A 40,436-nucleotide genomic window follows, 5' to 3' on the forward strand; every position below is an offset into this window, starting at 1 on the left:
ACACCTGAGATTTGCCGTCAACCACTATTTACGCCTTTTTGGCAGAAGAGGCCTTTTTAGGCATTAATCGCGGGATTCGGCGCGCTAACGGCGGTAGCCGCAGCACCAGTAGCAGCGCACCTACAAATGCGTAGATAGCCCACTCCTTCAGATCGGCGCGCACTATCCACAACATATGCAGCAATCCGAGCCCGAGAATCACATAAACCAGCCGATGCAATTTCTTCCAGCGTGCGCCCAATCGCCTCTGGCTGTATCGGTTGGATGTCACCGCCAGCGCCAGCAAACACAGAAAGCCCAGCACACCCACAATGATGTACGGACGCTTGCGCAATTCGACGCCCAGCTGTGACCAGTCAAACCCTAGGATGAATGCCAAATACGCACTCAAGTGCAGAACGACATAAGCGAAGCACCAAAGGCCCAACTGCCGCCGGACGGCAATCCACCCCGCCCAGCCGGTGAGTTTCAGCATTGGCGTCATGCTCAATGTAACGAGCAACAGAACCAGCGTCCCTAACCCCAACCGATCTACCAACACTTTGCCGGGATCAGGTCCCAGCGCATCCCCCCACGCCTGATACAACCAAAGCAACGGCCACACCATCGCCGCAATGAACACACCGACACGCCAAAGCGGATATCGCATCAGTAATTCTTCCGCAGATCGAGCCCTGTATAGAGAGAAGCAACCTCATCGGCGTAACCGTTGAACATTTGCGTGTCGCGTACATTCGGCTTGAACAGGCCACTCGGCAAGCGCCGCTCATGCGCCTGCGTCCAGCGTGGATGGTCAACCGTAGGATTCACATTTGCGTAGAAGCCATACTCGTCCGAGGCAATGCTCTGCCAAGTGGTTTTGGGCTGCTCGCTAACCAGGCTGATCCGCACAATGGACTTGATGCTTTTGAATCCATACTTCCACGGCACGACCAAACGTAGCGGAGCCCCGTTCTGGTTGGGCAGTTCGCGTCCGTACATCCCCACCGCTAGAATCGCTAAAGGATTCATGGCTTCATCCAGTCGCAGCCCTTCTATATAAGGCCAGTCGATCAAGGCAAACCCGGAGCGCTGCCCCGGCATGCTTTTCGGGTCTTGCAGCGTTTCGAAGCGGATGAACTTGGCCTTGGAGGTTGGCTCGACCTCCTTGAGCAACGCCGAAAGAGGAAACCCGATCCAGGGAATAACCATCGACCATGCCTCCACGCAACGAAGACGGTAGATGCGCTCCTCCAATTGATAAGGCTTCATGAAGTCCTCCAGCGCATATCGCCCTGGCTTACCCACCTCCCCGTCCACAACCACAGTCCACGGCTCAGTCTTCAGCGACCCGGCATTGGCTGCCGGGTCACCTTTATCGGTACCGAACTCATAGAAGTTGTTGTAGTGGGTCGCATCCTTGAAGGGCGTGATTGCTTCATCCTTAACGTTAACCGCCCCCCATTTGGTGGAAGGAAGCTTTTCGCTGAACCAGGAAGGCGCCTTGCCAGGCTCAACATCTGGATACCGCGCCGTTTCATCGGCCACCGCCCATCGAGGCAGACCGCTCACGGCCAGTCCGGCAACGGCAGCACCCAATACATTGCGTCGAGAAAGATAGAAGGATTCAGGCGTGACGTCCGACTCATGGCAATCGGACGCTTTGGGGATTTTGATCAGCATGGCCACTCCGCAGCATTGGAGAACAGATGCACCAACAGACTGCGGAGTATGAGGGAAATTACATCACTCGACGCTTTTGCGCCGACGAAGATGCAACAAGTACTGCACCGGCCCCGAGGCCGCATAGGCGAGGAACACCAACAGCAGAATGCGCGGCGGGTCACTGAACACGACCGCAAACACCAATACGACAGCAAGGATGGCCACGAAAGGTACGCGCCCTTTCAGATCCAGTTCCTTGAAGCTGTTGTACTTGATGTTGCTGACCATCAGCATGCCGGCCGCTGCAACCATCAGCGCCACCAGGAAGGACATTTTGGAGCCCTGGATGCCGTAGTCGCTGAACGCCCAGACAATCCCGGCCACAACACCCGCGGCAGCCGGGCTGGCCAAACCGATGAAGTAGCGCTTGTCGGCGGTGCCGACCTGGGTGTTGAAGCGCGCCAGACGCAATGCCGCGCCCGCCACATAGATGAAGGCAACCATCCAGCCAACCTTGCCCATGTCACCCAGAGCCCAGCCAAACGCCAGCAATGCGGGTGCTACGCCGAAAGCGACCATGTCCGACAGCGAGTCGTACTCGGCACCGAAGGCGCTTTGAGTGTTGGTCATGCGGGCAACCCGGCCATCAAGGCCGTCGAGCACCATGGCCACAAAGATGGCGATGGCAGCAAACGCGAAGTACTTGCTTGCGCTCACGGAGTCGCCAGCGCTCAAGGCGGCCTGCGCACTCATCGAGTTGATGATGGAGTAGAACCCTGCGAACAGGTTCGCAGTGGTGAACAGATTCGGCAGAAGATAGATACCACGATGCCGGACTTTACGGCCTTCAGCGTCATGCCCTTCTTCGACATGCTCATCGATGGGCAGCAGGCTTTCGGCGTCAGAGGCCTGGTTTGGCTCTTCGGGACGTTCGCTCATGGACAATACCTTGCAACGGGGTGGAAAGTTTCGACAGGTGTCTGCGACAACGGTTCGCATCGCAAACGATGCAGCTTTATACCAGAACCGGCGTTCCAAACGAAAAAACGCGGCCTAAGCCGCGTTTTTCGTACAAGCGCGTGACTTAGTTTTTGGCTTTGTCGACGATCTTGTTGGCACCGATCCACGGCATCATGGAGCGCAGTTGCTCGCCGATGATTTCGATACCGTGAGCGGCGTTGTTACGACGCTTGGCGGTCATCGAAGGATAGCCGGTAGCGCCTTCGCTGATGAACATCTTGGCGTATTCGCCGTCCTGAATACGTTTCAGGGCGTTGCGCATGGCCTGACGGGATTCGGCGTTGATGACTTCCGGGCCGGTCACGTACTCGCCGTATTCGGCGTTGTTGGAGATCGAGTAGTTCATGTTGGCGATACCGCCTTCGTACATGAGGTCAACGATCAGTTTCAGTTCGTGCAGGCATTCGAAGTAGGCCATTTCCGGCGCGTAGCCAGCTTCAACCAGAGTTTCGAAACCGGCTTTTACCAGTTCAACGGTACCGCCGCACAGAACGGCTTGTTCGCCGAACAGGTCGGTTTCAGTCTCGTCCTTGAAGGTGGTTTCGATGATGCCGGTACGACCGCCACCAACGCCTGCCGCGTAGGACAGTGCAACGTTTTTGGCGTTGCCCGAAGCGTCCTGGTAGATAGCGATCAGGTCAGGGATACCGCCGCCCTTCACGAATTCGGAACGTACGGTGTGGCCTGGAGCCTTCGGCGCGATCATGATCACGTCGAGGTCAGCGCGCGGCACAACCTGGTTGTAGTGGATCGCGAAACCGTGGGAGAAGGCCAGGGTGGCGCCCTTCTTGATGTTCGGTTCGATTTCGTTTTTGTACAGGGAGGACTGGAACTCGTCCGGGGTCAGGATCATGACCAGGTCGGCAGCTGCAACGGCGGAAGCAACGTCGGTCACTTTCAGGCCATGGGCTTCTGCCTTGGCAACGGTAGCCGAACCTTTACGCAGGCCAACGGTAACGTCTACGCCGGAGTCTTTCAGGTTGCACGCTTGAGCGTGGCCCTGGGAACCGTAACCGATGATGGCTACTTTCTTGCCCTGGATGATCGACAGGTCGCAGTCTTTATCGTAGAAAACTTTCATGAATTTCCCCTATATCAGGCCGTTCAGGCCATTCGCTAATTTGGTTTAGATGCTGAGTACTTTGTCGCCGCGGGCAATACCGGTGACGCCACTGCGGACGGTCTCCAGAATCGAAGCGGTGCCAATGGACTGAATGAAGCTGTCGAGCTTGTCGCTGGTACCGGTCAGTTGAACGGTATAAACGCTGGCGCTGACATCGACGATCTGTCCACGATAAATATCGGTGGTGCGTTTGATCTCGGCGCGCTGGGCACCGGTGGCCTTGACCTTGACCAGCATCAGTTCGCGCTCGATGTGAGCACTCTCCGACAAGTCGACCAGTTTTACCACTTCGATCAATTTGTTCAGGTTCTTGGTGATCTGTTCGATGACTTCATCGTGACCAACCGTGGTCAACGTCAGACGCGACAGGGTCGGATCTTCGGTTGGCGCCACAGTCAGGCTTTCGATGTTGTAGTTGCGCTGCGAGAACAGGCCAACCACACGAGACAGAGCGCCCGGTTCGTTTTCCAGAAGCAAGGAAATAATGTGCCGCATGATTAGGTACGCTCCGTCTTGCTCAGCCACATATCGCGCATGGAGCCGTCTTTGATTTGCATCGGATAGACGTGCTCGCTGGTGTCGACCGAAATATCGATCACCACCAGGCGATCTTTCATGGCAAACGCCTCTTCCATCTTCGACTTCAAATCTTTCGAATCGGTGATGCGCACACCAACGTGACCATAAGCCTCCGCCAGCTTGACGAAATCAGGCAGCGATTCCATATAGGAATGAGAGTGACGGCTGCCGTAGCTCATGTCCTGCCACTGGCGAACCATGCCCAACACACCGTTGTTCAGGATGACGATTTTCACCGGCAAACCGTATTGCAGGCAGGTCGACAGCTCCTGAATGTTCATCTGGATGCTGCCCTCGCCCGTTACGCAGGCGACGTCATCATCCGGGAAGCTCAACTTGATGCCCATGGCTGCCGGAAAACCGAAGCCCATGGTGCCCAGACCACCGGAGTTGATCCAGCGGTTCGGCTTGTTGAACTTGTAGTACTGCGCCGCGAACATCTGATGCTGACCCACGTCGGAAGCTACAAAGGCGTCGCCCTTGGTCACTTCACACAGGGTCTCGATCACAGCCTGCGGTTTGATGACGCTGCCGTCGCCCTTGTCATAAGGGAACAAGCCGCGATCACCGCGCCACTCGTCGATCTGTTTCCACCAGCTGGCAACGGACTCCTTGTTCGGGGTCTCGCCGATTTCCTTGAGGATCGCGACCATTTCGGTCAGGACGCTCTCGACCGGACCAACGATTGGCACGTCGGCCTTGATGGTCTTGGAAATCGAAGCCGGGTCGATGTCGATGTGAATGATCTTGGCGTTCGGGCAGAACTTCGAAGCGCCGTTGATCACGCGATCGTCGAAACGTGCGCCGACCGCCAGGATCACGTCAGCGTGGTGCATCGCCAGGTTGGCGGTGTAGCTGCCGTGCATGCCGAGCATGCCGATGAACTGACGGTCGGTGCCCGGGAAACCGCCCAGGCCCATCAGGGTATTGGTCACCGGCAGATTGAGCATTTTCGCCAGTTCGGTCAGCGGCGCGGAGCCACCACCCAGAATGACGCCGCCGCCCGAGTACATCACGGGACGCTTGGCCGCCAGGAGCATTTCTGCCGCCTTGCGGATTTGCCCCGAGTGACCGCGAACGGCCGGGCTGTAGGAGCGCAACTTGGCTTTTTTCGGGAAGACGTATTCGAATTTTTCGGCCGGGTTGGTCATGTCTTTCGGGATATCGACAACGACTGGACCAGGACGACCGGATTGCGCCAGGTAGAAGGCTTTCTTCATGACTTCCGGGATTTCCGACGCATGCTTGATCATGAAGCTGTGCTTCACGATCGGCCGGGAGATACCGATCATGTCGGTTTCCTGGAAGGCGTCGGTACCGACCATGGTGCTCGGCACCTGGCCGGAAATCACCACCATCGGAATGGAGTCCATGTAGGCCGTGGCAATACCGGTGATGGCGTTTGTGGCGCCAGGACCGGAAGTCACCAGTACCACACCGGCTTTACCGGTGGCACGGGCGTAACCGTCAGCCATATGGGTAGCCGCTTGCTCGTGACGAACCAGGATGTGGGTCACTTCCGGTTCTTTGAACAGGGCATCGTAGACATGAAGAAGAGCACCACCCGGGTACCCGTAGATATATTTGACGCCTTCGTCACGCAAAAAGCGGACGAGCATCTCACCGCCAGATAAAAGCTCCACGTTGCTCACCTCTAAAACGCCAGAATACCGCCCACGAAACATGGAACGGGTCTTAATAGGTTTACTTCTCAGCAGAGCATGAGCGACGGTGGTCGCCGACTACGTCAGCACTGACTGAGCAAGTATTGGGATCGTCCCAAGTGTTGCGGGCCTTTCCCACCCAGCGCGAGGTAACGCGTTGCGGGTGTAACAGGTCGGCGCTGGTGTGCGCCTCATGATCTGCTGAGTGGGTCTGCTTCTGGCAGTCCCTCTACAGCGGACTTTGGATTCTTCTGTTTCGTCCCCTTCAAGTCAAGTCGTCTATGCGCTTTATTCTAGTAACCGCATGAGAACGCAAGAAAAAACCTATAAACCCCATGTGTGTTAGCTTCAATTGCGCAACTTTTGACAAGGAATTGGCATGCGTACGCACTTCTTCATCGCCGGCCTGCTGGCCACCCTCAGCCCGCTGTCCATGGCCGCGCAGGTTTACAAATGGGTCGACGCCCAGGGCGTTACCCATTTCGATGCGCAGCCACCCCAAGGTCAGCCGGCCACGACCATCGTCACGCCCGCTGCACCCAGTGACAAGCCACTCCCTCCCGCCCATAGCGGTGCCATTGGCGATCAAAAGGCCATTGATAACAGTGTCAAAAAGCAGGTCGCCCAGCAGCAGGCGGAACTGAAAGTGTTTTGTGAACAGGCGCGAACGAACCTCGCGCAGTTGCAGAACAATCCGCGACTCAGGGAGGAAGTGGAAGGACAGTTACGCCGTCTGGATGACGCACAGCGGCAGGAACGCATTGGCGAAACACAGAAGCAAATTGCGGAAAACTGCCAGTAGCCACCTGTAGGAACCGACCAAACTCGGCTCCTACAAAGGCTCGCCGTCAGCGAGAGGCGGTGATCAGCAGATCAAATTCTTTGAGCAGCACTTGCAACTGCCGATCCTTGCCCAGGACATTGCGTCCGGCAAAGACCATTTCGGCCATTTCCTGAATACCCGACGCATTGGGCAACGGCAGATCCTGTTCGAGGATCGCCTTCATGCGCGGCAGGAAAATCCATTGCAGCCACTGCTCGAATTCCAGGGTATCGACCGAAAACGGCTCGACACTGGAAAGCGCTTCAGCCGATGGCGAAACTTCGTCCCACCATCCCTGCACCCGCAACTCCCGTTCGATCAGCAGCAGTTGATCGGCGATTTTCAGAAAGCGTGCATCCATCACGACGAAACCTTGGCTTTCTGACGAGCCAGTGCTGCACCGGAGGAGTCACCCTGCTTCTCACGCGCCTGAGCGATCAATTCCCACAGGCTCGCTTGAAGCGCCGGACGACCATTGGCGAACGTCAGGCCACGACGGGCAAATTGCTCGGCCTGTGGCGCATCACCTTGGGCCATGCGCACTTGAGCCAGTCGATAAAGCACTTGTGGCTCACGCGGAGCAACGCGCTGGGCGCGTTCCAGACTGGAGGACGCACCGTTAAGGTCGCCGCCGGCCTGTTGTTGTTGGGCGGTGGTCAACAGGGCGAGGACCGGACCGTCCAGTTGCTCGTCAGCAGACAGGCCGCCAGAGCTGGCCGACGGAATCCCGCTCGGCGTTGAAGGCATGCTGTAGCTGCCCTGGTTGATCGGTGCGGACTGAACCGGCGAGGTATCAATCGGCCCCGGTGTAATCGGCCCAGGAGTAATCGGCGTGGTGCTGATCGGCGTCGACGTCGTTGCGCCGCCACCCGGGATCATCACGACCACTCCGGTATCGCCTTGCGGAATCGCCTGCGTTTGCGATTGCACGGGACGCTTCACCGTGGTCTGACGATAACCACCGTTTGCAGAAACGCGCTCGCTGTTGGAAACCGCAGTTCCGGAGTCCACCACCGGAATCGAACCACGTTGTACTGAGGAACAACCGCTGAGCAAAGCTACGGCGGCAACCGCTGGAATCAACCACTTGTTCACTTGAAACCCTCTTTGCTTAATTCATCCAGCCTTTGACCCAATCCATCACCGACTCTGCTGGGTTTTCACCACCACAGGCGGCGCCGGGAGGCGGTTCGCTGCCGCGAATATACGGCATCTGCACGGCACCCGGGCAACCGGCATCAGAACCTTGTCCGGTACGCGAATCGACCCAGGCCTGAACGATATTGTCCGGCTGCGGCATGTCCAGGGGAAGTGGATCGGCCTTGCGCATGAAACTGGTCCAGACCTGCAACGCGCCGGTGGCGCCGGTGAACGGCGTCTTGCCGTTGTCATCGCGCCCCAACCAGACCACCGCCAGCAAATCCTGGCTGAAGCCGGCAAACCAGCTGTCTCGGGAGTCGTTACTGGTCCCTGTCTTGCCCGCGAGGGTCAAGGTTTTTGGTAACACGTTGTAAACCGAACTGCCGGTACCTTCACGCATCACCCGCTGCATGGCGCTCTGAATCAGGTAAATCGAAGCCGGGTCGAAACGCTGCTGGATCTGGAACGGGTAACGCTTGAGCGGTTCGCCCTCCGCCGTCAGTACGCTGCGAATCCCGCGCATTGGCGTATTGAAGCCACCGTTGGCGAGGGTCTGGTACATGGTTGCGACTTCGATCGGGGTCATGCCGCCCGCGCCCAGCAACATCGACGGGAAGGCCGGGAATTCGCGGGTCACCCCGAGGCGACCGAGTGTCTTGAGTACATTCGGTACACCTACCGCCAGGCCAAGGCGCGCGGTCGACAGGTTATAGGAATGCGCCAGGCCCTGATAAAGGAAGACCGTGCCATGGGACCGACGATCATAGTTCTGCGGTTTCCAGACCTGACCGTCCGCACCTTTAACCGAGAAAGATTCGTCTGACAGCCAACTGGTCAACGTGTACTGGCTCGGTTTCTCAAGCGCTGTCAGATAAACCGCAGGCTTGATCAAGGAACCGATAGGGCGCACCGCATCCAGAGCGCGGTTGAACCCGGCAAAACTGGCCTGGCGACTGCCGATCATGGCTTGAACCTCACCGGTTTCCGGGTTGGTCACGACCATGGCCGCCTCGACATCATCAGACCCTTTACGCCCGGAGAGACGCTTGAAGGTATCGTTGACCGACGCTTCGGCTTTCATCTGCAGGATCGGGTCAAAACTGGTGAAGATTCGCAGACCTTCTTCGGTCAAGTCTTCGTCGCGATAGTCTTCACGCAGTTGACGTTTGACCAGGTCAAGGAAGCCTGGGAACGAGCTGTCCGCCAATTTGCCTCGGGTTGTCACGCCTAACGGCATTTTCTTTGCCGCAGCGACCTGCTCCGCGGTGGCAACGCCCTGTTGCTCAAGCACATCGAGCACCAGATTGCGCCGCTCAAGTGCTCGCTCAGGATTGCGCCGCGGGTTGTAATAAGACGGCCCCTTGACCATGCCCACCAGCATCGCCACCTGATGCAGTTTCAATTCGGATAATGGCTGCCCGAAGAAGAACTGGCTGGCCAGACCGAAGCCATGCACCGCCCGTTGACCATCCTGACCGACGAACACTTCATTGAGGTAAGCCTCAAGAATCTCTCGCTTGTCGTAATGCAGTTCAAGCAACATCGCCATCATGGCTTCGGTGAGCTTACGGCTCAGGCTGCGCTCGCTGGTCAGGTAGAAGTTCTTGACCAGTTGTTGCGTCAGCGTACTGCCGCCCTGGGTCATTTTGCCGCCGGAGGTGTTGACGTAGACGGCTCGCGCAATCGACTTGGGCGATACGCCCCAGTGGCTGTAGAAATCCCGGTCTTCCACGGCGATCAGCGTTTCCAGCAAATACGGCGGCACCTGATCGATCTTGATCAAAATGCGGTCTTCGAGGTTCTTCGGATAAATCCCGCCGATCAACAACGGCTCCAGGCGCACCACCGATAGCTTCGAACCGTTCGTCGCCGAGAGTTCGGCAACATAGTCGCCGGAGAAGCGCACGCGCACCGGCTGCGCTTGCTCCATGCCTTCATAGAACTGGAAACCACGGGTATTCAAGTCGACAGTATTGCCGTTGACTGCCGCCGCGCCGGGGCCATTGCTCACACTTTCACGGCGATAGCCCAAGGCATCGAGCTCGGTGAGAAAGTCATCCCGGCTCAACTTTTGTCCGACGAACAGTTCGAGCGGACGCGCGTATACCTTCGCCGGAATTGTCCAGCGCTTGCCGGAAAACTTCTCTTGCACAATGGCATCGAGGTAAACGGCGAATCCAGCCAGCACTACCAGGCCGACCAGACTGAGTTTAAGGGCCCAGCCCAGCCAAGGCCGCAAGCCTCGGGAAGGTGGTTTTTTGGGGGTGCGGGGGGTTCGGGTACGAGTCATGGCGGCGGATTATACGCACTTTATTCATACTCAACAGGAGCCCTCCGAGTTTGCGTTAGGCTGGCTAGACGCCATAATGACGGCCTGAATTTTTCCAGTCTCTGAAGGATCGCCTGTGAGCCAGTCCCTGATTGCCGCCCTGCAAAACCCGGCCCTCTTCCCGCATCCCGTAGCCGGGTTCCAGCTCATCGAGACCCACATTTCCTGGGTACTGCTGACTGGCGAGTTTGCTTATAAAGTGAAGAAACCGGTGAACTTCGGCTTCCTCGACTTTACAACCCTCGACGCTCGCAAGCATTTCTGCGGCGAAGAACTGCGCCTGAACCAGCGCCTGACCGACGATCTTTATCTCGAAGTGCTGCCTGTTACCGGCAGTGTCGAAGCGCCTCAACTGGGTGGTGACGGCCCGGCCATCGAATACGTTCTGAAAATGCGCCAGTTCCCACAGTCCGGCCTGCTCAGCACCCTGCAAGCCAATGGTGAACTGACGACCGCACACATCGATGAAATGGCGGCTCAGATTGCCCGCTTCCACATCAACGCCCCGAAAGTCCCGGCCGACCATGAAGCCGGCACCCCGGACAGCGTGATGGCCCCTGTGCGTCAGAACTTCGAGCAGATCCTGCCGTTCCTCAGTGACAAGGCCGACCTTCAGCAACTCGACGCCCTGCAAGCCTGGGCTGAAAGCAGCTTCGAACGCCTCAAGCCATTGCTCGCCAAGCGCAAGGCCGACGGCTTCATCCGTGAATGCCATGGCGACATTCATTTGGGCAATGCCACGGTGATCGATGGCAAGGTCGTGATTTTCGACTGCATCGAATTCAACGAACCCTTCCGCTTCACCGATGTGTACGCCGACACCGGCTTCCTCGCCATGGACCTGGAAGACCGTGGTCTGAAGTGCCTGGCACGTCGTTTCATCAGCCAATACCTTGAGCTGACTGGCGACTATCAAGGCCTGGAACTGCTGAACTTCTATAAAGCCTACCGCGCACTGGTGCGCGCCAAGGTCGCACTGTTCAGCATGCCGGCCGATGCCACACCTGTACAACGCGCCACCAGCCTGCGCCAATACCGCAACTATGCAAACCTGGCCGAAAGCTACAGCACCATCCCTTCGCGTTTCATGGCCATCACCAACGGCGTCTCCGCGGTTGGCAAAAGCCATGTGGCCATGCGTCTGGTGGAAGCACTGGGGGCCATTCGTCTTCGCTCCGACGTAGAACGCAAACGCCTGTTCGGTGAACAGACTGTCGCGAACGACGTGCAGGCCGGCATCTACAGCAGCGATGCCAGCACCGCTACCTACAAGCGCCTGCATGAAATTGCAGCGGTGATTTTGCACGCCGGTTTCCCGGTGGTGATCGACGCGACTTACCTCAAGCGCGAGCAGCGCGACAACGCCGCCAAAGTTGCGGAAGCGACCGGCGCGCCGTTCCTGATTCTTGAGTGCAACGCCCCTCAAGCGGTCATTGAGAGCTGGCTGCAACAGCGTCAGGCAGACAAAACCGATCCGTCCGACGCCACGCTGGAAGTCATCGCGGCTCAGCAAGCCAGCCGCGAAGCCCTGACCCCTGCCGAAATCCTCTGCAGCAAACGCGTGCAAACCAATGAAAGCGGGACTCTGGACACCGTGGTGGAGCAAATTCGCCAACGCCTGCCCGGCCTGTAAGAAACTATTTCAGTCGTGAAGCCTTCACCCGCTTCACGACTGTCAAATAGTGGCACTATACTGGCGTCATAAAACCAACAGGTGATGCGACATGAGCCAGCCGAAACTTCTCGACACCCCGCTTTATGCTTTGCTGCACAAAGACGACATCACAGGTTTCAATAACGAACGACCAAAGGAAGGATCGATCGACATGGTCGGAGGCGACTTCCGGGGCTTGGACCTGCGCGAGTTGAACGCTGACGGTATCGACTTTACTGATGCCTACTTCCGGTCTGCCGATTTGCGCGGCATTGATTTTCGCAAGGCAATGCTTGAAGGCGCGAGCCTGGCCCATGCGCAGATTTCCGGTGCCTACTTTCCAGCGGAACTCAGTGCCGACGAGATTCTGATGTCGATGAACTTCGGAACTCGACTGCGCTACCGCACACGCTAGACACGTGCGTAAATTGACAAGTCCGGCGCCCCCGCTTTGCGCTGGACTCGAGCCTGTTTCCCTCTAAATCCCGCCTACTTGCAAACAAACCCTGCCCGATTTGCAGATTTTCCCGACAGCCGCCAATCGCCGCTCTTAGAAGCTTTTGCGTCGAAAACGACCAAACAATCACGCTTTTCCTACTGATGGCTACACTCCTCTGAAGCTTGCCCACGCACCATTCGGCCATCGCAAGGAGGCTTGATGAATGATGAACTGCAACACCTGAAAAATCTTGGCAAGACGTCGGCGCAGTGGCTGCATGCCGTGGGCATCCACAGCGCCTCGGACTTGCGTCGCCTGGGGGCGGTGGATGCTTATCGGGCCGTGCGCACGCGCGGATTTCGGGCGTCCAAGGTGTTGTTGTATGCGATAGAAGGCGCCCTGATGGACGTGCACTGGAACGACATTCCTGCCGAGCGTAAAGAGGCCCTGAATAAACAGCTGGAAGCCATCTCGTCGCGCCACAAGAATTGAAACAGTGCCCCTTTCATCCTGGCGCACTAAAAACGACAGACCAATATTCAATGATTACAGCGAGTTATCGATAGGGTGCGACACGAATCAGGCAAACGGTAAATCAGCTGTTGACTTGGTAATGAGAATCGCTATGATTATCACAACTGGTCGCGAGACTGGTCGATATTCTGGAAAGCCCTTGGTTCGGACTCTCAGATTATCTCCTCATCAGGCTAATCACGGTTATTTGACCCGGCTCTTGCCGGGTCTTTTTTTGCCTGTGGAAAACTCCTTCGAGCAGCTATTGGCTCCCGGCCTCCGGATAAAAACTGTCAGACAGTTTTTTCAGACTGTCAGGTAGCCGCGGCCCCAATCCCCCTACGAGCAACGTCGGATCGAGTTCAATGACCCGCCCCTCCCTGGCTGCACGAGTGGACGCCAGAATCGGATTCTCCTTGAACAGCGCGGCCCGCGCCGCGTCGCCGCTCAACGCCCTGTCGGCAAACACCAGCACATCAGGATCGAGGCTCACCAGCGATTCGTTCGAAAAGGGTTTGTAGCCGGTGTGGGTCGCCAAATTATGGCCACCGGCCCGTTGCAACAGCCAATCGGCGGCGGTGTCCTTGCCCGCAATCAGCGGTTTTCCGCCAGCATGACCGAGCAACAACAGGACACCCGGCGATGGTTGGGTCAGTTGTGCGCGGGTAACCCGGATCTTCTGCTGCTCAAGCGCCTGTTGATAAGTGGCCATTAACTGCGTTGCCCGGTCTTCGGCGCCAAGCAACTTACCGAGGTGCTGAAGGTTGCCCTGCAACGTGGGCACGTCCGCTTGCGCCGAGAACAATTCGACCCGCACGCCTGCGCTGCGTATCTGCGAAAGCACGGGTGGCGGCCCCATTTCTTCGGTGCCGACCAATATCTGCGGGCGCAAACTCAGCACGCCCTCAGCAGAAAGCTGCCGCTGATAGCCGATGCTGGGCAACGCCTTGAGGGATTCAGGATGCTGGCTGGTGGTATCGACCCCCACCAGTTTTGACTCGCCGCCCAACGCACTGACCCACTCGGAGAGCGCACCACCGGCACTGACCCACCGCTGCGGTAATTCGGCGGCGGTTGCATGATGGCTAACGAAGAGTCCGACACAGAGCGCAGCAACACGGGTACTCAGGCGCATAAACAGCTTCCTTTAGGGGTTTCCCGGGCATCGAGTCGACAAGCCAAGTATCCTGCACATCTGGCGATCGCTCTCGATTGGGCAAGGCACCATTTGATAATCACTCGCATTTTCACGTCAAGTACAAACACATCCGGTCACCCTTGCGGGACCCGAGGACCATCATGAAATTTCTGTGTACCGGCATCGAACTGGCCGATGCCAGTAGCCGCGGCTTCGAGATCGATGGCCAGAAACTCTTCGCCGTGCGCCGGGGCGGCCAGGCTTACGTATACATCAATCGGTGTCCGCACCGGGGTGTCGGGCTGGAGTGGACCCCGAATCAGTTTCTCGACCCCAGCAACAGCCTGATCCAGTGCGCCACCCACGGCGCCCTGTTTCTGATCGAGGATGGCGAATGTGTATCCGGCCCCTGCGCGGGCCAATCGCTGACCCGCGTTGCCTGCCGTGAAGACGATCAAGGGATCTGGATTAGCCTCTAATCGCCCAACAGCACGTCCAGCCGCCGATCCACCACCATTTCCTCATGGGTCAAGCTCACGCCATAGGCCAGCACTTCTACGCCGCTGGCAACCGCCTCACGCAAGGCTGCGGCGTACGCCGAGTCGATTTCAACGGCTGGACGCACGGCTTCAATGCCCGTCAGGTTCACGCAGTACAACTGCACCGCACGAATCCCGTCCCGGGCCAGATGCGCCAATTCACGCAAATGCTTGGCACCGCGCTGGGTTACTGCATCGGGAAACGCTGCGACCGGCGTGCCTTCATAACCCAGGGTGACGCTTTTGACTTCCACATAAGCCGGCCCTTGCGGGTAGTCGAGGCGAAAATCGATCCGGCTCTTTTCCTGACCGTAAGCCACTTCGCGCTTGAGTTCGGTAAAGCCGTTCAGCTCAGTGATGACACTGGCGCGCAACGCTTCTTCGATCAAACCGTTAGCCCGAGCAGTGTTCACGCAGAAATGCCGCCCGTGCGGCGTTTCGCCGATTTCCCAGGTGCCCGGCAACTTGCGCTTGGGGTCATTGGAACGGCTGAACCAGACCTGCCCACCCTCGACCTGGCAATTGAGCATCGAGCCGGTGTTAGGGCAATGAATGGTCAGCAACTCGCCGCTAACGGTTTCGATGTCGGCGAGAAAACGCTTGTATCGACGGATTAGGCGGCCTTCTTCGAGGGGAGGATGAAATCGCATCAGCCTTGCCAGCTCCGCAAGCCACGAGCGATCCGCTCCACCGCTTCCTGCAAGCGCTCAAGACTTTGCGTGTAGGCAAAGCGCACATGGTGCCCGGCCTGATAACGTCCGAAATCAAGTCCCGGAGTGAACGCCACGTGTTCGGTTTCGAGGAAATGCTTGCAGAACGCGAAGGCATCACCGCCAAACTTGCTGATATCGGCGTACAAATAGAACGCACCCTCAGGCTCTACGGCGATCCCGAAACCCAACTCTCGAAGAGCCGGCAACAGAAAGTCCCGACGACGACCGAATTCGGCGCGGCGCTCTTCGAGAATGCTGATCGTCCCTGGTTCAAAACATGCCAGGGCGGCGTGTTGAGCCATGCTCGGGGCGCTGATGTAGAGGTTTTGCGCAAGCTTTTCCAGTTCACCGACCGCGGCCTCTGGCGCAACAAGCCAACCGAGGCGCCAGCCGGTCATGCCGAAATACTTGGAAAAACTATTCAGTACGAAGGCGTTGTCATCGACTTCCAGCACACTGGCCGCATCGGTGCCGTAGGTCAGGCCATGGTAGATCTCGTCCACCACCAGATGACCGTGGCGTTCCTTGATCGCACGGGACAACCCGGCCAACTCATCACGGGTCAATATGGTCCCCGTCGGATTGGCCGGCGACGCCACCAGCGCGCCGACGCTGTCGTGATCCCAATGCCGTTCGATCAGGCCAGGGGTCAGTTGATAACGCACGTCAGGGCCGACCGGCACCAGTTGAGCGGCGCCTTCCACCAAACGCAAAAAATGCCGGTTGCACGGGTAACCCGGGTCGGCCAGCAGCCAATGCTTGCCGGGATCCACCAGTAAGGCACTGGCCAACAGCAGGGCCCCGGAACCGCCCGGTGTGATGAGGATGCGCCGTGGGTCGATGTTCAGACCGTAACGCTGCTGATAGAAACCCGAAATCGCCTCGCGCAGCTCAGGAATGCCACGGGCCGCGGTATAGCGGGTGCGGCCCGCTTCCAGCGCGGCCTGGCCCGCACGAATGATTGGCTCGGCGGTGGTGAAGTCCGGCTCGCCAATTTCCAGGTGGATGACATCGTGGCCGGCGGCCTGCAATTCATTGGCCCGCGCCAGCAGCGCCATGACATGGAAAGGTTCGATCGCGCGACTGCGGGCACTGTAGGACTGAGCCATTGGCCTTCCTTCAACGAAGAAAAGAATCGATTCTACCCAAGCACAGGAACGAGCGAGAACCTAAAGCGGTCAGAGGCCATATATACCCGGTCACAAACGACTCAAGCGGGCGCTCAAGGTTTGACTAAAATCAATAATTGAGCAGCGTACAGAGCCACCAGACAGCGCTTTGCCAGCATTTGCAGGCGCCACGGATCGCAAGCTCGACATCCGGGAGTAGCGCGGTCCGATTTGATCTGGTAAGTTCGCCCGCTTGCAGCCGCAGGGCCGGCAGGTGTCGGTGATGGAGCAATCCTGCGCAGATGGATTACAAGAGTAGAGGCGGTCTATTTCATGTCCACCCAAGCAAAGCAACAGGCAGTCCCGTCGATCAGCGGCTTCGAACCCTATAAAGAAGTCAAGGGCGAGGAGTACATGGGCAAGCCCATGCGCGCTCACTTCACCAAGGTCCTGAACAAGTGGAAACAGGACTTGATGCAGGAAGTCGACCGTACGGTTGATCACATGAAGGACGAAGCAGCCAACTTTCCGGACCCGGCAGACCGTGCCAGTCAGGAAGAAGAGTTCGCTCTCGAACTGCGAGCCCGCGATCGTGAGCGCAAGTTGATCAAAAAGATCGACAAGACGCTGCAACTGATCGAAGACGAAGAGTATGGCTGGTGCGAGTCGTGCGGCGTCGAAATCGGCGTCAAGCGCCTGGAAGCCCGCCCCACCGCCGACATGTGCGTTGACTGCAAGACCCTGGCGGAAATCAAGGAAAAGCAAGTCGGCAAATAATTGCGACTTGAACGAAGAACGGAGCGTGCGAACGCTCCGTTTTTGTTTCTGATGTTTTTTTGGCTTTAAATGCATTCATGACCGCCACCACCTCCCCCACGTATATCGGGCGCTTCGCCCCCACGCCCAGCGGCCATCTGCATTTCGGTTCGCTGGTCGCCGCATTGGCCTCGTACCTCGACGCGCGCTCGGTGGGCGGCCGCTGGTTGGTGCGCATGGAAGATCTCGATCCCCCTCGCGAAGAACCCGGCGCCCAAACGGCGATCCTCAAGGCACTGGAAAGCTATGGTTTTGAGTGGGACGGTGAAATGGTCCGCCAGAGCGATCGCCACGACGCCTATGCCGAAGTGCTCGATCGCCTGTTCAACCATGGCCTGGCCTACGCCTGCACTTGCTCGCGCAAACAACTTGAGCCGTACCAAGGCATTTATCCGGGGCTGTGCCGCAATGCCGGGCATGGCGCTGAAGGGGCGGCCATCCGGGTTCGCGTTCCCGAGCTGAACTACCATTTCATCGACCGGGTGCAAGGGGAGTTCCACCAACACCTGGGCCGCGACGTCGGCGATTTCGTGATTCGCCGCCGCGACGGGCTCTACGCCTATCAACTGGCAGTGGTGCTGGACGATGCCTGGCAAGGCATCACCGATATCGTCCGCGGAGCTGACCTGCTCGACTCCACGCCACGCCAGCTCTACTTGCAGGAACTGCTCGGCCTGCGGCAACCACGCTATCTGCATATTCCGCTGATTACCCAGCCTGATGGCAACAAGCTCGGCAAGTCCTACCGTTCACCGCCATTGACCGCCGATCAGGCCACGCCATTGTTGCTGCGAGCCTTGCGCGCACTGGGGCAGAACCCCGGCGCCGAACTGGCTCACGGCACCCCGCGGGAAGTGCTGGATTGGGGCATCGCCCACTGGGACGCCTTGCTGATCCCGCGCACACTGACCCTGCCCGAGGCGCAGCTTCAGTGATGGTGCTTGCAGTGGCGCGCCCATCCGTTACCATCGCCGCACGTTTTCGGGCACGCGCATAAAAAAGAGAGGCCGGGATGTACATCTATCGCTTGGTCCTGCTCCTGGTAGTGGGGATTTATCTGTTTTCCCCGGCCATCATGGATTGGTGGATCGACGCCACTGGCGCCTGGTATCGCCCGTATTTGCTCTGGCTGATCCTGATCGTCGTGACCTTCATCCTGCAGAGCCAAAAAGATGCCGATGAGCTTTAGCCTGACCCAGATGATCCTGATCAGTGCCGCCTACCTAGCGGTGCTGTTCGGCGTAGCCTGGATCAGTGAACGGGGCATGATCCCCCGGGCGATCATTCGCCACCCGCTCACCTACACCCTGTCGCTGGGCGTCTATGCCAGTGCCTGGGCGTTTTACGGCACGGTTGGCCTGGCGTATCAGTACGGCTACGGGTTCCTGTCCAGCTACCTGGGTGTTTCCGGTGCCTTCCTGCTCGCGCCGGTGTTGCTGTATCCGATTCTGAAGATCACTCGCACTTATCAGCTGTCGTCCCTGGCCGACCTGTTCGCGTTTCGCTTTCGCAGCACCTGGGCCGGCGCGCTGACCACGATCTTCATGCTGGTCGGCGTCTTGCCGTTGCTGGCGTTGCAGATTCAGGCGGTGGCCGACTCCATCGGTATCCTCACCCGCGAACCGGTGCAGCATCGTGTGGCCCTGAGCTTTTGCGCGCTGATTACCCTGTTCACGATTTTCTTCGGTTCCCGGCACATTGCCACCCGCGAAAAGCATGAAGGGCTGGTGTTCGCGATTGCCTTCGAATCGGTGATCAAGTTGATTGCCTTGGGCGGCGTTGGCCTCTATGCGTTGTATGGCGTGTTCGACGGCCCGCAACAGCTTGAACTGTGGCTGCTGCAAAACCAGACTGCCCTCGCCGCGCTGCACACCCCGTTGCAGGAAGGTCCGTGGCGCACGCTGTTGTTGGTGTTCTTCGCCTCGGCGATCGTGATGCCGCACATGTACCACATGACCTTCACCGAAAACCTCAACCCGCGCTCGCTGGTCAGCGCTAGCTGGGGTTTGCCGCTGTTCCTGCTGCTGATGAGCCTGGCGGTGCCGCTGATCCTGTGGGCGGGCTTGAAGCTCGGCGCTACCACCAACCCGGAATATTTCACGCTGGGCATCGGCATTGCCGCCAACAGCAAAGCGCTGGCATTGCTGGCGTATGTCGGCGGATTGTCCGCCGCCAGCGGCCTGATCATCGTCACCACCCTGGCGCTGTCGGGGATGGCGCTCAACCATTTGGTACTGCCGCTTTATCAGCCACCGGCCGAGGGCAACATCTATCGCTGGCTGAAATGGACTCGTCGGGCACTGATCGTCGCGATCATCATGGCCGGTTACGGTTTCTACCTGTTGCTGGGCGCCGAGCAAGACCTGGCCAACCTCGGCATCGTCGCGTTTGTCGCCACGTTGCAGTTCCTGCCGGGCGTGCTGTCGGTTCTGTATTGGCCGACCGCCAACCGCCGCGGCTTCATCGCCGGTTTGCTGGCAGGGATTCTGGTATGGCTGGTGACCATGCTGCTGCCGTTGGTCGGCAACTTGCAGGGCTTCTACATTCCGCTGCTGAACATGATCTACGTGTTGGACGACACCAGTTGGCACATGGCCGCGATCGCCTCGTTGGCCGCCAACGTGCTGATGTTCACCTTGATCTCGCTGTTCACCAACGCCAGCACCGAAGAGGCCAGCGCCGCCGAAGCCTGCGCCGTGGACAACGTGCGCCGCCCGCAACGCCGCGAATTGCATGCGGCCTCGCCGCAGGAGTTCGCCACGCAACTGGCCAAGCCGTTGGGCGCCAAGGCTGCACAGAAGGAAGTCGAACAGGCCCTGCGCGACCTTTACTTGCCCTTCGACGAGCGCCGACCGTATGCCTTGCGCCGTTTGCGTGACCGCATCGAAGCCAACCTCTCCGGCCTGATGGGGCCGAGTGTGGCCCAGGACATGGTCGAAACGTTCCTGCCGTACAAGGCCGGTGGCGAAAACTACGTCACCGAAGACATTCACTTCATCGAAAGCCGCCTCGAGGATTACCACTCGCGCCTGACCGGTCTGGCTGCGGAGCTCGATGCCCTGCGCCGTTACCACCGCCAGACCCTGCAAGAGTTGCCGATGGGCGTCTGTTCGCTGGCCAAGGACCAGGAAATCCTCATGTGGAACAAAGCCATGGAGGAGCTGACCGGGATCGCCGCGCAGCGCGTGGTCGGTTCACGCCTGAGTACGATTGCCGATCCGTGGAAAGAACTGCTGCAGGGCTTCATCAACGTCCCCGACGAACATTTGCACAAGCAGCACTTGGCCCTCGACGGCCAGACTCGCTGGTTAAACCTGCACAAAGCGGCAATCGACGAACCGCTCGCGCCGGGCAACAGCGGCCTGGTGTTGCTGGTGGAAGACCTGACCGAAACGCAAATGCTCGAAGACAAACTGGTGCACTCCGAGCGTCTGGCCAGCATCGGCCGTCTGGCCGCGGGTGTGGCCCATGAAATCGGCAACCCGATCACCGGTATCGCCTGCCTGGCGCAAAACCTGCGCGAAGAGCGCGAAGAAGACGGCGAACTCAAGGAAATCAGCGGGCAGATCCTCGAACAGACCAAACGCGTGTCGCGCATCGTTCAGTCGTTGATGAGCTTCGCCCATGCCGGCAGCCACCAGCACAGTGACGAGCCCGTCTGTCTGGCGGAAGTCGCACAGGACGCCATTGGCCTGCTGGCCCTGAACCGACGCAATTTCGAGGTGCAATTTTATAATCTGTGCGATCCGGAGCATTGGGTCGAAGGCGACCCGCAGCGCCTGGCGCAGGTATTGATCAATCTGCTCTCAAACGCCCGCGATGCCTCGCCTCCCGGCAGCGCGGTGCGGGTAAAGAGCGAAGCCGGCGAACACACGGTCGACCTGATCGTGGAAGACGAAGGCAGCGGTATACCGAAGAACATCATGGACCGATTGTTCGAACCCTTCTTCACCACCAAGGACCCGGGTGAAGGCACCGGTCTGGGCCTTGCACTGGTCTATTCCATCGTTGAAGAGCATTATGGACAAATCACCATCGACAGCCCGGCTGATGTTCAGAGCCAGCGCGGCACCCGTATCCGGGTGACATTGCCGCGTCATGTCGAAGCGACGTCCGCTGTGAACTGAGACCGTCGAGAGTATCGAATCAATGCCGCACATTTTGATCGTCGAAGACGAAACCATTATCCGCTCCGCCTTGCGCCGCCTGCTGGAACGCAACCAGTACCAGGTCAGCGAAGCCGGTTCAGTGCAGGAAGCACAAGAACGCTTCACCATTCCCACGTTCGACCTGATCGTCAGCGATTTGCGTCTTCCGGGCGCTCCGGGCACCGAGCTGATCAAACTCGGCCAGGGCACGCCGGTGCTGATCATGACCAGCTACGCCAGCCTGCGCTCGGCAGTGGATTCGATGAAAATGGGCGCGGTGGATTACATCGCCAAGCCTTTCGACCACGACGAAATGCTCCAGGCTGTCGCGCGCATCCTGCGTGATCGTCAATCGGTGCAGGCCAGCGGCGAAGCGGTTGCCAGCAAAGCCACCAATGGCGCGGCCAAAGCCGGCCCGGACAACAGCAACGGCGAAATCGGCATCATTGGCTCTTGCCCTCCGATGCAGGATTTGTACGGCAAGATCCGCAAAGTCGCACCGACCGATTCCAATGTCCTGATCCAGGGTGAATCCGGCACCGGTAAAGAACTGGTGGCGCGTGCCCTGCACAACCTTTCCAAGCGCGCCAAGGCACCGATGATTTCGGTGAACTGTGCGGCGATCCCGGAAAGCCTGATCGAGTCGGAATTGTTCGGCCACGAAAAAGGCGCGTTCACTGGCGCCAGCGCCGGGCGTGCGGGCTTGGTTGAAGCGGCCGATGGCGGCACGCTGTTCCTCGATGAAATCGGTGAATTGCCGCTGGAAGCCCAGGCCCGACTGCTGCGCGTGTTGCAGGAAGGCGAAATTCGCCGGGTCGGCTCGGTTCAGTCGCAGAAGGTCGATGTACGCCTGATTGCCGCGACGCACCGTGACCTCAAGAGCCTGGCCAAGATCGGCCAGTTCCGTGAGGACTTGTACTACCGCCTGCACGTGATTGCCCTGAAATTGCCGGCCTTGCGCGAGCGCGGCGCCGACGTCAACGAGATCGCCAACGCCTTCCTGGCTCGGCAGAGTGCGCGAATCAACCGCACAGACCTGAAATTCGCCGCGGACGCCGAACAGGCCATTCGTCATTACTCATGGCCGGGTAACGTGCGGGAACTGGAAAACGCCGTCGAGCGCGCCGTTATCCTCAGCGAGAGCCCGGAGATTTCTGCCGAACTGCTGGGCATCGACATCGAACTGGGTGACCTGGAAGACGACGAGTTCATTGGCCTGCCCCCGCAACAGGGCGGCGGCAACAGCGGTAACAACAATCACGAGCCGACGGAAGATCTGTCCCTGGAAGACTACTTCCAGCATTTCGTGCTTGAGCATCAGGACCACATGACCGAAACCGAACTGGCCCGCAAGCTCGGGGTCAGCCGCAAGTGCCTGTGGGAACGCCGTCAGCGCCTGGGCATCCCGCGACGCAAGACCGGGGTGGCCAGCGAGAGCTGAACCCCACCTGTCTCATGTGCGGGTAACACATGACTTTGTGAAAAAACTGTTACCTCAGCTTTTTCACGTAACAGAAGCCGGGGCTTACGGTAACGAAGCCCCGGCTTTTTTTGACCTGCGAAAACCTCATCAACACGCCTAACCCCTTGTTTTACTGGGCTTCACAAAAGTTGGCACGCACCCTGCTATATGTTTGGTACAAGAACAATAACAAGCAATGCACAAGACAATAAAAATAAGACGAATCGACTCACGCACAATAAAAACAAGACGGCGAGAGGCGCAGCTAACTGATTCTTTTGGAGAGGCGTTGTATTTGGGGCTTGCCCCACGACCAGGCCGAGAACAACAAAAACTGTCTTAAGACAGAGCCTGTACTGGTTGGATCGAGAGATCACTGCAATTCAGCGACCAAAGCAATCCGTTTGCTCTTGGCTCCCGATTGGGAGGGTCATGAAGGAAAGCTTCATGACGAGGGCACTTAACAAAAACAAAAAGCCCGAAACCAATAACAAAAATAGAGCATGCAACTACTTCTTGGGGAGCTTCGGCTCCCCTTGTAGTTTCCGGCGTTTGACATCCCCGCCAACCGCGCCCCGTAGCAGCTGTCGAGCAACGCAGGCTACGTTCAACTGCTCAGCAGTCGCAATTCAGGCAACCGGTTTCATCTGACACACCGCAATCACAGGTTTTACGACAGCCTTGCGCCGGACGCAGCCTCGCGTTGCTCGGCAGCTGCTACATCAACCCCGCCCTTCAAGCTCTTGCGCAGCTTCCTACACCATCCCCCGACTAAATGCTAGAATCCCCGCCCATCATGCGGTCATTCTTCTGTTTTGGCCGAACATTCCTTCAAACAGTGCATCCCATGCTGAAGAAGCTGTTCCAGTCATTCCGTACTCCCGTGCGTCGTACGCAACACATCCGCAGCACGCCTGAAGTGCTCAACAGCGGCCAACATTCGCTGCAAAAGGGCCAATTCAGCCGTTACGCGGTGAACATCGTCGAACGCCTGCAGGGCGCCGGTTACCAGGCGTATCTGGTGGGCGGTTGTGTACGCGACATGCTGCTCGGCATCACGCCGAAAGACTTTGACGTCGCCACCAGCGCCACCCCTGAACAGGTAAGAGCCGAATTTCGCAACGCGCGGATCATCGGTCGCCGGTTCAAACTGGTGCACATCCACTTTGGTCGCGAAATCATTGAAGTCGCGACATTCCGCGCCAATCATCCGCAAAACGACGAAGAGGAAGACAACAATCAGTCTTCGCGTAACGAAAGCGGGCGCATCCTGCGCGATAACGTCTACGGCACCCTGGAAGAAGACGCGCAACGTCGCGACTTCACCATCAACGCGCTGTATTACGACCCGGTCAGCGAGCGGATTCTCGATTATGCCAATGGCGTTCACGACATTCGCAACCAACTGATCCGCTTGATCGGCGACCCGAAACAGCGCTATCAGGAAGACCCGGTGCGGATGCTGCGAGCCGTGCGTTTCGCTGCCAAGTTGAATTTCGGCATCGAAAAACACAGCGCTGCGCCAATCCGCGACCTGGCGCCAATGCTGCGCGAGATTCCGTCAGCCCGTCTGTTCGAAGAAGTGCTCAAGCTGTTCCTCTCCGGCCATGCCGCGGACACCTTTGAAATGCTGGTCGACCTGCAACTGTTCGACCCACTGTTCCCGGCCAGTGCCGAGGCGCTGGAGTACAACCCGACTTACACCCACACCCTGATCAGCGAAGCGCTGGTCAACACCGACCTGCGAATCAAGCAGAACAAACCGGTGACACCGGCGTTCCTCTTCGCGGCGCTGCTCTGGCCTGCCCTGCCGGCTCGCGTTCTGCGCTTGCAAGAACGTGGCATGCCGCCGATTCCGGCCATGCAGGAAGCCGCGCACGAATTGATTGCCGAGCAATGCCAGCGCATCGCGATTCCGAAACGCTTCACCATGCCGATCCGTGAGATCTGGGACATGCAGGAACGCCTGCCCCGCCGCAGCGGCAAGCGCGCCGATCTGCTGCTGGACAACCCACGTTTCCGTGCCGGTTACGACTTCCTGCTGCTGCGCGAAAGCGCGGGCGAGCAGACTGATGGCCTGGGCGAATGGTGGACGGATTATCAGGACGCCAACGAAAGCGAACGTCGCGACATGATCCGCGACCTCAGCGGCAAGGACGAAGGCAGCGGAGCACCGCGCAAACGTCGTCGTAGCGGCGGTTCCAAGCGCAAACGCGCAGCGGGCGCTTCGAGTACCACGGGCGAGTAATCCATGGAACGCATCTACATCGGTATGGGCAGCAATCTGGCTGACCCCGCCGAACAATTGCGCAACGCCGTCGAAGCGCTGGCGCAATTGCCGCAATCGGCGCTGGTCGGGGTTTCCGCCTTTTACCAAAGCGACTCCCTGCTCCCCGGCCAACCGCGCTACACCAATGCCGTGGCCGCCCTCGACAGCAGCCTGGCACCGCTGGATCTTCTGGATGCTTTGCAATCGATCGAAAACGGCCAGGGCCGCGAGCGTCTTGAACGCTGGGGACCGCGCACGCTGGATCTCGACATCCTGCTGTTCGGCGACCGCTTGATTGACGAACCACGCCTCAAAGTCCCCCATTACCACATGCAGGAAAGGGCCTTTGTCCTGTATCCGCTGGCTGAGCTTGCGCCTGCGGATCTGCGTCTGGCTGATGGCCGTGACCTTAAAGATCTACTGGCCGCCTGCCCGTTCGTCGGCCTGGAACGCCTTCCTCCGACTTGACCAAAATCCCCTTGTGGGAGCGGGCTTGCTCGCGAAGACGATTTAACATTCAACATAAAAGTTGACTGTCAGTCCGCTTTCGCGAGCAAGCCCGCTCCCACATTGGTTTTGTGTTGCGCACCAGATCTGCTGCTGAAACGCATCAGTTACCCCGGTAACACCCCACCCGTAACAATGCGGTAACACACCGGATTGACTTCCCGAGTTCTCCTCACGACTATAGGCGTCCCGCTGCCGCCAACACGGCACGCAAGGGCGCAATCCAGGCCTTATAAGCACGACAAAAGACCGTGCGCCTGAGTAAATGACGAATCACGCGCGTTACTCGCAGTAGTTTCCATAGCGCCTGAACGAGGATTTTTTGACATGCCAGCCATCACCCTGACCACGCTCCAGAGCCTCAAGCAGAAAGGTGAAAAAATCACCATGCTGACCTGCTATGACGCGACCTTCGCCCACGCCTGCAATCAGGCTGGCGTCGAAGTGCTGCTGGTGGGCGACTCCCTCGGCATGGTTTTGCAAGGTCACGACAGCACCCTGCCGGTCACCACTGCCGAAATGGCTTACCACGTCGCCGCCGTCAAACGCGGTAACAGCGATGCGTTGATTCTTGCCGACCTGCCTTTCATGGCCTACGCCACCACCGAACAAGCCATGAGCAACAGCGCCTTGTTGATGCAGGCCGGTGCGCACATGGTCAAGGTCGAAGGCGCCTTGTGGCTGGCGGATTCGATTCGCCTGCTCGCCGAGCGCGGCATTCCGGTCTGCGCGCACATGGGCTTGACCCCGCAATCGGTGAATATCCTTGGCGGCTATAAAGTCCAGGGACGCAATGAAAACCAGGCACGGCAGATGCGCGCCGACGCGATCTCGCTGGAGCAGGCCGGCGCCGCCATGCTGCTGCTCGAATGCGTGCCGAGCGAACTGGCTGAAGAAATCACCCAAGCAGTGAAAATTCCAGTGATCGGGATTGGCGCAGGCCATCGCACCGACGGTCAGGTACTGGTGCTGCACGACATGCTGGGATTGTCCATCACCGGTCGCGTTCCGAAATTCGTGAAAAACTTCATGGCTGGCCAGGAAAGCATTCCCGCCGCATTGAGCGCTTACGTCAGCGAAGTCAAAGCGGCAACCTTCCCAGGCATCGAACACGGATTCTCTGCATGAACACCGTAAAAACCGTACGCGAACTGCGCGCCGCCGTGGCCCGTGCCCGCAGCGAAGGCAAGCGCATCGGCTTCGTGCCGACCATGGGCAACCTGCACAGCGGTCACGTCGCGCTGATCACCAAGGCCACCCAGCGGGTGGATTTCGTGGTCGCGAGCATTTTCGTCAACCCGCTGCAATTCGGTGCGGGCGAAGACCTCGACAAATACCCACGCACGTTGGCAGCCGATCAGGAAAAACTGCTCGAAGCCGGTTGCGACCTGTTGTTTGCGCCCACCGTTGAAGAGATGTACCCCGACGGCATGGCCGGCCAGACCCGCGTCAGCGTTCCACAATTGTCTGAAGGCCTGTGCGGCGCCAGCCGTCCAGGGCATTTCGAGGGTGTGGCGACGGTGGTCAGCAAGCTGTTCAACATGGTCCAGCCAGACCTGGCGATCTTCGGCCAGAAAGACTTCCAGCAACTGGCAGTGATTCGCGCACTGGTCCACGACTTGAACATGCCGATCCAGATCATTGGCGAGCCGACCGTCCGTGCAGCCGATGGCCTGGCGTTGTCGTCACGCAATGGTTTCCTCAGCGAAGAGCAACGCGCCGTGGCGCCAGTGGTGTATCGCACGCTGAGCGAAATTGCCGAGTCGATCAAGCAAGGTGAGCGGGATTTCCCGGCGCTGATCAACGCGCAAATCAAACAGCTTGAAGCCGCTGGCTTGCGCCCGGATTACCTGGAAATTCGCCATGCGCTGACCTTGCGTCCGGCGACAGCCGAGGATCGTGACCTGGTGATTCTGGTGGCGGCGTTCCTCGGTACAACGCGATTGATCGATAACCTGCACCTGAATCTCGATACGCCCGTCTAAACACCGCATCCCCCTGTAGGAGCGAGCCTGCTCGCGATAGTGGATGTTCAGTCACCGATGTGTTGACTGACACACCGTCATCGCGAGCAGGCTCGCTCCCACAAGGAGATCTGCGTCTGCTTCCAGTTGTCTTGCCCCCCACAAACCCTTCGGGCAACCCGCCCGCCGACCTTGGAAACACTCATGCACGCCATCATGCTAAAAGCCAAGCTGCACCGCGCCGAAGTCACCCACGCTGTACTCGATTACGAAGGTTCCTGCGCCATCGACGGCGAATGGCTGGACTTGTCCGGCATCCGTGAGTACGAACAGATCCAGATCTATAACATCGACAACGGCGAGCGTTTCACCACTTACGCCATCCGTGGCGAAGAAGGCTCGCGCATGATCTCGGTCAACGGCGCCGCCGCGCACAAGGCCAAGGTTGGCGATCGCGTGATCATTTGCGCTTACGCGCATTACAGCGAAGCCGAATTGCTCAACTTCAAGCCGCGCATGCTCTATATGGCACCGGGTAACGAACTGAGCCACACCAGCAACGCCATTCCGGTCCAGGTCGCCTGATCCGAGCCCTGTCTCTTCCGTTTGTCGGACCGTTCCTAACTTCGATGTTAAAAAAGTACCGGAAACAGGTCAGACAAAGTCAAGACAGATCATTGCGCGGGGTTTACTGTATTCGCCCTGCGCCATGAATTCGTGAAGACGCAGTTGACCGGGACGCCCATCCATAGCGCTCCGGGATTTTTAGTGTTCAAAAGGCCGTTCAAGTAAAAAGGAAACCCGCAGCGATGGCGTATTACCGCACTCCTCATGACGTGACCGCTCTGCCCGCCTGGCAAGCGTTGAATGACCACCGCCAAGCCATGCAGGATTTCAGCATGCGCGAGGCCTTCAATGCCGACCCGCAGCGCTTTACCCAGTTCACCCTCAGCAGTTGCGGCCTGTTTCTCGACTATTCGAAGAACCTGATCAACGCCGAGACCCGCAATCTGCTGGTGGGTCTGGCCAATGAAGTTGACCTCAAGGGTGCGATCAAATCGCTGTTCGACGGCGAAATCGTCAACGCCTCCGAAGGTCGCCCGGCCCTGCACACGGCGCTGCGCCGTCCGGTCGGCGACAAACTGTCGGTCAACGGCGTCAACGTGATGCCTGAAGTACACAAGGTACTCAACCAGATCACTGACCTCGTGGGCCGTATCCACGACGGTCTGTGGCGCGGTTACACCGAGAAGCCGATCACCGACGTGGTGAACATCGGCATCGGTGGTTCCTTCCTCGGCCCCGAACTGGTGTCCGAAGCGCTGCTGTCCTACGCCCAGAAAGGCGTGCGCTGCCATTACCTGGCCAACATCGACGGCAGTGAGTTCCACGAGCTGACCATGAAGCTGCGTGCGGAAACCACGCTGTTCATCGTTTCATCGAAATCCTTCAACACCCTCGAAACCCTGAAGAACGCGCAGGCCGCCCGTGCCTGGTATCTGGCCCAGGGTGGTTCGGAAGCCGAGCTGTATCGTCACTTCATTGCGGTATCGAGTAACAACGCCGCGGCTGTGGCGTTCGGTATCCGCGAAGAAAACATCTTCCCGATGTGGGACTGGGTTGGCGGTCGTTATTCGCTGTGGTCGGCCATCGGTTTGCCGATCGCGCTGGCCATCGGCATGTCGAACTTCAAGGAGCTGCTGTCCGGTGCCTACACCATGGACCAGCACTTCCTGACCGCCCCTTTCGAACAGAACATGCCAGTGCTGCTGGCCTTGCTCGGCGTGTGGTACGGCAATTTCTGGGGCGCGCAGAGCCATGCGATCCTGCCGTACGACCACTACTTGCGTAACATCACCAAGCATTTGCAACAGCTGGACATGGAATCCAACGGCAAGAGCGTTCGTCAGGACGGCACCGCGGTTTCCACCGACACCGGTCCGGTGATCTGGGGCGGCGTCGGCTGCAACGGTCAGCACGCGTATCACCAGTTGCTGCACCAAGGCACGCAACTGATCCCGGCTGACTTCATTGTGCCGATCGTCAGCTTCAACCCGGTCTCCGATCACCACCAGTGGCTGTACGCCAACTGCTTGTCGCAAAGCCAGGCGTTGATGCTCGGCAAGACCCTGGCCGAGGCGCAAGCCGAACTGCGTGAAAAAGGCATGAGTGAAGCCGAGGTGCAGAAACTCGCACCGCACAAGGTGATTCCGGGCAACCGTCCGAGTAACACCCTGGTGGTCGAGCGCATTAGCCCGCGTCGTCTCGGCGCGCTGGTGGCGATGTACGAACACAAAGTCTTCGTGCAAAGCGTGATCTGGGGCATCAACGCCTTCGATCAGTGGGGCGTGGAGTTGGGCAAGGAACTGGGTAAAGGTGTCTACAACCGTCTGGTCGGCAGCGAAGAAACACCGGCTGACGACGCATCCACCCAAGGCCTGATCAACTACTTCCGTGGTCGTCACCGCGGGTGATAGGCTGAAGGGGCGGTTTGCCCGCCCCTTCAACTTGCAGCATCGACAGTTCTACGGCACCGGGTTTACTGCAAAATCGGTGGCGTGCGCTATCACTGTAGGAGCTGCCGAAGGCTGCGATCTTTTGATCTTCAAAGCAAAGTCAAAAGATCGCAGCCTTCGGCAACTCCTACGAGGGTCGCGCAGCTCCCCTCTTGTCACAAAACAAGAATAAGGAACCGTCATGTTCGATATCAGCACGTTCCCCAAAGCCGATGCCGTCCGCCGGGCTGCACAACTGAGTCAAGACGACTATCACCGTCTGTACCGCGAATCCATCGAACACCCCAGCACCTTCTGGGCAGAACAAGCCAAACGCTTCCTCGACTGGAGCAAGCCGTGGGACACCGTCCAGCGCTATGACCTGAGAACCGGTGAAGCCAGCTGGTTTGCCGGCGCCCAACTCAACGTCAGCTACAACTGCATCGACCGGCACCTGGAAAAACGCGGCGATCAGATCGCAATCATCTGGGAAGGCGACGACCCCGCCGAGTCCACTCAGATCACCTACAGAAAACTCCACCACAACGTCTGCCGCCTGGCCAACGTGCTCAAAAGCCGTGGCGTGAAAAAAGGCGACAGGGTGTGCATCTACATGCCGATGATTCCCGAAGCGGCCTACGCCATGCTCGCCTGCACACGCATTGGTGCGGTGCATTCGGTGGTGTTCGGCGGTTTCTCTCCGGACTCACTGCGCGACCGGATTCTCGACGCCGACTGCCGCACCGTGATCACTGCCGATGAAGGCGTGCGCGGTGGCAAATTCGTGCCGCTGAAACAGAACGTCGACAAGGCGCTGCAAAGCTGTCCGGACGTGAGCACCGTGATCGTGGTCGAGCGCACACAAAATGATGTGAGCTGGGTCGAAGGCCGGGACATCTGGTATCACCAGGCGCTGCGCGACGTCAGCGACGACTGCCCGCCCGAACCGATGGACGCCGAAGACCCGCTGTTCATCCTCTACACCTCCGGCAGCACCGGCAAACCCAAAGGCGTGTTGCACACCACCGGCGGCTATTTGCTACAAGTGGCGATGACTTTCAAATACGTGCTCGACTACCGCGAGGGCGAAGTGTTCTGGTGCACCGCCGATGTCGGCTGGGTCACGGGCCACAGCTATATCGTCTACGGGCCGCTGGCCAATGGCGCCACCACGCTGATCTTCGAAGGCGTGCCCAGCTACCCGAGCACTTCGCGCTTCTGGCAAGTCATCGACAAGCACAAGGTGAATATCTTCTATACCGCGCCCACCGCCCTGCGCGCCTTGATGCGTGAAGGCCCCGAACCCTTGAAGGAAACCTCCCGCGCCAGTGTCAGACTGCTCGGCACTGTCGGTGAGCCAATCAACCCGGAAGCGTGGGAATGGTATTTCCATACGGTGGGCGAAGAGCGCTGCCCAATCGTCGATACCTGGTGGCAGACCGAAACCGGCGGCATCATGCTCAGCCCTCTGGTCAGCGCGCAAAGGATCAAACCCGGCTGCGCCACGCAACCGATGTTCGGCGTACAACCGGTATTGCTCGATGAACAGGGCAAGGAAATCAAAGGCGCCGGCAGCGGCGTACTGGCCATAAAATCCAGCTGGCCGGCGCAGATCCGCAGCGTCTATCGCGACCCTCAACGGATGGTCGACACCTACTTCAAGCCCTATCCCGGCTACTACTTCACCGGCGACGGTGCACGCCGGGATGAAGATGGCGATTACTGGATCACCGGGCGCATCGACGATGTGATCAACGTGTCCGGCCACCGCATCGGCACCGCCGAAGTGGAAAGCGCCCTGGTGCTGCACGACAGCATCGCCGAGGCCGCGGTGGTGGGTTACCCTCACGACGTCAAGGGCCAGGGGATTTATGCCTTCGTCACGCCCATGAACGGCGTCGATCCGAACGATGAACTGAAGAAAGCGTTGCTGGCGCTGGTCAGCAAGGAAATCGGCAGCTTCGCCAAACCGGATCTGATCCAGTGGGCGCCAGCGTTGCCAAAAACCCGTTCGGGCAAGATCATGCGGCGTATCCTGCGCAAGATCGCCTGCAATGAGCTCGACAGTCTGGGCGACACCTCGACCCTGGCCGACCCGAGCGTGGTACAAGGCTTGATCGATAAACGCTTGAACCAATAACGAACGCTCTCCGTAGGAGCTGCCGCAGGCTGCGATCTTTTGATCTTGTTTTTGAAAAATCAAAAGATCGCAGCCTACGGCAGCTCCCACAGACAATGACCGGAACAGCATGGAATTCATCCGCACCCGCATTGAAACCCAGATCATGAGCCTCACCGGTCTGTCCCTGGGCAAGCTCGACCTGGAAAACCCCAAGGGCGATCCCGGGTTGTTCGGGCCTGATTCCGTGAGCTGGCAGGTTCACGGTGATTTCAGCAGCATGCTTATCGGCGGCATCAGCGCGCTGATGCTGCAAGCCCTGCATCCGTTGGCGTTGGCCGGTGTTTGGGATCACTCGAATTTCCGCGAGGACATGCTCGGCCGACTACGCCGCACCGGGCAGTTCATTTCCGGCACCACCTTCGGCTCGCGACAGGATGCCGACTGGCTGATCGAAAAAGTCCGCACCATTCACCTGCAAGTGACCGGCACCGCGCCGGACGGCCGCCCGTATGCCGCCAGCGATCCCGACCTGTTGACCTGGGTGCATGTGGCCGAGGTCAGCAATTTTCTTGCCGCCCATTTGCGCTATCGCAATCCACATCTGTCGACGTTGGATCAGGATCGCTATTACGCAGAAATCGCTCTGGTCGCAGAACGCTTGGGTGCCCGGAATGTGCCGCGCTCGCGGCAGGAAATTTCCGAATACCTTGAGCGTGTCCGCCCACAGCTGCTGTGCGATGAACGCAGCCGGGAAGTGTTGCGGTTGTTGTTGAACGCTCCGTCCCCCAGCCGTTTGGCCAGGCCTTTCGGCGGCCTGATGATGCAGGCCGGTATCGACCTGTTGCCGGACTGGGCCAGTGACATGCTCGATGTGCGCCAGAGCCCGCTGCAACGCAAGCTGATCCGCGCCAGCGTCAATCGCAGTGCGCCGATGCTGCGCTGGGCAGTGCGCAACGGTTCAGTGCAGCGGGCCAAGCGGAGGATGGGGTTGCTGTCTTAACACCGGGCTTGCTCGCGAAGGCAGCGCCTCGGTCCCGCGCCAAAACTGTTAAACTCCCGCGCCAAATTACCTCCTGCAAGGCGCCCAGCATGTCTCCCTTGAATCAGGCGCTGCGCGCCGCCCTCGATCATCGCCAGGATCTGCTCGCCGAGCTGCACAGCCAGGGCACCGATTGCTATCGGCTGTTCCACGGCAGCCAGGAAGGCGCGGGCGGCCTGACCATCGACCGCTATGGTCCGCAACTGATGGTGCAGAGTTTCCATCAGTCGCTGGAACGCGAAGACCTGCTGCACCTGCATGAGATGATCAACCAGTATTTGGGCCTGGAAACCCTGTTGGTCTACAACGACCGTTCCCGTGGCAACTCACGCATCGACCGCGAAGACACCGTCTACCGTGCCGACGAAGCCGCGTTGCAGGATCTGGTCGGCCACGAGTGGGGCCTCAACTATCGCGTCCGCGGCCGTCACGCCGGGCAGGACCCGCTGCTGTTCCTCGACCTGCGCAACACTCGCGGCTGGGTCAAGGATCACAGCAAAAACAAAAGTGTCCTGAACCTGTTTGCCTACACCTGTGGCGTTGGCCTCAGTGCAGCGGCCGGTGGCGCCCGCGAGGTATGCAACCTGGACTTCGCCGAAGGCAACCTGGCGGTCGGTCGTGAAAACGGCCTGCTCAACCCACAGCTGCCGACCATGGGATTCATCCAGTCCGACTATTTCCCGGCCATCCGCCAACTCGCCGGCCTGCCCATCAGCCAGCGTCGCGGGCAAAAGTTGCCGAGCTATCCGCGTCTGGAGCAGCGCCAGTACGATCTGGTGCTGCTTGACCCACCGGCCTGGGCCAAGAGCGCGTTCGGCACCGTTGACCTGCTGCGCGACTACCAGAGCCTGCTCAAACCCGCCCTGCTGACCACCGCCGACAACGGCGTGCTGATCTGCTGCAACAACCTGGCAAAAGTCAGCATGGACGATTGGCGTGAACAGGTTTTGCGTTGCGCCGAGAAAGCGGGACGCCCCGTGCGTGAGTGGACGGTGATGAAACCGGGCGCCGATTTCCCTTCGATGGATCAACAGCCACCGCTCAAAACCCTGATCCTGCAGCTCTGATGCGTGTCAGACAAATCTGAAAAAACCTGAACAGGCTGTTTGCTTCGGAACCGGAATCGCATGCCATACTCCAAGGCACTCCGATTCAGACAGATGAAGCCACGCATGTACAAAGGATTGATTCGCGCCATCGGCGCCTTGTTGACTGCTCTGGCCCTCTACAGCTTGCTGGGCTTTCTGATTTTGCCGGGCATTGCCTTGCGCATCGCCAACCAGCAATTGGCCAACTACGCCACGACGCCTGCCACGCTCCAGCGCATCGAACTCAACCCGTTCAGCCTCGAAGTGACCCTTTGGGGCCTGAACGTTGGCGAGCCTGGCAAGGAACAGATCGGCTTCGAGCGCCTGTACGCCAACCTGCAACTCGACAGCCTCTGGACTAAAGCGCTGCATCTGTCGGATATCGAACTCGACAAATCCAAGACCGAAATCCTGTTCAGCAAGGACGGCAAACTCAACCTGCTCGGGCTGTTCAAAGTACCGGCCAGCGAACCGACGCCCGCCGACCCCGACGCCAAACCGTTTCCGCTGCGCATCGATCGCATCAAGCTGGCCGGCGGTGCCGTGCACTTCGAAGATGCCCGGCCCAGCGAGCCGATCGAGTTTCTCTACGACACACTCGATTTCGAGCTGAAGAACCTGAGCACCCTGCCCGAAGACAGCGCCGACATGACCCTCGTGGCCGTCGGCCCCAACGGCGGGCAGATCGACTGGACGGGTAACTTCAGCCTGATCCCGATTGCCTCCGAAGGTAAGCTGAAAATCACCGACGGCAAGATGAAAGCCTTCTGGCCCTACGTGCGCGACGCAGTCCCTCTGGACCTCGAAAGCGGTGTCATGAGCATCAGCACCGACTACAAACTCAACCTGTCCAAGGAAACCGAGCTGCTGCTGAGCAACGTCTCGGCCACCATCGCCCCCTTTGCCATCAAGGCACCGGACGGTCGGCCGCTGGTGAAGCTTGAGCGCCTGGACGTCAGCGAAACCACCGTCGACCTGGCCAAGCAGCAAGTGGTGGTCGGCAAGATCCGCAGCCACAAACTGGAAACCTGGGCCGCGCTGGAAGCCGATGGCCAACTCGACTGGCAGAAACTGTTCGCCAGCCAGCCCTCCAAACCGGCCGCCAAAGCCAACGCTGAACCGGCCACCACGCCCGCTGCGGCCGATTCGCCTAAGGCAGAGCCGGTTCCGAGCAAGCCTTGGCAGGTCCTGCTCAACGATGTTCAGCTCCGCGATTACCAAGTGCACCTGGCAGACCGAAAAGCTCAGCCCGCCGTGGCATTGGAATTGGGACCACTGAATCTCGATCTGCAAAAGTTCGACAGCCTCAATGGCTCACCTTTCCTGCTCAAGCTCGACACCGGCGTCGGTAAGCAAGGCAAGCTGATGGCCGATGGCGAAGTCAATCTGGCGCCGATCAGCGCCAAGCTGAAGGTGCAGACCAAGGACATCGACCTGCGCGTCGCTCAGTCCTACATCAGCCCGTTCATTCGCCTTGAGCTGCGCAGCGGCATGCTCGGCAGCGATCTGGCCGTCAACCTGAAAAGCACCGAGCCGCTGGCATTCAACGTCACCGGTCGCGCCCAGGTCGATCAACTGCACACTCTCGACACCCTGAAAACCCGCGACTTCCTCAAGTGGCAACAATTGGTGGTCGAAGGCCTGAACTATCAGCACGGCGACAGCCTGTCGATCGACAAGGTCAACCTGTTGCAACCCTACGTGCGCTTCATGATTAACGATGACCGCACCACCAACGTCGATGACTTGTTGATCCCGCAACCAGCCGACACCGGCGCCAAACCTGCCGCTGCCAAACCCGCCGCCAGCAAAGAAAAACCGTTGGGCATTCACATCGGCGGCATAGCCATCAATGACGGTTCGGCCAACTTCGCCGACTTCAGCCTGACGCCGAACTTCGCCACCGCCATCCAGCAGCTCAACGGGCAGATCGGCACCATCGACAGCCGTCAGGCCAAACCGGCCAGCGTCGACGTAAAAGGCAAGGTCGACCGCTATGCACCGGTGACCATCAAAGGTGCGGTCAACCCGTTCGATCCGATGTCCAGCCTCGACATCGCCACCAGTTTCAAACGCGTGGAACTGACCACGTTGACGCCTTACTCCGGTAAATTCGCCGGGTATCGCATCCGCAAGGGCCGGCTGAACCTCGACCTGCATTACCAGATCACCAAGGGCCAGCTCAAAGCCGAAAACAAAGTGGTGGTCGAGCAATTGCAACTGGGTGAGAAAGTCGACAGCCCCGACGCTGTGAGCCTGCCGCTGAAACTGGCGATTGCCCTGCTCAAGGACGTCGACGGCAAGATTTCCATCGAGCTGCCGGTTACCGGCGACCTCAACAATCCACAGTTCAGCGTCATGCCGATTGTCTGGCAGACCCTGCGCAACCTGATCGTCAAAGCGGCCGCCGCGCCGTTCAAACTGATTGGTGGTCTGGTTTCGGGCGGTGGTTCGGAAGATCTTGGCAGCGTGTCGTTCGCACCGGGCTCAAGCGATTTGAGCAAGGATGCCGAAGGCGCCCTCGACAAACTGTCGAAAGCGCTCAAGGAACGTCCGGCCCTGCGCCTGGAGATCGAGGGCACCGCCGCGAAAAGCAGCGACGGCCCGCTGATCGCCGAGCAGCGTCTGGAGCGCGAATACCAGTACAACTACTACAAAATGCTCCAGCGCCGAGGCGACAAGGTGCCGGCCAAGGCTGCTTTGCTCGATGTCCCCGACGGCGAGAAAGGTCCATTGCTGGAAGGGATTTACCGCACACGCCTGAAAACCCAGCCGCCTGCTGAGTGGAAAGACCTGGGCAAAGAAGAACGCACCGCAAAAATGCGTGCCGATGTGATCCAGTTCTGGAGTTCCAGCGAAGTCCTGTTGCGTGAATTGGGTCAGGATCGTGCCAGCACCATCAAGGACTATCTAGTCGACAAGGGCCAGCTGGCCGATGATCGCGTTTACTTCATCGATGCGCAGTTGGGTGAAGCGGAAAAAGACGGCAAGGTCGTCACGCCGATGCATCTGGACGCCGAGTGATAGGTCATCGACGGCTGCTGGCACTGGCTCTGGCAACAGCTGCGAGCCAGGCCTCGGCAGCGGACACCTTGCGTTGTGGCAGTCAATTGATCAGCGTTGGCGACCGGTCGAGTGAAGTACTGCAAAAATGCGGCGAACCGGTCAGCCGCGATCCGCTGGGTTACAAACGCAGCGCCAATCGACGGGAAGAGTTCCAGGTCGAGGAATGGACTTACGGGCCGAAGAGCGGGATGTATCAGTACCTGCGCTTTGAAGGGAACCGCTTGGTGCAGATCACCAGCAAGCGCGGTAATTAAAACTCAAAAGATCGCAGCCTTCGGCAGCGCCTACAGGTTTACTCATTCCATGTAGGAGCTGCCGAAGGCTGCGATCTTTTGCTTTGCAAATAGAACAGGCCCCGACACGAATGCCGGGGCCTGTAATGGCCACATCCTTGTGGCCGTTCGCATGAACACTCAAGAGGCGATAGACGTATGGCTCGGCCCGTCTATCGCATCTTCTCCCGGTCCAGGCGAGAAGCCTTGCCTTACTCGGCTTTCAGGCCGTCAGCGGAGACCGCTTTGACGCCTTTGATTTTCTTGGCGATCGCCACGGCGGTGGTTTTCTGAGCGTCGGTTACCGCAACGGTGGACGACAGGGATACAACGCCTTTGTTGGTTTCAACTTTGATATCGGTACCTGGGATACCTTTTTCGGTGACCAGGTCGGCTTTGACTTTGGTAGTGATCCAGGTATCGGAAGTAGCTTCTTTCGCTTCAGTTACTTCACCGGCGGCCAGCACCATTGGCGACTGGGTAGCCTGGGTGGTCTGGGCGAATGCGGCGTTGGCCATGGTCAGGGTCAGCGCGGTAGCAGCAGCGGCAGTGATAGCGAACTTCTTCATACGAGTAACTCCTGTTTTTCTGGAAAGTCTGCTGGGTTCTTGTCAGCAGGGTTACCAGAGATATTGCGAACGCTGTGCCAACTTTGAGACAGGTAATTATTCGTTATAAATCAACCACTTAATAAATCGTGCATTTTCCGGATTCGTGCAAAATGCATGAGTTGAACTTTATCTACATGCAAGTTGCGGGTTTTTACGCAGGCCTAAGGCCATGAATTGTTGAGACTTTTCATTTGCTTACTTGGGAATAGGGCAAAAACTGTATTTCGTTGAAAGAAAAAAGATACAAGCAGTCCGTGGCGATCCTGATTGATCGCAACGGCGCCGACCTAACATACCCGCACATCCTGAGCGCCAGCGCGGCTGGTGTCATCCCCACACAAACAGGAGGGCTCATGGTCTGGGTGCGCCGCCGTTAGGGGATCCGAACTTGAACGGGTCGGCACCACGGTTCGAGCGGTTCTTCTCTTTGCGCGCCGCGTCCGGCGGGCGGATCATTTGTACCGTCAGGCTGCCATCTGCACCGGCGTAAACCACCGCACTGGTTCCACCGTCCAGGTAGCTGGCGATGGTTGCCAGGTTGATTTGCACCAGAGCCCCACTTACCCCGGTATTGCCCAGGCGCCGCCCGATGTTGTATCCCTCGTCGACATTTCCCAGTTCAAGGCCGTGGCCGTCGGTATTCAGGCCGTGCAAGGCAAGGGTCAGGGCGATTTCAGCTTCTTGATTGTCGGTGGTGTCGTAGAACACTCGGACCGGTTGCTGCCCTTCGGGCAAGGTAGCCAGCGCCTGCAACCAGCCGGCTTGCAGCGCCTTGGCCTGCAACGCCGGTTTGAGCCGTTTGCCGTTTTCATCCTGCATCGAGACCTTGATCGGGCGATGCAAATACCCCAGCACTGGCGCGGCGTCGAACTCTTTGACCTGATGCTGGGCCCAGCGGATGGGTAGCCATGGGGAAGGTTCGAACTCCCCGGGGCCGCGGTTGCTGATGGTTTGCCAGAGGGTGGGGAGTTGGGATTGCCAGTAGGCGGTGGGCATGGTGCTCGGGGGGATTGAGAGTTTGGCTCCCTTGGCGCGCTCTTGAGCTTCATACCATTTCAAAAATGCTTTATCACGATCCCAATAAAAGGCCCAAAGTTTGCCCAGATCGGTGTCTTTGTTCTGGTTATTTTCACGTTCATGAGTGGCATAACGGCGGATGTACCGATCCACTCGATCCGAACGGGTGACCAGCAGCCCGGTCATGCTTTCGTACACCGTGGGGACTACCTGCACGCTTTGCAACCCGGGCGTACCGGGCTTGCGATAGACATCTCGTGTCACATCACCGTCCTCGCTCGCGATCAAGGCTTGGGGCACTTGAGGATTGTCATCAAAAAACTGAAACAGTCGCTCAATCATGCCTTGCGCGTGCGTGGTGCTTTCATCGTCCTGCCAGAGAAACTGGGTAACTCCCAGAGTTGCCTTATTACGACCTGAGTTAATCAGGCCGGCGGCTCGGTAGCCCTTCTCGTATGGGTCTGGAGGGCCTAGTGCAAACACTGGAATCGGCCAATATGCTACTGATTCGCCTGCCGAATGTTTGAAGGCAACGCGGATTTTGATATCTCTGGAGTTTTGTCTGGATCTTAGTGACGCCTTATAGTCCTTGGGATCTCGTGAATAAATCGAAGCAAAGTTATCGTTTTTTTTCTTGATGAATTGCCAGATCTCAGATTGATGGTCCTTATGAATCCCAAGCCCAACGCCTCGTATTTCCAACGAGTAAGTGCGTAGTTGTGTAGCTTTCTGCTCGGCGATTTGCGCCATGACATTGGCTTTGTAAGCCGCGAGCCCCGCCTTTTCACTGGCCACGGCTTTGCCCCACCAGTGAACGCTGAAGATCAGCAATATCGGGCCGACAATAGCGGCGATACCCCAGCGCAGTACCGGATGGATATCACGAAGCTCCACGTCAGATAATCCGTACGTTCAAAGCAGTGCTCGCCACGCCATGACAACCACAGGCCAGGAGATGGCCCTCCAACACAACCGGAATGCCATTCATACGCCGGCGCGGGTGCCCTTCGACGAAGGCATACTCGCCCAGATGCAACGGGCAGTAAGCCTTGTCGCCCAACACCGCCGGGGTTTTTCCATTGAGGGTATGCGTGCCTTCGAGCTGGCAGGAAACCACGCTGCCGCTGCTGCTG

Annotated in this window: 35 protein-coding genes and 1 pseudogene; 21 read left to right on the forward strand and 15 right to left on the reverse strand. The window is 58.7% G+C overall.

Annotation, left to right across the window (positions count from 1 at the left end):
- Nucleotides 1–28 precede the first annotated feature (28 nt).
- From msrQ to KVG88_RS30495, 6 genes are all read right to left on the reverse strand, one after another.
- Nucleotides 29–649 (reverse strand): protein-methionine-sulfoxide reductase heme-binding subunit MsrQ, encoded by a 621-nt coding sequence (gene msrQ, locus KVG88_RS30470; RefSeq protein WP_217873607.1) that lies wholly within the window; start codon nucleotides 647–649, stop codon nucleotides 29–31.
- Nucleotides 649–1,662, reverse strand: coding sequence for a protein-methionine-sulfoxide reductase catalytic subunit MsrP (gene msrP / locus KVG88_RS30475; RefSeq protein WP_150705040.1), 1,014 nt, complete (start codon nucleotides 1,660–1,662; stop codon nucleotides 649–651). Before msrP ends, msrQ begins: the two co-directional genes overlap by 1 nt.
- 63 nt (nucleotides 1,663–1,725) lie before the next feature.
- Complete coding sequence (gene pssA / locus KVG88_RS30480) at nucleotides 1,726–2,583, reverse strand: CDP-diacylglycerol--serine O-phosphatidyltransferase (RefSeq protein ID WP_150705039.1); 858 nt, start codon at nucleotides 2,581–2,583, stop codon at nucleotides 1,726–1,728.
- A 145-nt stretch (nucleotides 2,584–2,728) separates the two neighbouring features.
- A complete protein-coding gene (gene ilvC, locus KVG88_RS30485) occupies nucleotides 2,729–3,745 on the reverse strand; it encodes a ketol-acid reductoisomerase (RefSeq protein ID WP_003228216.1) in 1,017 nt (338 codons plus the stop codon).
- 45 nt (nucleotides 3,746–3,790) lie between these two features.
- A complete protein-coding gene (ilvN, locus tag KVG88_RS30490; RefSeq protein ID WP_003176102.1) occupies nucleotides 3,791–4,282 on the reverse strand; it encodes an acetolactate synthase small subunit in 492 nt (163 codons plus the stop codon).
- Nucleotides 4,283–4,284: 2 nt separating this feature from the next.
- Entirely contained in the window at nucleotides 4,285–6,009 is a 1,725-nt protein-coding gene (locus tag KVG88_RS30495) for an acetolactate synthase 3 large subunit (RefSeq protein ID WP_150705038.1), read from the reverse strand.
- A gap of 400 nt (nucleotides 6,010–6,409) precedes the next feature.
- Here KVG88_RS30495 and KVG88_RS30500 point away from each other — a divergent pair, with 400 nt between their 5' ends.
- Nucleotides 6,410–6,832: a DUF4124 domain-containing protein gene (locus KVG88_RS30500; RefSeq protein WP_217873608.1), complete on the forward strand. Its 423-nt coding sequence runs from the start codon at nucleotides 6,410–6,412 to the stop codon at nucleotides 6,830–6,832.
- Nucleotides 6,833–6,878: 46 nt separating this feature from the next.
- On the opposite strand, the gene KVG88_RS30505 is transcribed toward KVG88_RS30500, so the two are convergent.
- The 3 genes from KVG88_RS30505 to mrcB are packed head-to-tail and all read right to left on the reverse strand — an operon-like array spanning nucleotide 6,879 to nucleotide 10,283.
- The gene (locus KVG88_RS30505) at nucleotides 6,879–7,214 is read right to left on the reverse strand and encodes a YqcC family protein (RefSeq protein ID WP_150705036.1); all 336 of its coding nucleotides are present in this window, start codon (nucleotides 7,212–7,214) and stop codon (nucleotides 6,879–6,881) included.
- Nucleotides 7,214–7,948: a tetratricopeptide repeat protein gene (locus tag KVG88_RS30510; protein WP_150705035.1), complete on the reverse strand. Its 735-nt coding sequence runs from the start codon at nucleotides 7,946–7,948 to the stop codon at nucleotides 7,214–7,216. The genes KVG88_RS30505 and KVG88_RS30510 overlap by 1 nt, the downstream gene beginning before the upstream one ends.
- Before the next feature lie 16 nt (nucleotides 7,949–7,964).
- Nucleotides 7,965–10,283 (reverse strand): penicillin-binding protein 1B, encoded by a 2,319-nt coding sequence (mrcB, locus tag KVG88_RS30515; RefSeq protein WP_150705034.1) that lies wholly within the window; start codon nucleotides 10,281–10,283, stop codon nucleotides 7,965–7,967.
- 115 nt (nucleotides 10,284–10,398) lie between these two features.
- On the opposite strand from mrcB, the gene KVG88_RS30520 reads away from it, so the two are divergent.
- The 3 genes from KVG88_RS30520 to KVG88_RS30530 all read left to right on the forward strand — a co-directional run bounded on the left by KVG88_RS30520 (nucleotide 10,399) and on the right by KVG88_RS30530 (nucleotide 12,907).
- On the forward strand, nucleotides 10,399–11,955 hold the full coding sequence (locus tag KVG88_RS30520; RefSeq protein WP_217873609.1) for a bifunctional aminoglycoside phosphotransferase/ATP-binding protein: 1,557 nt from the start codon (nucleotides 10,399–10,401) through the stop codon (nucleotides 11,953–11,955).
- A 91-nt stretch (nucleotides 11,956–12,046) separates the two neighbouring features.
- Nucleotides 12,047–12,391 carry a pentapeptide repeat-containing protein gene (locus KVG88_RS30525; protein ID WP_150705032.1) on the forward strand — a complete coding sequence of 115 codons (345 nt, stop codon included), beginning with the start codon at nucleotides 12,047–12,049 and terminating at the stop codon, nucleotides 12,389–12,391.
- A 243-nt stretch (nucleotides 12,392–12,634) separates the two neighbouring features.
- Complete coding sequence (locus KVG88_RS30530; RefSeq protein ID WP_007971093.1) at nucleotides 12,635–12,907, forward strand: TfoX/Sxy family protein; 273 nt, start codon at nucleotides 12,635–12,637, stop codon at nucleotides 12,905–12,907.
- A 283-nt stretch (nucleotides 12,908–13,190) separates the two neighbouring features.
- On the opposite strand, the gene KVG88_RS30535 is transcribed toward KVG88_RS30530, so the two are convergent.
- On the reverse strand, nucleotides 13,191–14,063 hold the full coding sequence (locus KVG88_RS30535; RefSeq protein ID WP_150705031.1) for a heme/hemin ABC transporter substrate-binding protein: 873 nt from the start codon (nucleotides 14,061–14,063) through the stop codon (nucleotides 13,191–13,193).
- Nucleotides 14,064–14,227: 164 nt separating this feature from the next.
- On the opposite strand from KVG88_RS30535, the gene KVG88_RS30540 reads away from it, so the two are divergent.
- Entirely contained in the window at nucleotides 14,228–14,545 is a 318-nt protein-coding gene (locus tag KVG88_RS30540; RefSeq protein ID WP_150705030.1) for a Rieske (2Fe-2S) protein, read from the forward strand.
- Here the strand turns inward: KVG88_RS30540 and sfsA are convergent.
- Nucleotides 14,542–15,255 (reverse strand): DNA/RNA nuclease SfsA, encoded by a 714-nt coding sequence (gene sfsA / locus KVG88_RS30545; RefSeq protein ID WP_217873610.1) that lies wholly within the window; start codon nucleotides 15,253–15,255, stop codon nucleotides 14,542–14,544. The genes KVG88_RS30540 and sfsA overlap by 4 nt on opposite strands.
- Nucleotides 15,255–16,427, reverse strand: a complete 1,173-nt coding sequence (locus KVG88_RS30550; RefSeq protein ID WP_217873611.1) for a pyridoxal phosphate-dependent aminotransferase — start codon at nucleotides 16,425–16,427, stop codon at nucleotides 15,255–15,257. Before KVG88_RS30550 ends, sfsA begins: the two co-directional genes overlap by 1 nt.
- 333 nt (nucleotides 16,428–16,760) lie before the next feature.
- On the opposite strand from KVG88_RS30550, the gene dksA reads away from it, so the two are divergent.
- From dksA to KVG88_RS30630, 16 genes are all read left to right on the forward strand, one after another.
- On the forward strand, nucleotides 16,761–17,204 hold the full coding sequence (dksA, locus tag KVG88_RS30555; protein WP_150705027.1) for an RNA polymerase-binding protein DksA: 444 nt from the start codon (nucleotides 16,761–16,763) through the stop codon (nucleotides 17,202–17,204).
- 77 nt (nucleotides 17,205–17,281) lie between these two features.
- Nucleotides 17,282–18,178, forward strand: coding sequence for a tRNA glutamyl-Q(34) synthetase GluQRS (gluQRS, locus tag KVG88_RS30560; protein WP_150705026.1), 897 nt, complete (start codon nucleotides 17,282–17,284; stop codon nucleotides 18,176–18,178).
- 77 nt (nucleotides 18,179–18,255) lie between these two features.
- On the forward strand, nucleotides 18,256–18,432 hold the full coding sequence (locus KVG88_RS30565) for a hypothetical protein (protein WP_003176118.1): 177 nt from the start codon (nucleotides 18,256–18,258) through the stop codon (nucleotides 18,430–18,432).
- Nucleotides 18,416–21,370, forward strand: a complete 2,955-nt coding sequence (locus tag KVG88_RS30570) for a sensor histidine kinase (protein ID WP_217873612.1) — start codon at nucleotides 18,416–18,418, stop codon at nucleotides 21,368–21,370. The genes KVG88_RS30565 and KVG88_RS30570 overlap by 17 nt, the downstream gene beginning before the upstream one ends.
- Before the next feature lie 22 nt (nucleotides 21,371–21,392).
- Nucleotides 21,393–22,832: a sigma-54-dependent transcriptional regulator gene (locus KVG88_RS30575; protein ID WP_150705025.1), complete on the forward strand. Its 1,440-nt coding sequence runs from the start codon at nucleotides 21,393–21,395 to the stop codon at nucleotides 22,830–22,832.
- 868 nt (nucleotides 22,833–23,700) lie between these two features.
- Nucleotides 23,701–25,101, forward strand: a complete 1,401-nt coding sequence (locus KVG88_RS30580; RefSeq protein WP_191630565.1) for a polynucleotide adenylyltransferase PcnB — start codon at nucleotides 23,701–23,703, stop codon at nucleotides 25,099–25,101.
- A 3-nt stretch (nucleotides 25,102–25,104) separates the two neighbouring features.
- Nucleotides 25,105–25,590: a 2-amino-4-hydroxy-6-hydroxymethyldihydropteridine diphosphokinase gene (gene folK / locus KVG88_RS30585; protein ID WP_217873613.1), complete on the forward strand. Its 486-nt coding sequence runs from the start codon at nucleotides 25,105–25,107 to the stop codon at nucleotides 25,588–25,590.
- Between the two features lie 366 nt (nucleotides 25,591–25,956).
- Nucleotides 25,957–26,757, forward strand: a complete 801-nt coding sequence (gene panB / locus KVG88_RS30590; protein ID WP_150705021.1) for a 3-methyl-2-oxobutanoate hydroxymethyltransferase — start codon at nucleotides 25,957–25,959, stop codon at nucleotides 26,755–26,757.
- Nucleotides 26,754–27,614 carry a pantoate--beta-alanine ligase gene (gene panC, locus KVG88_RS30595; RefSeq protein ID WP_150705020.1) on the forward strand — a complete coding sequence of 287 codons (861 nt, stop codon included), beginning with the start codon at nucleotides 26,754–26,756 and terminating at the stop codon, nucleotides 27,612–27,614. Before panB ends, panC begins: the two co-directional genes overlap by 4 nt.
- 183 nt (nucleotides 27,615–27,797) lie before the next feature.
- Nucleotides 27,798–28,178 (forward strand): aspartate 1-decarboxylase, encoded by a 381-nt coding sequence (panD, locus tag KVG88_RS30600; RefSeq protein WP_008153310.1) that lies wholly within the window; start codon nucleotides 27,798–27,800, stop codon nucleotides 28,176–28,178.
- Nucleotides 28,179–28,402: 224 nt separating this feature from the next.
- Nucleotides 28,403–30,067, forward strand: coding sequence for a glucose-6-phosphate isomerase (gene pgi, locus KVG88_RS30605; RefSeq protein WP_150705019.1), 1,665 nt, complete (start codon nucleotides 28,403–28,405; stop codon nucleotides 30,065–30,067).
- A 223-nt stretch (nucleotides 30,068–30,290) separates the two neighbouring features.
- Nucleotides 30,291–32,228 (forward strand): acetate--CoA ligase, encoded by a 1,938-nt coding sequence (acs, locus tag KVG88_RS30610; RefSeq protein ID WP_150705018.1) that lies wholly within the window; start codon nucleotides 30,291–30,293, stop codon nucleotides 32,226–32,228.
- Nucleotides 32,229–32,337: 109 nt separating this feature from the next.
- Nucleotides 32,338–33,210, forward strand: coding sequence for an oxygenase MpaB family protein (locus tag KVG88_RS30615; protein WP_150705017.1), 873 nt, complete (start codon nucleotides 32,338–32,340; stop codon nucleotides 33,208–33,210).
- 89 nt (nucleotides 33,211–33,299) lie between these two features.
- Nucleotides 33,300–34,316 carry a class I SAM-dependent rRNA methyltransferase gene (locus KVG88_RS30620; protein ID WP_150705016.1) on the forward strand — a complete coding sequence of 339 codons (1,017 nt, stop codon included), beginning with the start codon at nucleotides 33,300–33,302 and terminating at the stop codon, nucleotides 34,314–34,316.
- Between the two features lie 60 nt (nucleotides 34,317–34,376).
- Nucleotides 34,377–37,361 carry a DUF748 domain-containing protein gene (locus KVG88_RS30625; RefSeq protein WP_217873614.1) on the forward strand — a complete coding sequence of 995 codons (2,985 nt, stop codon included), beginning with the start codon at nucleotides 34,377–34,379 and terminating at the stop codon, nucleotides 37,359–37,361.
- Nucleotides 37,361–37,657: a DUF2845 domain-containing protein gene (locus tag KVG88_RS30630; RefSeq protein ID WP_150705042.1), complete on the forward strand. Its 297-nt coding sequence runs from the start codon at nucleotides 37,361–37,363 to the stop codon at nucleotides 37,655–37,657. The genes KVG88_RS30625 and KVG88_RS30630 overlap by 1 nt, the downstream gene beginning before the upstream one ends.
- Nucleotides 37,658–37,887: 230 nt before the next feature.
- On the opposite strand, the gene KVG88_RS30635 is transcribed toward KVG88_RS30630, so the two are convergent.
- The 3 genes and pseudogenes from KVG88_RS30635 to KVG88_RS30645 form a co-directional block, all read right to left on the reverse strand.
- Nucleotides 37,888–38,244 carry a BON domain-containing protein gene (locus KVG88_RS30635; RefSeq protein ID WP_217873615.1) on the reverse strand — a complete coding sequence of 119 codons (357 nt, stop codon included), beginning with the start codon at nucleotides 38,242–38,244 and terminating at the stop codon, nucleotides 37,888–37,890.
- A 393-nt stretch (nucleotides 38,245–38,637) separates the two neighbouring features.
- Nucleotides 38,638–40,194: pseudogene (locus KVG88_RS30640) on the reverse strand (type VI lipase adapter Tla3 domain-containing protein); the annotation flags it as partial.
- A 4-nt stretch (nucleotides 40,195–40,198) separates the two neighbouring features.
- The coding region (locus tag KVG88_RS30645) for a PAAR domain-containing protein (protein ID WP_217873617.1) at nucleotides 40,199–40,436 on the reverse strand (238 nt) is incomplete at its 5' end.

Origin of the sequence: Pseudomonas azerbaijanoccidentalis (assembly GCF_019145495.1) — a bacterium.
Taxonomy (GTDB): Bacteria; Pseudomonadota; Gammaproteobacteria; order Pseudomonadales; family Pseudomonadaceae; genus Aquipseudomonas; species Aquipseudomonas azerbaijanoccidentalis.

Bases quoted from the DNA above. Each gene is read 5' to 3' on its own strand.
- msrQ (WP_217873607.1), bottom strand. From the start codon at position 649: ATGCGATATCCGCTTTGGCGTGTCGGTGTGTTCATTGCGGCGATGGTG.
- msrP (WP_150705040.1), bottom strand. From the start codon at position 1,662: ATGCTGATCAAAATCCCCAAAGCGTCCGATTGCCATGAGTCGGACGTC.
- pssA (WP_150705039.1), bottom strand. From the start codon at position 2,583: ATGAGCGAACGTCCCGAAGAGCCAAACCAGGCCTCTGACGCCGAAAGC.
- ilvC (WP_003228216.1), bottom strand. From the start codon at position 3,745: ATGAAAGTTTTCTACGATAAAGACTGCGACCTGTCGATCATCCAGGGC.
- ilvN (WP_003176102.1), bottom strand. From the start codon at position 4,282: ATGCGGCACATTATTTCCTTGCTTCTGGAAAACGAACCGGGCGCTCTG.
- KVG88_RS30500 (WP_217873608.1), top strand. From the start codon at position 6,410: ATGCGTACGCACTTCTTCATCGCCGGCCTGCTGGCCACCCTCAGCCCG.
- KVG88_RS30505 (WP_150705036.1), bottom strand. From the start codon at position 7,214: ATGGATGCACGCTTTCTGAAAATCGCCGATCAACTGCTGCTGATCGAA.
- mrcB (WP_150705034.1), bottom strand. From the start codon at position 10,283: ATGACTCGTACCCGAACCCCCCGCACCCCCAAAAAACCACCTTCCCGA.
- KVG88_RS30525 (WP_150705032.1), top strand. From the start codon at position 12,047: ATGAGCCAGCCGAAACTTCTCGACACCCCGCTTTATGCTTTGCTGCAC.
- KVG88_RS30530 (WP_007971093.1), top strand. From the start codon at position 12,635: ATGAATGATGAACTGCAACACCTGAAAAATCTTGGCAAGACGTCGGCG.
- KVG88_RS30535 (WP_150705031.1), bottom strand. From the start codon at position 14,063: ATGCGCCTGAGTACCCGTGTTGCTGCGCTCTGTGTCGGACTCTTCGTT.
- KVG88_RS30540 (WP_150705030.1), top strand. From the start codon at position 14,228: ATGAAATTTCTGTGTACCGGCATCGAACTGGCCGATGCCAGTAGCCGC.
- sfsA (WP_217873610.1), bottom strand. From the start codon at position 15,255: ATGCGATTTCATCCTCCCCTCGAAGAAGGCCGCCTAATCCGTCGATAC.
- KVG88_RS30550 (WP_217873611.1), bottom strand. From the start codon at position 16,427: ATGGCTCAGTCCTACAGTGCCCGCAGTCGCGCGATCGAACCTTTCCAT.
- dksA (WP_150705027.1), top strand. From the start codon at position 16,761: ATGTCCACCCAAGCAAAGCAACAGGCAGTCCCGTCGATCAGCGGCTTC.
- gluQRS (WP_150705026.1), top strand. From the start codon at position 17,282: ATGACCGCCACCACCTCCCCCACGTATATCGGGCGCTTCGCCCCCACG.
- KVG88_RS30565 (WP_003176118.1), top strand. From the start codon at position 18,256: ATGTACATCTATCGCTTGGTCCTGCTCCTGGTAGTGGGGATTTATCTG.
- KVG88_RS30570 (WP_217873612.1), top strand. From the start codon at position 18,416: ATGCCGATGAGCTTTAGCCTGACCCAGATGATCCTGATCAGTGCCGCC.
- KVG88_RS30575 (WP_150705025.1), top strand. From the start codon at position 21,393: ATGCCGCACATTTTGATCGTCGAAGACGAAACCATTATCCGCTCCGCC.
- KVG88_RS30580 (WP_191630565.1), top strand. From the start codon at position 23,701: ATGCTGAAGAAGCTGTTCCAGTCATTCCGTACTCCCGTGCGTCGTACG.
- folK (WP_217873613.1), top strand. From the start codon at position 25,105: ATGGAACGCATCTACATCGGTATGGGCAGCAATCTGGCTGACCCCGCC.
- panB (WP_150705021.1), top strand. From the start codon at position 25,957: ATGCCAGCCATCACCCTGACCACGCTCCAGAGCCTCAAGCAGAAAGGT.
- panC (WP_150705020.1), top strand. From the start codon at position 26,754: ATGAACACCGTAAAAACCGTACGCGAACTGCGCGCCGCCGTGGCCCGT.
- panD (WP_008153310.1), top strand. From the start codon at position 27,798: ATGCACGCCATCATGCTAAAAGCCAAGCTGCACCGCGCCGAAGTCACC.
- pgi (WP_150705019.1), top strand. From the start codon at position 28,403: ATGGCGTATTACCGCACTCCTCATGACGTGACCGCTCTGCCCGCCTGG.
- acs (WP_150705018.1), top strand. From the start codon at position 30,291: ATGTTCGATATCAGCACGTTCCCCAAAGCCGATGCCGTCCGCCGGGCT.
- KVG88_RS30615 (WP_150705017.1), top strand. From the start codon at position 32,338: ATGGAATTCATCCGCACCCGCATTGAAACCCAGATCATGAGCCTCACC.
- KVG88_RS30620 (WP_150705016.1), top strand. From the start codon at position 33,300: ATGTCTCCCTTGAATCAGGCGCTGCGCGCCGCCCTCGATCATCGCCAG.
- KVG88_RS30625 (WP_217873614.1), top strand. From the start codon at position 34,377: ATGCCATACTCCAAGGCACTCCGATTCAGACAGATGAAGCCACGCATG.
- KVG88_RS30635 (WP_217873615.1), bottom strand. From the start codon at position 38,244: ATGAAGAAGTTCGCTATCACTGCCGCTGCTGCTACCGCGCTGACCCTG.